52 protein-coding genes and 3 pseudogenes (2 of these 55 only partly in view) are annotated in these 57,671 nt (G+C 55.6%); 39 read left to right on the top strand and 16 right to left on the bottom strand.

The genetic code is table 11. The features are described 5' to 3' along the window. Together MHN28_RS20600 and MHN28_RS20595 are read left to right on the top strand one after the other, a co-directional pair. Window positions 1-48: the end of a M81 family metallopeptidase gene (locus tag MHN28_RS20600; RefSeq protein WP_239344445.1), read on the top strand. The gene continues 1,464 nt to the left of window position 1, outside the view; 48 of the gene's 1,512 nt are visible here — the last part of the coding sequence; its start codon lies off the left edge, out of view; the stop codon is at window positions 46-48. Between the two features lie 458 nt (window positions 49-506). After that, a pseudogene (locus MHN28_RS20595) lies at window positions 507-686 on the top strand (transposase); the annotation flags it as partial. Between the two features lie 134 nt (window positions 687-820). Here MHN28_RS20595 and MHN28_RS20590 read toward each other — a convergent pair. The 8 genes from MHN28_RS20590 to MHN28_RS20555 form a co-directional block, all read right to left on the bottom strand. After that, the gene (locus tag MHN28_RS20590) at window positions 821-2,005 is read right to left on the bottom strand and encodes an SRPBCC family protein (protein ID WP_239344444.1); all 1,185 of its coding nucleotides are present in this window, start codon (window positions 2,003-2,005) and stop codon (window positions 821-823) included. 127 nt (window positions 2,006-2,132) lie between these two features. After that, window positions 2,133-2,636 (bottom strand): hypothetical protein, encoded by a 504-nt coding sequence (locus MHN28_RS20585; protein WP_239344443.1) that lies wholly within the window; start codon window positions 2,634-2,636, stop codon window positions 2,133-2,135. Window positions 2,637-2,709: 73 nt separating this feature from the next. Beyond that, window positions 2,710-3,777 carry a hypothetical protein gene (locus tag MHN28_RS20580; protein WP_239344442.1) on the bottom strand — a complete coding sequence of 356 codons (1,068 nt, stop codon included), beginning with the start codon at window positions 3,775-3,777 and terminating at the stop codon, window positions 2,710-2,712. Between the two features lie 67 nt (window positions 3,778-3,844). Continuing rightward, window positions 3,845-5,791, bottom strand: coding sequence for an acyl-CoA synthetase (locus tag MHN28_RS20575; protein ID WP_239344441.1), 1,947 nt, complete (start codon window positions 5,789-5,791; stop codon window positions 3,845-3,847). 62 nt (window positions 5,792-5,853) lie between these two features. Then, window positions 5,854-6,657: a formylglycine-generating enzyme family protein gene (locus tag MHN28_RS20570; RefSeq protein ID WP_239344440.1), complete on the bottom strand. Its 804-nt coding sequence runs from the start codon at window positions 6,655-6,657 to the stop codon at window positions 5,854-5,856. An 18-nt stretch (window positions 6,658-6,675) separates the two neighbouring features. Continuing rightward, the gene (locus MHN28_RS20565) at window positions 6,676-7,479 is read right to left on the bottom strand and encodes an SUMF1/EgtB/PvdO family nonheme iron enzyme (protein ID WP_239344439.1); all 804 of its coding nucleotides are present in this window, start codon (window positions 7,477-7,479) and stop codon (window positions 6,676-6,678) included. 53 nt (window positions 7,480-7,532) lie between these two features. Next, entirely contained in the window at window positions 7,533-8,006 is a 474-nt protein-coding gene (locus MHN28_RS20560) for a hypothetical protein (protein WP_239344438.1), read from the bottom strand. Continuing rightward, window positions 8,003-9,409: an FAD/NAD(P)-binding protein gene (locus MHN28_RS20555; protein ID WP_239344437.1), complete on the bottom strand. Its 1,407-nt coding sequence runs from the start codon at window positions 9,407-9,409 to the stop codon at window positions 8,003-8,005. Before MHN28_RS20555 ends, MHN28_RS20560 begins: the two co-directional genes overlap by 4 nt. A gap of 195 nt (window positions 9,410-9,604) precedes the next feature. Between MHN28_RS20555 and MHN28_RS20550 the strand changes: the two genes are divergently transcribed. Continuing rightward, complete coding sequence (locus tag MHN28_RS20550) at window positions 9,605-10,216, top strand: TetR/AcrR family transcriptional regulator (protein WP_239344436.1); 612 nt, start codon at window positions 9,605-9,607, stop codon at window positions 10,214-10,216. Between the two features lie 246 nt (window positions 10,217-10,462). Here the strand turns inward: MHN28_RS20550 and MHN28_RS20545 are convergent, their stop codons facing one another. Beyond that, complete coding sequence (locus tag MHN28_RS20545) at window positions 10,463-11,398, bottom strand: LysR substrate-binding domain-containing protein (RefSeq protein WP_239344435.1); 936 nt, start codon at window positions 11,396-11,398, stop codon at window positions 10,463-10,465. A 113-nt stretch (window positions 11,399-11,511) separates the two neighbouring features. Here MHN28_RS20545 and MHN28_RS20540 point away from each other — a divergent pair, with 113 nt between their 5' ends. From MHN28_RS20540 to maiA, 12 genes are all read left to right on the top strand, one after another. Beyond that, window positions 11,512-13,965 carry an FAD-dependent oxidoreductase gene (locus MHN28_RS20540; protein WP_239344434.1) on the top strand — a complete coding sequence of 818 codons (2,454 nt, stop codon included), beginning with the start codon at window positions 11,512-11,514 and terminating at the stop codon, window positions 13,963-13,965. Between the two features lie 14 nt (window positions 13,966-13,979). After that, window positions 13,980-15,521 (top strand): trimethylamine methyltransferase family protein, encoded by a 1,542-nt coding sequence (locus MHN28_RS20535; protein WP_239344433.1) that lies wholly within the window; start codon window positions 13,980-13,982, stop codon window positions 15,519-15,521. Between the two features lie 9 nt (window positions 15,522-15,530). Next, a complete protein-coding gene (locus MHN28_RS20530; RefSeq protein ID WP_239344432.1) occupies window positions 15,531-16,544 on the top strand; it encodes an Ldh family oxidoreductase in 1,014 nt (337 codons plus the stop codon). Then, entirely contained in the window at window positions 16,541-17,779 is a 1,239-nt protein-coding gene (locus tag MHN28_RS20525; protein ID WP_239344431.1) for an FAD-binding oxidoreductase, read from the top strand. Before MHN28_RS20530 ends, MHN28_RS20525 begins: the two co-directional genes overlap by 4 nt. Before the next feature lie 357 nt (window positions 17,780-18,136). Then, on the top strand, window positions 18,137-19,087 hold the full coding sequence (locus MHN28_RS20520; RefSeq protein WP_239344430.1) for an MBL fold metallo-hydrolase: 951 nt from the start codon (window positions 18,137-18,139) through the stop codon (window positions 19,085-19,087). Between the two features lie 25 nt (window positions 19,088-19,112). Beyond that, window positions 19,113-20,747, top strand: a complete 1,635-nt coding sequence (locus MHN28_RS20515; RefSeq protein WP_239344429.1) for an FAD-dependent oxidoreductase — start codon at window positions 19,113-19,115, stop codon at window positions 20,745-20,747. Next, a complete protein-coding gene (locus tag MHN28_RS20510; RefSeq protein WP_239344428.1) occupies window positions 20,744-20,935 on the top strand; it encodes a DUF2783 domain-containing protein in 192 nt (63 codons plus the stop codon). Before MHN28_RS20515 ends, MHN28_RS20510 begins: the two co-directional genes overlap by 4 nt. Window positions 20,936-20,951: 16 nt before the next feature. Next, complete coding sequence (locus MHN28_RS20505) at window positions 20,952-21,986, top strand: TRAP transporter substrate-binding protein (RefSeq protein WP_239344427.1); 1,035 nt, start codon at window positions 20,952-20,954, stop codon at window positions 21,984-21,986. A gap of 3 nt (window positions 21,987-21,989) precedes the next feature. After that, complete coding sequence (locus MHN28_RS20500) at window positions 21,990-22,538, top strand: TRAP transporter small permease (RefSeq protein WP_239344426.1); 549 nt, start codon at window positions 21,990-21,992, stop codon at window positions 22,536-22,538. Next, window positions 22,535-23,851, top strand: a complete 1,317-nt coding sequence (locus tag MHN28_RS20495) for a TRAP transporter large permease (protein WP_239344425.1) — start codon at window positions 22,535-22,537, stop codon at window positions 23,849-23,851. The genes MHN28_RS20500 and MHN28_RS20495 overlap by 4 nt, the downstream gene beginning before the upstream one ends. 63 nt (window positions 23,852-23,914) lie before the next feature. Beyond that, window positions 23,915-24,460: a VOC family protein gene (locus MHN28_RS20490; protein ID WP_239344424.1), complete on the top strand. Its 546-nt coding sequence runs from the start codon at window positions 23,915-23,917 to the stop codon at window positions 24,458-24,460. 83 nt (window positions 24,461-24,543) lie between these two features. Continuing rightward, on the top strand, window positions 24,544-25,176 hold the full coding sequence (gene maiA / locus MHN28_RS20485; RefSeq protein ID WP_239344423.1) for a maleylacetoacetate isomerase: 633 nt from the start codon (window positions 24,544-24,546) through the stop codon (window positions 25,174-25,176). A gap of 92 nt (window positions 25,177-25,268) precedes the next feature. On the opposite strand, the gene MHN28_RS20480 is transcribed toward maiA, so the two are convergent. The 4 genes from MHN28_RS20480 to MHN28_RS20465 form a co-directional block, all read right to left on the bottom strand. Next, on the bottom strand, window positions 25,269-25,697 hold the full coding sequence (locus tag MHN28_RS20480; protein ID WP_239344422.1) for a MarR family winged helix-turn-helix transcriptional regulator: 429 nt from the start codon (window positions 25,695-25,697) through the stop codon (window positions 25,269-25,271). A gap of 390 nt (window positions 25,698-26,087) precedes the next feature. Further along, window positions 26,088-27,167: a helix-turn-helix domain-containing protein gene (locus tag MHN28_RS20475; RefSeq protein ID WP_239344421.1), complete on the bottom strand. Its 1,080-nt coding sequence runs from the start codon at window positions 27,165-27,167 to the stop codon at window positions 26,088-26,090. 59 nt (window positions 27,168-27,226) lie between these two features. Next, window positions 27,227-27,973, bottom strand: a complete 747-nt coding sequence (locus tag MHN28_RS20470; RefSeq protein ID WP_239344420.1) for a hypothetical protein — start codon at window positions 27,971-27,973, stop codon at window positions 27,227-27,229. After that, a complete protein-coding gene (locus tag MHN28_RS20465) occupies window positions 27,970-28,494 on the bottom strand; it encodes an RNA polymerase sigma factor (RefSeq protein ID WP_239344419.1) in 525 nt (174 codons plus the stop codon). Before MHN28_RS20465 ends, MHN28_RS20470 begins: the two co-directional genes overlap by 4 nt. 96 nt (window positions 28,495-28,590) lie before the next feature. Here MHN28_RS20465 and MHN28_RS20460 point away from each other — a divergent pair, with 96 nt between their 5' ends. After that, complete coding sequence (locus tag MHN28_RS20460; protein WP_239344418.1) at window positions 28,591-29,529, top strand: cytochrome c family protein; 939 nt, start codon at window positions 28,591-28,593, stop codon at window positions 29,527-29,529. Between the two features lie 387 nt (window positions 29,530-29,916). After that, window positions 29,917-32,223 (top strand): Tex family protein, encoded by a 2,307-nt coding sequence (locus MHN28_RS20455; protein WP_239344417.1) that lies wholly within the window; start codon window positions 29,917-29,919, stop codon window positions 32,221-32,223. A gap of 38 nt (window positions 32,224-32,261) precedes the next feature. Here MHN28_RS20455 and MHN28_RS20450 read toward each other — a convergent pair whose 3' ends face one another. Continuing rightward, window positions 32,262-33,521, bottom strand: a complete 1,260-nt coding sequence (locus tag MHN28_RS20450) for a replication initiation protein (protein ID WP_239344416.1) — start codon at window positions 33,519-33,521, stop codon at window positions 32,262-32,264. A gap of 462 nt (window positions 33,522-33,983) precedes the next feature. Between MHN28_RS20450 and MHN28_RS20445 the strand changes: the two genes are divergently transcribed. Then, entirely contained in the window at window positions 33,984-35,486 is a 1,503-nt protein-coding gene (locus MHN28_RS20445; protein WP_255733461.1) for an AAA family ATPase, read from the top strand. Beyond that, entirely contained in the window at window positions 35,479-36,546 is a 1,068-nt protein-coding gene (locus MHN28_RS20440) for a ParB/RepB/Spo0J family partition protein (RefSeq protein ID WP_239344415.1), read from the top strand. The genes MHN28_RS20445 and MHN28_RS20440 overlap by 8 nt, the downstream gene beginning before the upstream one ends. A gap of 208 nt (window positions 36,547-36,754) precedes the next feature. Here MHN28_RS20440 and MHN28_RS20435 read toward each other — a convergent pair. After that, a pseudogene (locus MHN28_RS20435) lies at window positions 36,755-37,439 on the bottom strand (IS6 family transposase). A gap of 505 nt (window positions 37,440-37,944) precedes the next feature. Here MHN28_RS20435 and MHN28_RS20430 point away from each other — a divergent pair. The 7 genes and pseudogenes from MHN28_RS20430 to MHN28_RS20400 all read left to right on the top strand — a co-directional run. Continuing rightward, complete coding sequence (locus MHN28_RS20430) at window positions 37,945-39,090, top strand: DegT/DnrJ/EryC1/StrS aminotransferase family protein (protein WP_239344414.1); 1,146 nt, start codon at window positions 37,945-37,947, stop codon at window positions 39,088-39,090. A 20-nt stretch (window positions 39,091-39,110) separates the two neighbouring features. After that, window positions 39,111-40,157, top strand: a complete 1,047-nt coding sequence (locus tag MHN28_RS20425) for an SDR family oxidoreductase (RefSeq protein ID WP_239344413.1) — start codon at window positions 39,111-39,113, stop codon at window positions 40,155-40,157. A gap of 12 nt (window positions 40,158-40,169) precedes the next feature. Continuing rightward, window positions 40,170-41,144, top strand: coding sequence for a glycosyltransferase family 2 protein (locus tag MHN28_RS20420; RefSeq protein ID WP_239344412.1), 975 nt, complete (start codon window positions 40,170-40,172; stop codon window positions 41,142-41,144). Then, the gene (locus MHN28_RS20415; RefSeq protein WP_239344411.1) at window positions 41,141-41,821 is read left to right on the top strand and encodes a GNAT family N-acetyltransferase; all 681 of its coding nucleotides are present in this window, start codon (window positions 41,141-41,143) and stop codon (window positions 41,819-41,821) included. Before MHN28_RS20420 ends, MHN28_RS20415 begins: the two co-directional genes overlap by 4 nt. Further along, window positions 41,811-42,212, top strand: coding sequence for a GtrA family protein (locus MHN28_RS20410; protein ID WP_239344410.1), 402 nt, complete (start codon window positions 41,811-41,813; stop codon window positions 42,210-42,212). The genes MHN28_RS20415 and MHN28_RS20410 overlap by 11 nt, the downstream gene beginning before the upstream one ends. Next, window positions 42,209-43,783: a hypothetical protein gene (locus tag MHN28_RS20405; protein WP_239344409.1), complete on the top strand. Its 1,575-nt coding sequence runs from the start codon at window positions 42,209-42,211 to the stop codon at window positions 43,781-43,783. The genes MHN28_RS20410 and MHN28_RS20405 overlap by 4 nt, the downstream gene beginning before the upstream one ends. Before the next feature lie 158 nt (window positions 43,784-43,941). Beyond that, window positions 43,942-44,355: pseudogene (locus tag MHN28_RS20400) on the top strand (IS6 family transposase); the annotation flags it as partial. Window positions 44,356-44,446: 91 nt separating this feature from the next. Here the strand turns inward: MHN28_RS20400 and MHN28_RS20395 are convergent. Continuing rightward, on the bottom strand, window positions 44,447-44,932 hold the full coding sequence (locus MHN28_RS20395; RefSeq protein ID WP_239344407.1) for a DUF4158 domain-containing protein: 486 nt from the start codon (window positions 44,930-44,932) through the stop codon (window positions 44,447-44,449). A 172-nt stretch (window positions 44,933-45,104) separates the two neighbouring features. Between MHN28_RS20395 and MHN28_RS20390 the strand changes: the two genes are divergently transcribed. From MHN28_RS20390 to MHN28_RS20330, 13 genes are all read left to right on the top strand, one after another. Further along, the gene (locus MHN28_RS20390) at window positions 45,105-45,842 is read left to right on the top strand and encodes a GntR family transcriptional regulator (RefSeq protein ID WP_239344406.1); all 738 of its coding nucleotides are present in this window, start codon (window positions 45,105-45,107) and stop codon (window positions 45,840-45,842) included. Then, window positions 45,839-46,885: an ADP-ribosylglycohydrolase family protein gene (locus tag MHN28_RS20385; protein ID WP_370645769.1), complete on the top strand. Its 1,047-nt coding sequence runs from the start codon at window positions 45,839-45,841 to the stop codon at window positions 46,883-46,885. The genes MHN28_RS20390 and MHN28_RS20385 overlap by 4 nt, the downstream gene beginning before the upstream one ends. Further along, window positions 46,882-47,814: a PfkB family carbohydrate kinase gene (locus MHN28_RS20380; RefSeq protein WP_239344404.1), complete on the top strand. Its 933-nt coding sequence runs from the start codon at window positions 46,882-46,884 to the stop codon at window positions 47,812-47,814. Before MHN28_RS20385 ends, MHN28_RS20380 begins: the two co-directional genes overlap by 4 nt. A 41-nt stretch (window positions 47,815-47,855) precedes the next feature. After that, a complete protein-coding gene (locus tag MHN28_RS20375) occupies window positions 47,856-48,896 on the top strand; it encodes a PotD/PotF family extracellular solute-binding protein (RefSeq protein ID WP_239344403.1) in 1,041 nt (346 codons plus the stop codon). 28 nt (window positions 48,897-48,924) lie between these two features. After that, the gene (locus tag MHN28_RS20370; RefSeq protein WP_239344402.1) at window positions 48,925-49,788 is read left to right on the top strand and encodes an ABC transporter permease; all 864 of its coding nucleotides are present in this window, start codon (window positions 48,925-48,927) and stop codon (window positions 49,786-49,788) included. Then, window positions 49,785-50,570: an ABC transporter permease gene (locus MHN28_RS20365; RefSeq protein WP_239344401.1), complete on the top strand. Its 786-nt coding sequence runs from the start codon at window positions 49,785-49,787 to the stop codon at window positions 50,568-50,570. Before MHN28_RS20370 ends, MHN28_RS20365 begins: the two co-directional genes overlap by 4 nt. Then, window positions 50,570-51,613, top strand: a complete 1,044-nt coding sequence (locus MHN28_RS20360) for an ABC transporter ATP-binding protein (RefSeq protein ID WP_239344400.1) — start codon at window positions 50,570-50,572, stop codon at window positions 51,611-51,613. The genes MHN28_RS20365 and MHN28_RS20360 overlap by 1 nt, the downstream gene beginning before the upstream one ends. 552 nt (window positions 51,614-52,165) lie before the next feature. Beyond that, window positions 52,166-52,843: a response regulator transcription factor gene (locus MHN28_RS20355; protein ID WP_239344399.1), complete on the top strand. Its 678-nt coding sequence runs from the start codon at window positions 52,166-52,168 to the stop codon at window positions 52,841-52,843. A 25-nt stretch (window positions 52,844-52,868) separates the two neighbouring features. Then, window positions 52,869-54,191 (top strand): HAMP domain-containing sensor histidine kinase, encoded by a 1,323-nt coding sequence (locus MHN28_RS20350; RefSeq protein WP_239344398.1) that lies wholly within the window; start codon window positions 52,869-52,871, stop codon window positions 54,189-54,191. Window positions 54,192-54,481: 290 nt separating this feature from the next. Next, window positions 54,482-55,963 (top strand): glycosyltransferase family 39 protein, encoded by a 1,482-nt coding sequence (locus MHN28_RS20345; RefSeq protein WP_239344397.1) that lies wholly within the window; start codon window positions 54,482-54,484, stop codon window positions 55,961-55,963. Then, window positions 55,960-56,955, top strand: coding sequence for a glycosyltransferase family 2 protein (locus MHN28_RS20340; protein WP_239344396.1), 996 nt, complete (start codon window positions 55,960-55,962; stop codon window positions 56,953-56,955). Before MHN28_RS20345 ends, MHN28_RS20340 begins: the two co-directional genes overlap by 4 nt. Next, entirely contained in the window at window positions 56,952-57,386 is a 435-nt protein-coding gene (locus MHN28_RS20335; protein ID WP_239344395.1) for a GtrA family protein, read from the top strand. The genes MHN28_RS20340 and MHN28_RS20335 overlap by 4 nt, the downstream gene beginning before the upstream one ends. A gap of 2 nt (window positions 57,387-57,388) precedes the next feature. Continuing rightward, a protein-coding gene (locus MHN28_RS20330; protein ID WP_239344394.1) for a cytochrome b crosses the window boundary here: on the top strand, window positions 57,389-57,671 show its 5' portion. 272 nt of this gene lie beyond the right edge of the window; only the first 283 of its 555 coding nucleotides appear in the window; its start codon is at window positions 57,389-57,391; its stop codon lies off the right edge, out of view.

The following is a 57,671-nucleotide window of genomic DNA, read 5'->3' as shown; positions in this document are numbered from 1 at the left end:
TTGGACGCTCCGAAGAGTAGCCGTAGCACTGCCAACTCGGTGCAATGACAAGGAAGGTATGACCATGCGCTGCGTAACAGCGAGATGGGCTTTGTTCGTCAGGTCGCCCCTCGCGTGATCTTTATGGATGCCGACTAGATTTTGGATCAGAACGAACCGGAAGAGTTCTTCAACAACCCCAAAGCGAGTGGCCCAAACTGTTCCTCAGCCAGACTCTGGGGCACCAGCTCAGAATCGTGAGATAGAACCTGCCGTATGCGGGGTCCTGCGCTGCATACGGGTTTTGTTACTCTGACCGAAGGTCGCCGGGTCCGAATTCCATTCGAGCTGTCCACTAAGAAAGCGTGAACCAAGCGCTGGTGGCTGGTTTTGGAGCGCGGCCGGCCCGCTACCATAATCTCTGACAACGGCACAATGCTCATCGGTATGGTTGTGCCGCGGTGGGTGCAGGAGACCGGGGCAGTTGGCACGACATCACGCCAGCCAATCTCTAACAGAACGCATTCACCGAAAGCTTCAACGGCAAGCTGCGCGATGAATGTTTAAACGAAACGCTCTTCAGCCCACGGGCTGATGCCCGTGACACACTGAAGGCGCGGCATTGGCGGTACAACACTCTTAAACCACATTCGGCGCTCGAAAATCTGGTGCCCTGCAACTTTGCAGGGAAAACGATGACAGTCTAACTGGCCGCAAAAAAACATCAAACCCAACCCAAAGATTTCCCCTGACGTAGTGGATTTGGGCGCAGGTGTGGCTGTAAAGGCGCGCAAGGCACGCGCCGTCACGTCACTCTTCGGGTCTGACAACCTCGCAAGCGTTACCTCATGTAACGGTTCACACAGCTTTGAAAGTATGTAAGCGGAGATTCAGCCCCTGCCCCGTTTGCCAGATCGGAAACACCGTATTTCGGCGAATGCAAAGCGCGTTGCATTTTTTCAGCGACGTAGACGTCTTCGGTCTGGAAGTCATTGGTTTCCAATGGGTGTTTGGTCCAGTGCGATGATTTGATCATGCCGCTTTGCTTGTCGTAGCCGGGCATATCCTTAACCGAACCGCGCATCGACATCCACGATTTGGCGGCCCAGACCCGCGCATGCAGCAGGGTAACTTCGGCGCTGACAGGCTCCATAACCGAAACCGAGAAGGACCACGGGTTGGCAACGATCAACGTTGTCGGAAACAATATGTAGACGCCACCATAGCCTTCCTTTTCGGCGTGGGGAATCTTTTTGGATCGCCATTTGTCCATGTTTCGAGTGACAAAATTTGGCGTTCTCGAACGGGCCATTCCGTTCTCCGTCGAATACCAAACCAGATTGTCACCATATGCATCCCAGATATTCTTGTCCTGCGTCGGTCCGCCGAGTGTGTTCTCATGCAGGTATGCCAGGTGATATCCGTCGATAGCGTTCTCGAAAAAGACCTTCCAGTTGCATTGCATCTCGTAGGTGACGATCTCTCCGAAGTCCACCAATTCCTTGCTGTCGATGTCGTGGGGCCAGACTACGTCCTGCACACCGCCCAGCCAGTCAGAAATGTTCTGATCCGGTTCGGGATTGACGAAAACCAGCCCTTTGAACACACCAACTGAGGCGCGGTGCAGGCCATTGGCTTTTTTGTCCAGTTCAGGAAAGCAGCTTTTCTGATCCGGAACGCCACGCAGTGCACCATCCAAACCAAAGGTCCAACGGTGGTACGGGCAAACGATGGTCTTGCCAGTGTTGCCGCAGCCTCGATCCACCAATTCGGTTCCCCGGTGACGGCAAACGTTATGAAAGGCCCGCAACTCCCCATCATTTCCGCGAATGGCCAGCAAGGTGAAATTGCCGACCTTGGCAGTAATGTAGTCGCCAGGGTTTTCCAGGTCGGATTCAATGCCTGCGAAACCCCAGGTTTTAGAAAACAGATCGCGGTTTTCACGCGCAAACCATTCTTCCGAGGTGTAGGCCTCGGGTTTGAGTATCTGGAATGCCTGTTCTGGCATTTTGTCTTGATCAAGCATGTCTGGTTGTCCTCGAAGTGCTATTAGCGATCACTATTTTCATTTTTGACAAACTAAGACGCTCGGCGCCGCTATCAAGCGAGAGTGGTTAAGCGTTCGTCGAGCATTCGGAGAAGTTAACGAGGCGTTACTTGAACCTTCCGGTTCCCTCATAACGCAGTATCAGGGGCTCACCGTTTTGGGACGTGATGATAAAAACATCGTCCTGAATGTTTTTTCCCCTGTAATCTGACGTGGTGTATTTTGACGTCAGCCGTCCCTCGACACGGACATTTTCCTCTGACTTTTTGGCGGACCGGATTTTGTACACGTGGTCGAATTCTTTATAATCCTGCATGTATTGCTGATACTCTTCAGGTATTTCGGCATCACCCAATCCACCCGCATCAGTTGCGGTGAATTTTGTGACGCTGTCAGGGATGCCATAGCCAATTATGGTCCGGTATTGTCCGGTTGCCGACGGGAAAAACAAACCCGCCAGCGTGGCAGAGTCGTTGGCGATGTAGGCAGCATAGAACTTTTCGACAACGGATTTGGCGTCATCAATCTCGTCGGCCACAGCCGGACCAAGCCCCGCAACCGCCGCCACAATCAAGCCTGACACCAAGTTCCTTATGTACCTCAAAAACATGACGAGCTCCTTAGAAAACTATTCTCATTTGGGGCGCGTGTGGCGTACCAACGCACGCCACACGCATGTGTGATTAGAAGTTCTGAGCTATGGACAGGCGCAGCGCGTTGGTGCGGGCACCATCGATCTGCAGACCGGTCGCACCGTTATCGACATCGCCAAAACGGGCGTAGGTATAGTCGAATATCACCCGGGTATTGCCTTGCGTGAAGATTGTGCCAAGCGTGATCCCGCGGCCACCATTGTCATAATCGAACCCGGCAATGCCGCCTTCGGGATTGGAACTGGACAGGATGCCGTAGAAATACCAGTTGGGGTTATACAGATACCCAAGACCAAGCTGCACATCGACCGAGTCTTCGGTGAATTCCAGGATGGGACCACCAGCACCCGGAGGATTAACCGTGGCATCCTTCCAGTTTCTCCAGTTGACGCCAAAGAGCGCAAACAGGTTTTTGCTCACGCCGCTTTGAACATTGAACTTGACGGACTCCGGCGACACAAATGGTGTGGACACAGAGGCAGAGCCGGTCAAAGGCGTTGTCTGGGTGCCGCTCAGTGTATGTTTGATTTCGGAGGTGTAGGTCAGATCGGCCCGGAAATTGATGTCCGGAATTTCATAGGCTGCACCCAGAATAAAGCCCGGCTCAACGTCACCGTCAGCATCCAGACCGTAAATAGGGAAGCCCGAGTTGACCAGTTCACCTTCAAAACGTGTCACTTTTTCCAGCCTTACACCGCCATAAGCGCTGAAGTTCTGGTTGAACTTGTATCGCGCCAGAAAGTCGACGGCATACCCGCGATAATCGACATGTGTACCGGCTGAAGGTGCGGATGTTCCGGTCGGGTAGTTGATCCGGTAGTCCAACGACTTGAACGCGCGGGCGGCCAGCACCCAGTCGCTGCCCAGATCCTGCTTGTAGGCCAGTGACGCGCCACTGACGGAGGGTGTCACATTCCCCGTCGATTGACCCGCTTCAGTGCCCGAGTTCTTGGGATCTATGTAAACATAGGTGAATTCTGCGTACCGACCGTCTTCGAACAGAAAGTGGTTCTGCGTCGGAAATGCCTCAATGCCGCCAGAGATTGCGGGGCCGGCCATCAGGCCCGCTATCACGGTCATGGTGTTTAGGGTTTTCACTGTTTCCTCCCTGGAAAGTTCCGGCCGCAGTTTTTGTTGGGAGCGGTCCGGGATCGATGTGTGGCTCCTAGGTCTGTCTGACCCAGGGCCGGGTGAAGCCACCGAGGGCGGCGTTAATCTGATCGTCCGCAATGTCCTTGGCCGCCGCGACCTGCGCAGTCAGGCCAAGCTGTTTGTCGTCGGTCACTGATTGCACCGATGCCGCCAGCCCAGCCTCCTTCAGGGCAGCGTCATAGATGCGGGTGATCGCGAGTTTGCGCAGCGCGGGTTTGAACACCTTGCCGACGGCGGTTTTTGGTAACTCGTTCAAAATTTCCAGATGTTTGGGATGCGCCGCGCGTTCCGGAATCCGCTCGGCGGCGAAGGCCATGAGATCCTCGACCGAAGCGTTCGCCCCATCCACCAGTTCGACATAGGCGCAGGGCAGTTCTCCTGCCTTTTCATCAGGCTGACCGATTGCGCCGACAAATGCGACGGCAGGGTGTCCGGCCAGGCCATCTTCGATCATTGCCGGATCGACGTTGTGCCCACCCCGAATGATCATGTCTTTGGCACGGCCGGTGATCCACAGATAGCCCTCGTCATCCACGCGCCCCAGATCGCCGGTTCGCAGGTGCGTATTGTCCAGATAAAGCCCTTCGTTCCTTGTGGGATCGGTGTATGTTTCACCTGTCAAAACCCCGGGATTGGCAACGCAGATTTCACCAATCCCGCCAGGTTCGACATCAGCCTGACCGTCAACGATGCGGATATCGGTATACGGGTACCGGAACCCCACCGACCCTATGCGGCGCTCGCCAAACCCGGGATTGACCGACACCAGACAGGTGGCTTCGGTCATGCCATAACCCTCTTGGATTTCGACGCCGGTTGCCTCGACGAACCGCCGGAACAGTTCCTGCGGCAGCGGTGCAGAACCACAGAACGCCCCCTTGAGCGAGGAGATGTCGGCATCCACCGGAACCTGCATCAATGCCGCTGCTGCTGTCGGCACCGTGGTCATGAAGGTCACGCGCCACTTTTCGATCAGTTTCCAGAAATTCTGGAGCACGCCCTCGCCCCGGTATCCGCCGGCAGTAGGGAAAACGACATGGGCACCCGCGCTCAGCACACCAGCCCAGATCGGATAGGCCGCGAAGACGTGAAACAGCGGAACGGGGCAAAGAACGACCTCGTCCGGGGTATAGACAAGCTCGGAACACAGCCAGCCGTTGTACAGGATGCCCGACTGCCGGTGCTGCGCGATTTTTGGCATTCCGGTTGTTCCGCCGGTGTGGAACAGGGCGCAGACCCGGTCTCCTTGACTTTCTTCAAAGGTCAGCGCGTCCGCAGGCTGGGCGGCCAGAGCCTTGGCAAAATCCAGTACTTGCGCGTTATGCGTGATCTCAAGGGGTGGGCGCATGGCATCGACCGGCCTGCGCGTCGGCTCGGGAATGTAAGGCAACAGATCGATTTCGATCACCGACTTGATGTTTGGTGCGTTGGCTGCGGCTGCATGGGCCAGTTGAGCCAAATTGGTCTGCGGGAATGATTTCAGCGTCACCAGTACCTTGGCACCGCTTTCGCGCAGCAACGCCGCGATATGCAAAGGCTCCAGCGTCGGGTTGATCGGGGCAGCCTTTCCGGCCGTCATTGCCCCCATCAGGGCAATCAATGTGTCATGGGTTGTGGGCAACAGATATGCGACCGCATCCTCATCGGCGACCCCGAGTGAGCGAAACAAGTTTGCGGCCTGAGTGATCCGGCCTTTCAACTCGGTCCAGCTGAGCGTGACACCGGGATCGCGAGGATCAGCGCTGAGCTGAAAGCTGGCAGCCGGTTTGCAACCTTGCGACCCGGCAGTCTGCAGCAACTGCTGATAGACTGTCTTGGCGCTGACCCGGTCGGCCCAGGGTTTTTCGCGCTCCAGCGCCTCAACATCTGCCAGACTCGTGATCGGCGAGCGAACCTGCAACAGCTGTCGATCGGCAACAACAATTGGTTCGGCCCCAAGGCCGGTTCCAGTATCGGTCATTATGCTTACTCGTCTTGTTGTGTCTCGGCGGCCAAGCCGCCGAGGCTATTGTCAGTTAGTGCTTAGTCTGCGGCGCAGCGCGCGCCGATAACGTATCCTTGGCCCTTCGGCGCGTAGGGAAAGCGCACGGTCAGTGCCAATTCATCCTGATACCGGGATGTCCAGGAACTGCCGCGCAGTACCTTATAATCCCCCCATCTGGGGCCTTTGGGGTTCTTTTGGGCTGAGGTGGGCAGATCGTCGTACCAGTCGCTGGTCCACTCCCACAGGTTGCCGACCATATCCATTGCGCCATACGGCGACACGCCTTTGGGCTTCGAACCAACAGGCTGCGTCGTTCCAGCACCACAACCGGGGCCCATTTTGCCACCGCGTTTCTGGTTCATGACGGCCAGGTCGCACGACGACTTCGGGCTGTTGCCCCATGGGTAGATCCGCCCGTCGGTACCACGAGCCGCTTTGGCCCATTCGGCCTCGGTCGGCAGGCGCTTGCCCTCGTACGAGCAGACTTGTTCAGCTTGTTCGTAGGTGATGCAGTTGACCGGATGGTCGCCCGCCCAGCTCATTTGATAGTTGCAGGCCGCACCGTAATAGGGCTCGCTGCAATATCCGGCGTCGATGCATTCCTGATACCGGTCAAATGTCACCATGTATTTGTCGATCTTGTATTCTTTCAGATAAACGGTGTGGGCATTTGCCCCTGGCACACAGAAAACACCATCCGAGTCCTTACACCCCATGCGGAACTCACCCGCGGGAACGGTGACCATTTCCTTATGATTTGCGCTGAAGCCCTTAGTGGGCACAGCGCCCAGGATAGCAAACAGACCAGCGGCCGCGATGATCGCCTTTTGGGATTTTGTCATCTCAATACGCTCCTAATCTTACTTCGCGCAGCGAAAGCCGATGGCCGGGCTGGGGTTGCTCGGGTAGTATGGGAAACGTCCAGTCGAGCGGACTTCGTAGGCTTGGCGGCTCAGGAAATCGCCGCCCCGGGTGATTTTGAGGTCACCGCGCTTTGGCCCTTTGGGGTTCTTTTTGGGGCTGTTGTAGTAATAGCTCTCGTCATACCAATCCGAGACCCACTCCCATACGTTGCCAGCCATATCCATTGCGCCATATGGCGAGGCACCCTTTGGTTTTGACCCGACTTTCAGCGTATTGCCGCTGCCGCAACCCATGTATCCCGCGTTAGCGCGATCCATGACGACGCGCTTGCAATCGGGCGCTTGGTTTCCCCATGGGTAAATGCGCCCGTCGGTACCCCGCGCAGCCAGTTCCCATTCCGCCGAAGTCGGCAGACGCTTGCCCTCCCATTCGCAGAATTCCTTGGCCTGATACCAGTTCACTCCGTTGATTGGCCAACGATCCGAGTCAGGATCGCCGAAATGCATCAGGCCACCGACTGTAGGTTGCGAGCAAACACCTGCGTCGACGCAAGCGGTGTAGCGGCGTGTCGTGACCTCGTATTTGTCTATCATGAATGCATCGATCGTAACCGTATGCTTGTATTCTTCCGGAACATAGCTGCAGATTTCGTCAACTGCGGGATCGCAGCCCATTTCATACGTGGCGGCGGGGACCGAAACCATTTCACTGTCTGGCGTGTCCGGAGCCGCCAATGCGGCGCCCGCTGATATTACGAGGGCAAATGCACCCCCGGGAATGAGAGAAAGATTAGTGCTCATTCAGCAATTCCTAAGGACTGATGTGATTGGGGACAACTCATACTACCAACTACTCAAGCCGCAGGTTTCAACCGAACCAACAGCAGAATTACGACCGCAATGCTAACATAGGCGGCGATGGTCGCCGGGACATAGGCGACGACGCCTTGCCAGCTTGCTTCGCCCAGCGGATTGGCGCTGATGGAAACACCATGGTTGGGGGCAAAAACACCAAAGACGTAGAACACAAAGTTGGCCCAGACGGATCCCACGATGCCCCAGGACACCCAGGCTTCGGTGCGCCCGCTCAGCGAGACATGGGGCAGGGCTAATGCCAGACCGATCGCCATGAGACCATTCATCAGATTGCCCACATGAACGGCCCGCCAGCGCGAAGTCTCGCCAGGTAAGGCATAGTCGATGACCACCGGCAGGGGCTCGAGCGCGATTTTGCCAACCATGTTGACGGCCATCAGAACCCCGCCGATCAACCCCATAAGCAAGATGATCAGCCCGTGCTTGAGCATCCGGTGCTGCGCAATTGTCATGCGGGCACCTCTTGCTTTTGCGTCAGGTATTGCGAGATTTTACCCATGGCGATCATGGCTGGCTGCAGCAGCGCATCGCCCCCGGGCTGGGCAGCGGCATGCATCATGGCCGCGAAGTCAGGTGTGGTGATACCGTCAAGGCGTGCGTCAACCAGCCAGCTCAGCAATTCCGGATCTGCGGCCCATTTCATCTGTGCGCCAAGTGTGGCGCCAATGGACTGCAGGTAATCCATGTCGCTGTCAGGGTGCGGCGTTGGTTCGCAAATCGCGTTCTTTTGCGCGTCGTTTTCGTAAGTTGCCTCGACATGGGCGATCAGCGCAGCGCTGAACAGTTGCTGACAGGGTCGTACAGCCTGAATTGTAATGAGGTCCCCGTCAAATACCGGACGCGGAGGTCTTTTTTCGAGACCGTCCGAGGTGCAATTGACGAAAACCGTATTTTCGGGTGTTTCCAGTATACCCTGATCCAGTACTGCCCTGCCCGCCTCAAGCCGTTGAACCCGACCTTTGCGGATCACATTCGGAATGCGCCGCAATTCCTCAAGCTCGGCCCGGCTGACAGTCGCGCAACGGTACATGCTGGGAGTCACATCATCGCTCAGACGCAACAACCCGCCGCAAGCACTGACGCGGGTAAACATGTCATCCACTGAGGTCGACTCGGAGATCGCGGAAATCTGCATCAAGATGCTTTGCAAGACACTGACACCATTGGTGCCAGCAGGCTGAACGTTCGCCCGGTCCAGCAGCCAGCTGTCCCGTGGAACAATCCAGTCGATACGTTCTGGGTCGACCCCAAGATCCAAAAGGTAGAGACAACTATCAATCCCTGTCTTGCCGCCGCCAATCACAACAAAGCGGTCCGGGGTTTCCGGCAATGCCGCCAGCGCGTTTGGCGCAACGCAGCGCACACCTTCATCAATTGGGAACTTGGGCGGATCGGTCTGCGGAACTTTGACGTTCATATATGTGGTGTCGACTGTCTTGCGCGCGTTGACCTGAGTGATCCGGCCACTTGCGATTGAACGTATCCTGCCATCGCCCAAAAATTCCGATTGGGGGAAATACGCAACACGCCCGCTCTCCAGAAAGTCGTTCCGCATCACCCGATCAAAGTAAGCCAGAATCTCGGAAACGCTGGCCAGTTCCCGCATTCCCTTGTTCAGTCCGCTCTGATCAATGTGATCGCTGCCAAGGGCGCGCGAGTTCACACCATAGTAAGCCGAAGGCTGATGCAGGCGCACAAAAGGGTAAGCGTAGTTCCAGTGACCGCCCGGCTTATCATTCTTGTCGACGATCACGACGGTAGCGCTGGTTTCACTCAGGATCGTATCGGCAAAGGCCATTCCCATCGCGCCCGCACCCACTACCAGATAGTCGGCCTCTGTTTCAGTCACCGCCATGGCTTTCCCCTAATTGTCGCTTCTGACAGCTTATATTTCACGGTTCATACATTTTTTCAATACATTTGTATTGTTTCTTTGTATCGCCAAATTGTACTGTTGTAATGTATTGATATTGTGATAAATGCTCCGAACATCCTTTCTGGCGGGACGCGGCAGCCGTGCCCGACTACTTCAGGGCTATCAGAGGTCAATATGTCGACGAAGACCGAGATTCGCGCCAAGACAAGAAGCGCCAAGCGGGACGAAGTGCGCCGGGAACTGGCCGAGTACGCAATAACCGCGCTGGCTGAAATCGGATACGCAAACCTTGCAATGCGCGACATCGCGCTTTCGTCCGGAGTATCGCTTGGCAAGCTGCAGTACTATTTCGAAGACAAAGAAGATCTGCTTCTGTTCTGCATTGACATCCATGTGGAACGCTTCATCGCCGGACTGTCCGGTGCGCTAGAAGTAGAGCTTTCACCGGAAGCGGCCCGGGCCGCCTATATCGAGGCATTGACACAATCGGTTATCGACAACTCACGCATACACCGTCTTTGGTATGACATTCGAAATCAGGCTTTGTTCGATGCAATATTGCATGACAAGGTCGAAGGCATCGAAGCAAGCTACATTGAGATTTGCGAAGAACTCGCCGCAAAATTTGGAATGCCCCGAAATTCTGGTCTTTCGCTGTATTTGGCGATGGACAGCGTCTATCGCTATTGCATCCAGCGGTTGGCTTACGGCCGGAAAATGGAGCCAGACCAGATACGACATCTCGCGCAGTCGGCATTGGAACGGCGCAAGGAACCGCTCGAATAGCAATACATCGCTGTCAGATGAAGCTATTCCGGTGAAGGGCCTCAAACATATCGATCGTTGGTAAGTACGACGCATCCGGCTGTTCGATCAAACCGAATACCAATGACCCTTCCTTTCGCTGCACTCGAAAGGTCGCAAGAACTTTTACGTGGGCAAGATGCTTACCACTAAGTCGAGTAACAGAGTAACAGATTCAATTGTAACACCGGATCGATCCAACCCATGTCCATAGACTTTTGGCATGCATTAGTTATTCGAAAGCCATTCGATCACCCGATCCACCTGACTTGAATCGTGATTGTGACGCGCGACATAGAAATCCAATGGCGACAACAGGGACTCGGGCAGCAAACGGACCAAGGTGCCGGTTTCAGTGAGGTTAGCCGTCAGCCCTTCCCAGCCCAGAACAGCACCCATCCCGTCGCGCGCGGCCTGTAGAGCGATGACATAGTTGTTTACGAAATGCGACATCTGCAACGGTCCGCAATAGCCCAGCGCTTCGGCCCACTGTTCCCAAGTGGTCCAGTGGTTTTCCGCCCGGCGAAGCTGAATAAGGGGCACCGATGCCAAATCAGACACCGCAGAGACCGGATGCTTGCGGGCAAACTCGGGGCTGGCTAGCGCACTGATCCGATCATTGAACAGCCGCATGCACTCAGCGCTTTCACTGGACATATCGCCATAGTGGATACTCAGGTCACAGGTTCCTTCGTTTCGATCCGTGTCGCTAACCACCTGCGAAACCGAGACATCTGGGTTTGATTTCCAGAATTCCGCAAGCCGGGGTGTCAGCCAAAGAGAACTGACAGCAGTGGTGGAATGGATCGTGACAGCACTACGGCTTTGGCGGGATTTCAGCTGATCCATAGCCTGACTGACCTGATCGAACCCACCTTGAATGGCAACCAGCAGATACGCACCCTTTTCTGTCAGTTCCACGCGGCGGTGCAGGCGTTGAAAGAGGTTGCCGCGCAACTCATGTTCAAGCGCTTTGATCTGGTGACTGATGGCGGCCGGAGTAACATTGAGTTCGGCCGCAGCGCCCTTGAAACTTTCATGTCGTGCGGCCGCTTCAAAGCTGATCAGGGCTCGCATCGGTAGATGGGAGTATCCAGTCACGGGTAAAATCCATTCAGTTGTGACGGGTTCAACAAAGATAAAAGCTTCATGCTCCGTCGACATTCGAGTTACTTCACCTAATCCAAAGAAAATTTTATTGCAATTGAAGGGACGTCAATCCGGCAGTTTAACAACAATAAAATTCGACAAGTCTGCACAGAATCGGAGAGTGCCCAATGAAGTCCCATGCAAAGGTAGTTGTCGTTGGTGGTGGATGTGTCGGAGCGTCCATTCTCTATGGGCTTACAGAACATGGCTGTACCGATGCGGTAATGCTGGAACGCACGCAGCTAACCGCCGGGTCAACGTGGCACGCTGCGGGTTTGCTGGTGACGTTCGTGCGCTCACACAACGTCTCCAAGATGACATTGGAGACAATCCGCATTTATTCGGAAGTTGAGGAAAAACTGGGCTCGTCGGTCGGCCTGCGCAAAGTCGGGCAGCTGCGCGTGGCAAACACGCCGGAACGTTGGGATGAGTTTCAAAGCTACCTGTCTGTGGCAGAGGCCGCGGGTGTGCCTTGCAAGCTGCTGACGCCAGAAGAAATCGTCGAGGTACACCCGCTTCTCAATCAGAACGAAAACATACAAGGCGGCATCCTGCACACCGAAGACGGCTATGTGAACCCCGCGGACATCACGCAAGCCATGGCAAAGCTGGCGCGGGATGCAGGCGCGAAAGTGTATCAGAACACCGAGGCGCAAAGCTACGAGAAGCTGCCGAACGGACATTGGAAAGTGGTCACAAATCAAGGCGAGATCACCTGCGAGCACCTTGTTTTCGCCACCGGAAACTATGCGCGCGAAAACGCGCGCCGCGTCGGGCTGGATCTGCCTTGTATCCCGATCGTTCACCAGTACTGGACCACGGAAACAGTACCCCAGCTGATAGAACGCAAGAAGCAGGGCCTTCCGGAGTATCCCATTTTGCGCGACGAGGACTATGGCGCCTATCTGCGCGAAGACACAGGCGGCATTCAGTTCGGGCCATATGAATTCGAAAAAGACCTGAAGCTTTTTGCCGAAGACCGCGTACCCCCCGAGTTCGGCGCGGATTTGTTGCCCGAGGATTTCGACGCTGTTGAAACCCAATGGGAGCGTGCGATCGAGCGGGTGCCAGTGCTGAGCGAAGTCGGTATCAAAGCCAATACCAGAGGCCCGTTTCAGATGACGCCGGATGAGTTGCCGCTTGCAGGCCCGGCACCGGGGCATGACAATCTCTGGCTGGCAGAAGGTATGCCCGGCGGCATCCTTTGGGGCGGCACTGTTGGCAACCAGCTCGCCCAATGGATCCTCGACGGTCAGCCTGCGATTGATATGTCAGAACTCGATCCGCGCCGGTTTGGTGACTACGCCTCAAAGCGCTGGACCATGGACAAGGTGCGCGAGACTTGGGGCACGCATATGGAAGCGCATATTCCGGGCGAAGACCGCTATTCCGCTCGGCCCATGCGCACAGTTGGCTCTTATGATCTTCTGACAGCTGAGGGCGCGGTCTGGACAACTTACAACGGTTACGAATTCCCCAAATGGTTTGCGCCTTCCCCCGAAGAGGCGATCCCTGTCCACAGCTTCCGTCAAACCTACGCCTGGGACCATGTGACAGAAGAAGTCCGCGCCACACGTGAAGAGGCGGGCTTTATTGAAATGTCGCCCATGACCAAATTTACCGTGAAGGGGCCGGGTGCTGCCGCTTGGCTTGATTGGTTGATGGCAAACAAGCTGCCCAAGGTCGGGCGGATGACGCTGTCTCTGATGCTGAACGCCAAAGGAGGTATGGACGCCGAATACACCATCGTACGGGATGCGGAGAATGAGTTTTATCTCGTCTCAACCCCGAACGGGCAGGTCTACAACTGGGATACTCTGAGCAAGCAGTTGCCGCAGGATGGCTCTGTCGTCATGGAAGATATTTCCGAGCAGCTCGGCGTTGTTGCCCTTGCTGGCCCTAAATCCCGCGAGGTACTGCAAAAGCTGACGGACAACGACCTGTCGAACGAAGCTTTCCCATGGCTTTCGGCGCAAATGGGTGAAGTGGGCTATGCCAAAGGCGTGCGGCTCTTGCGCGTCAGTTACACCGGCGAGCTTGGTTGGGAGTTACACCATCCGGTAAATTACAACCGCCACATCGTCGACCAACTGCTTAATGCGGGCGTCAAACCCTTCGGCGCACTGGCGCTCGAGTCCATGCGCCTGGACAAGTCCTATCGCGCGATCAACCGCGAGATTTGCAAGGACATGACACCTTTTGAGGCTGGTCTTGATCGCTTCGTCGCCTTCACCCAGAAGGTGCAGGGAGTAGAGCGCGAACGCGAGTTCATCGGCAAAGAGGCTTTGCAGAAGCAGAAATCTCAAGGCAACTACAACTCGCTTGTCACTATCAAGCTGCCATTCTGCGATACATCGGTCATCGCCTATGAGGCGGTGTACAAGGATGGCCAGATCGTCGGCCGCGTGACTTCCGGCGGCTTCTCATACTACTGCCAGCATGACATCGCGATGGCGCTGGTGCCGCAAGAGCTCAAGGAGCCGGGCAGCAAGCTGCAAGTGAAGATTCACAACGAACTGCGCGATGGCGAGGTGATCGACATCTGCGCCTATGACCCGACCAGCGTTCGGGCGCGTGCATGAGCGGAGGACAGGCAATGACCGAAGGACAGACAAAGTCGCGGCGCGGTAGCCGTTCCGGGGGACGCGCTGCGCGGGTTTCGGCACGGACCAACCCCCCGCCGGTGTATCTTTCCACCCTGCATCGGCAGGTTGGACCAATTGATCTCCTCGGCCCCGAGGGCGTTGAAGAAATACACAACGCGGCGATGACCATTTTGGAAACGATCGGCATCGAGTTTCGGGATCCGGTGGCGCTGGCAGATTGGAAACGCGCTGGCGCAGATGTCGAAGGTCAGCGCGTGCGGATCGGCCGCGAAATGCTGATGGACCTGATTTCTTCTGTGCCCAATGACTGGGACTATCACGCCCGCAATCCTGAACGCTCAGCCCGCGTCGGCGGACGCGACACGGTCTTTGCCAATGCCTATGGTGCGCCGTTTGTCTATGGGCTCGACGGGGTTCGGCGGCCTTCGATGCTGGAGGACGCGCACAACTTCTTCAAACTGGCGCAGATGAGTCAGAGTATGCACGTCCCCGGTATTCTTCCGGCAGAGCCGCAAGATGTGCAGGTTCCGCTGCGCCATTTGGAGCTGGTGCACGCCGCGCTGACGCTGACGGACAAACCCATCAAAGGCTCGGTCCTCTCCGAAACAGCTGCCCGCGAGACGATGGACATGCTGCGTATCGTGCATGGTGAGCAGTTTGTTGATGAAAACGTCGTCGTCGCGGCACTTTTGAACTGCAATACCCCACTGGTCTGGGACGATACGATGTTGCAAAGCCTGCGCGTCTATGCAGGCGCAAATCAGCCTTGCTTATTGTCACCCTTCGTGCTCGCTGGCGCTTCGACCCCCGCCAGTCCGACCGGCGGCGTCGCTTTGCTGATTGCCGAAAGCCTCGCAGGTATGGCTTATTCGCAGATCATCCGCCGCGGCGCTCCGATGGTCTTGGGTGTGGCAATCATGGGCGTTTCGATGAAAACCGGCGCGCCAATGATGGGCTCGCCAGAGCCGGGGTTGATGAACCTGCTTGTTGGCCAGATGGCGCGTTTCTATGGCGTACCTTGGCGTTCCTGCACGATGTGGTCCGGTTCCAAGTCACCTGACCTTCAGGCCGCATTCGACAGCGCGAATACCATGTGGCCTGTGCTGTTGGGCGGCTGCAACTTTGTGGTACATTCTGCCGGTTTCGTCGAAGGCGCGCTTGGTGTCAGCTATTCCAAGTGGATCCATGACAGCTACCAACTGGAAGGCTACCACCGCTTCTTCTCTGGTCTGAAAACCGAAAACCTGAGCAGCATCCTGGACGATGTGTCTCGTATCGGCCCCGGCGGGCATTTCCTTGGCACGGATCACACGCGCGAAAACCCGATGGTGATGAACCCGCTGCAAAACAATGACAGCTTTGAGCAATGGGAGCTGGAAGGAGCCAGGAACGCAGATGAAGTTGGCCGCGAAGCCGCGCGCACCATGCTTGCCAACTATGTTCAGCCCCTTATGCCGGATGACATTCGCGGCGCACTTGATGAGTTTGTGGCGAACAAAAAGCAAGCGTACAACGAACGCATCAGCGCTTAGGAGGTTCAAATGGAAACGACGGCAATCTCGCTTGATGAGGTCAGAGCCCTGGCCAAAGCCATACTGACCAATGCCGGTATGAATGACAGCGGCAGCGATGTTCTGGCAGAGCTGGTCTATAAATCCGAGCGCGACGGACCCCGTAGCCATGGACTGCGGATGCTGCCTGTCTATGTACAAAGCTTTTCTTCGGGCTATGCGAACCCCGACGCCAAACCGACCGTTACCGAAACCGCACCCGGCGTTATGCGCGGGAATGGCGACAACGGTTACTTCCAGATCGCGGCCGAACAGGGCCGCGAACAACTGATCGCGATGGCTCGCAAGAATGGTATCGCCGCCTTCACTTGCGCCAACTGTCATCACCTTGGCGGCCTGCGCTTTGACACTGAACCATTGGCCGAGGCCGGGCTTGTGGCGCTTGGCGTGGTCAATTCGCTCTCGATGGTTGTTCCACATGGCGGTACCAAGCCCGTCTTTGGGACCAATCCGATGTCCTTTGCGTGTCCACGCGATGGTAAAGCGCCCATTGTCTGGGATCAGGCGTCCTCGGTTGTCGCTCTGATGGACGTTCGCATGGCCGCTGCTGAAGGCCATGATTTGGACGTAGATGGCGGGCTGGATCGTGACGGCAACCCCACCAATGACCCGAATGCCATTCTTGAGACCAAAAGCCTCTTGCCGTTTGGCGCTCACAAAGGCAGCGCCATAGCGTTGCTTATCGAAATACTGGGTGCAGCACTTGCCGGGGGGGCACTGTCGGTCGATAACGAAGATCGCGAGGCCCATGGCGCGCTCAACATCAAGGGCGGTGCGACGCTGATCGCAATTGATCCGGCAAAGTTCGGCAACGCAGGCTTTAAGGACTATGTCACCCGTATCTGCGCCGAGATCGAAGGCAATAGCAACGCCCGTGTACCCGGTGATGGTCGTTTGGCCAAGCGCGCCGCATCTGGCACAGATGGCGTGGCCGTCAGCAGCGAATTGCTTGAGCAACTGCGTGATATGGCCAGGGCTGAATGAAGAAGATCATCGTCATCGGCGGCGGTGTTGTGGGAATTTCCGCTGCGCTGGCCCTGCAGGCGGATGGCCATCGGGTTACTGTCCTTGAGCCGGATAGGATCGGCCAGGGTGCCAGCTGGGCCTCCTGTGGTTGTATAGCCATTGGTGAGATTGTCCCGCTGTCCCAGCCCGGCCTACTTTGGAAGGTCCCCGGTTTGCTGATGGACCCCGAAGCCCCCCTTGCCTTGCGCCCCGCCTCAGCACTACGCATGCTTCCCTGGTTTCTGCGTTTTGTTGCGAATGCCACCGATCCGAAAATGCGTGCCATTGCTACCGATCTGGCGCAGCTGACTTTCCGGGCCACGGCTGATTTCAAAAGCCAGATGTCCGAATATGGCATCAAGGATATGCTCGTCGAACGGCCAATCATAAAGCTTTTTGAAGATGACTCTGATAAGGCAAGCATGGGCGCCGCCTTCAATCTGGCCCGCGATCTGGGCTGCACGATCGAGGACATTCCGGGCGCGGAAGCGCACGACATTGATCCTGCGATTGCCCCGGATTTTCAATACGCCTCGGTGCTGCGCGATTGGAGCTTCGTGGCAGACAGCGTCCGACTGGTGAGCGATCTACATCGAGCCTTTCTGGCGCGAGGCGGCGAAGTGGTTGCGTCAGACGCGCGTGGGTTTGAACGGACGGACGGTCTGCTTCAGTCAGTGCGGCTGCAGAACGGCGATCTCTTGGAGGCCGAGGAATTTGTTCTTGCCGCTGGCATTGGGTCTAAGGCGCTGGCTGCTGAAATTGGCGTAAAGCTCCCAATGGAAGGTTTGATGGGCTATTGGACCGGTCTTCCAGAGCCGGGTGTCGATCTGAAGCATACCGTCTTCTATCCTTCTGGCGGCTTTGGCATCACGCCTCATGAGAATGCGCTGGCCATTGCTGGTACCATCGAATTCGCAAGTCTTTCGTCAAAGCCCAACTGGCGGCGTGCTGACGTTTTGGTAGAGCGCGCACGCCGAGTGCTTCCAAGACTCAACACAGAAAACGGCGAAAGGCGCGCTGGCCGCCGCCCCTTCATGCCGGACACGCGACCTGTAATTGGGCGGCCTCGTAGCCTCGGCAATGTCGTAATCGCCACAGGTCACGGGCAACTCGGCCTGACCCTTGGCGCGACAACGGGCCGAGTGGTGGCCGACATCATTGCAAACCGTAGAACCGATACCAACCTGACCCCTTACGGGCCTGATAGGTTTTGACACGCGGGGAACGCACCGTGAAATCAAGGGAGCCCGCGTTGGGCAACACACCCTGCCAATGAAATTGGGCTTATTAGGGTCAGTGTGCATTGGGTTTCCCTGCACTGCGTCATTTAAGCCTGAGATAGCGGAGCGGTGCCAGGAGCAGCCATGATAGGCTGGCCGACGAGCAGACAACGAGGCTCGCCCCTTTTTCCGAATTCGCAAGGCACACTTCGGGCGGGAGTGCCCTCGGTGCACGAAACCCAACCCAATTGCTCCAAACGAAACAGCATTGACATTAGTTTCATTTGCAACGATAGTCGTTGCAAATGAAACGTTATGAGTCGCGTGAGCAATTTACTGTTGGAGAAAACGATGGCTAAGGCATTCGCATCTCAGGAAGATTTGACCGAAAAGACCATCAGCTTTACCGAGGTCGGCGACGGACTTTGGGCCTTTACTGCCGAGGGGGACCCCAATTCCGGCGTGATCATCGGGGATGACAGCGTGATGATCGTCGAAGCGCAGGCGACGCCACGTCTGGCCAACAAGGTGATCGAGAAGGTCCGTGAAGTAACCGACAAACCGATCACGCATCTGGCGTTGACCCACTATCACGCAGTCCGTGTGCTGGGCGCTTCGGCTTACGGTGCGGATCAGATTCTCATGTCCGAAACAACTCGGGCGCAGGTTGCCGAGCGCGGTCAGGAAGATTGGGACAGTGAGTTTCAGCGTTTCCCACGCCTGTTCGAAAGCCATGAGAGCATTCCCGGACTGACCTGGCCCACCACCACCTTCAAAGATCGCATGAGTGTTTACCTCGGCAGCCGACGCGTTGATCTGATGCATCTAGGTCGTGCTCACACATCCGGAGACATCGTTGTTCACATCCCGGACCAGAACGTCATGTTCACCGGAGATATCGTTGAATACCACTCGGCCTGCTACTGCGGTGACGGCCATTTCAATGACTGGGGTGGCACACTCGACAATATCGCCGCTTTTGACGTTGATGCTATTGCACCCGGCCGGGGTGATGCGCTGGTCGGCAAAGACATGGTTGAAGCGGCAATCGAGTCCACCCGTGACTTCGTCGAAAGCACCTATCGCCCGGCCGCCCGCGTCGCCGCCGGCGGCGGCAGCCTGAAAGATGCCTGGGATGCCGTGCGCGCCGCGTGCGACCCGAAATTCGCGGACTACGCGATCTACGAACACTGTCTGCCGTTCAATGTTGCCCGCGCCTATGACGAGGCCCGCGGCATCGATACGCCACGCATATGGACGGCGAAACGAGATCTGGAAATGTGGGAACAGCTGCAGGGCTGACCGCCTGAAGGGAAGGGATTGTTCAATGTTCGATGACCGTTACACGTTGGCTTACAAAAGCTACCCGTACGAAAAGTCGCCGGATCAGGACCTCGACGCACCGGTTCGCCACCCGGTCGTGGTCATGGGGGGGGGGCCGATTGGTATCGCCACCGCGCTGGACTTAGGGCGTCAGGGCATCCCGGTACTGGTGCTGGACGACCACGAAGGTATCGGCATGGGCAGCCGGGCGATCTGCTTCGCAAAGCGCTGCCTGGAAGTGGCTGATCGCTATGGCTGCGGTGAGCCGATGCTGGACAAGGGCGTTGTCTGGAATCTCGGCAAGGTGTTCCACCGTGACGACAAGGTGTTCGAGTTCAACCTGCTGCCGGAAGACGGGCATAAATACCCCGCCTTCATCAATCTTCAGCAGCCCTATTTCGAGCAATACATGATCGACCGTCTGCGCGAGCTGCAGGCCAAAGGCGCCCCGATCCAGTTGCGCGGCAAGAACCGGGTGGATACGGTTCAGGTGCGCGACGATCATGTCGTTTTGACGGTGATGACACCGGACGGACCGTATACGATGGAAGCTGATTGGTTGATCGGTTGCGATGGTGCCAATTCGCCTCTGCGCCGGATGCTCGGGTTGGATTTCAGCGGCCGCGTCTTTCAGGACAGCTTCCTGATCGCCGACATCAAGCTGAAGGGCGATCTGAATTTCCCCACCGAACGCTGGTTCTGGTTCGAGCCGACCCACGGCTCGGGCGCGTCAGCTTTGTTGCACAAGCAGCCCGACGATGTATGGCGGATCGACTTCCAGATCGGCTGGGATGTGGACCGCAAGGAAGAATTGAAAGAAGAGAACATCCGTCGCCGTTTGGACGCAATGTTGGGGGATGTCGATTATGAGATGGTCTGGTCCTCGATCTACACCTTCCAGTGCAAGCGCATGGACAGCTTCCGCTCGGGTCGGGTGATCTTTGCCGGTGATGCGGCCCATCAGGTCTCGCCTTTCGGAGCGCGCGGTGCCAATTCCGGCATGCAGGACGTGGACAATCTGGGTTGGAAACTGGGGCTGGTGCTGCAAGGCAAAGCACCGGAAAGTCTGCTTGACACCTACAATGCGGAACGCATCCACGGCGCGGACGAGAATATCCTTAATTCTACCCGCTCGACCGATTTCATCACACCGAAGTCTGAGACCAGCCGGATTTTCCGCGATGCTGTCCTCAGCCTGAGCGGCGAATATGAATTTGCACGGCCGATGGTGAATTCTGGCAGGCTTTCGGTTCCTTGTGTGTACAGTGGATCGCGCCTCAATTCGGCCGATGCGCTGGCGGGTGGCCCAGAGCGGACACAGCCCGGTGCCCCCTGCCCCGACGCGCCGCTGGGCGACGAATTCCTGCTGTCGAAGCTGGGTGATGAATTCATCCTCCTGACGATCGATGCAGAGGCACCCGAAACTCTGGAGGAAGACGGCATCACGGCCCGCCGGTTGGCGCTTTCGACCCGAGACGACCCGACCGGCCAGTTGAAGAAACGCTATCTCGGCGAAGCAAACTCAGCAGTCTACCTGATCCGGCCGGACCAACACGTTGCGGCCCGCCGGGACAATTTCAATGAAACCCTGATGCGCACCGCCCTGCGCCGCGCCACCGGGAAGGAGGCAAGCCAATGAGCGATCTGATCCTGACGCCGAACATCGACGGGACCGATGATTTTTATGCCGACCTGCTGGCGACCCATGAAGGCAAGACCAAGGCTGAGAGCGATGCCGTCAATGCGCGGCTTATCCTGATACTGGCAAACCATATCGGCGACCGCGAGGTCCTGAGCCAGGCGCTCAAAGCTGCAGACATCACGTAATCCTAGGGAGGACACTATGAAACTCAAGCTGAAGGGCAACGCCCTGCTTTTTGCGGGTATAGCAACCGCTGCCATGACCATTGCCACGACTGCCGCGTCCGAGACAAAGCTGGCGCTTTCAAGCTGGCTGCCGCCGCGCCATCCGATCGTGGTGAATGCGATCAAACCATGGGCCAAGCAGGTAGAAGACGTCACCGATGGTCGAGTGACCGTGCGTGTTCTGGCTAAGCCGATGGGCCCGCCCCCGGCGCATTACGATATGGCTGCCGAAGGGATTGCTGACATCACATATGGCTTGCATTCCTTTACCACCGATGACCGTTTCACCCGCTCGCGGATCGGTCAGTTCTCTTTCATCGGTGACGATGCTGTGGCTGGTTCCAAGGCGTTCTGGAATGTTTATTCCGGTCCGCTGGAAGCGCAGAAAGAACATGAGGGCACCAAACTTCTGGGGCTTTTCGTGCACGGCCCCGGCATGCTGCACAACAATGTTCGCAAGATCGAGACAACGGATGACTTTTCCGGTCTGAAAATCCGTGTGCCCGGCGGATATATCTCGGACTTGATGTCGGGTCTGGGCTCCACGACACTCTTCATGTCCTCGGGCGAGGTCTATGAGAAGCTTTCGCGTGGCGTGATCGATGGTGTGACGTTCCCCTTCGACGCTCTGGCGGCTTTCAAGCTGACCGGCGACGTCAAGTACACCATGAAAGTGCCGGGCGGTATCTACAACACAACGTGGTTCATGGTCATGAACGAGGCAAAGTGGAACGAGATCTCTGAGGAAGATCAGGCCGCCATTGAGGCAATTTCCGGCGAAGCCTTTGCTGAGTTGGTCGGCCAGGCCTGGATCGGTGCCGACGAGAAAGGCAATGCCGAGGCTGAAAAGGCCGGGATCGAGATCTACGAAGCGCCAGCTGAAGTGGTTGATGCGATCAAGTCTCAGGCAGCAGATGCCGAGACAGCGTGGTCCGAAGCCATCTCGGCGGACGGCTATGACGGAGCAACCGCTCTGGAAGAGCTGCGCAAGCAAGCTGGCGTGGACTTCTGATCCATGGAACGGCTTCGTCATCGTTTTCCCGACCAGCCCCCTGAAGAGGGGCTGGACATCGGGCTGCTGCTCGACCGGTCGCTGGGTGTCGGAGCCGCTTTGATCCTGTTCAGCCTCGTTCTCATCACCTGTGTGGATGTGGTCGGGCGCTATTTGTTCAATGCGCCGCTGTCTGGCGCTTTCGAGCTCACTGAAATTCTGCTGGCAGCGCTTGTCTTTCTGGCCTTGCCACTAACGACCGAACGCCGCGAGCACGTCGAAGTTGACCTGCTGAACCTGGCGCTTGGGCGGAAAACACAACGGTTTCTAGCCGCCTTCGCGGGCCTGTTCTCTGCTGCTTTATTGGCCACTTTCGCCTGGCGGCTTTTCACCCATGCAGCCAAGGCAGCCCATGACGGCGCGGTGACAAATGCGTTGGAAATTCCGCTGGCACCATTTGGCTACCTGGCTGGCGCCTCCTGCATGATTTCCGCCTTCATCGCCTTCCTGCGCGGCTTGCAACCACCTGTCGAACACGAAACTGACAAAGACCACCTGGAGAGCGCGCCATGATTGAATCTCTGATCGGTTTCGCGATCCTTCTGGGTCTGATCCTTCTGCGCGTGCCAATCGCATTTGCAATGGCGGCCGTGGGTGGTTTCGGATTTGCCTTCATGCGCGGGTGGGAACCGGCCTGGGCAATGACCGGTCAGGTGGCCTTTGACACGTCCTTGTCCTACAGCCTTTCTGTCATTCCCCTGTTCATCTTCATGGGCAATGTGTTGGCTGGCTCTGGTGTGGCACACGGATTGTTCGCAGGTGCAGATCGGCTTTTCGGCAGATTGCGCGGCGGGCTTGCCATGGCCTCAGTCTTTTCCTGCGGTGGCTTCTCAGCGGTCTGCGGCTCGTCACTGGCTACGGCTGCCACGATGTCGAAAGTTGCGATGCCCTCCATGCGCCGCTTTGGGTACGATGACCGTCTCGCCACGGGGTCCATTGCCGCTGGCGGAACGCTTGGCATCCTGATCCCACCCTCAGTGATCCTCATCATCTACGGCCTGTTGACCGAAACCAATATTGCCAAGCTGTTCATCGCTGGAATTGTGCCCGGTATCATCGGCGTGCTGCTTTATCTTGGCGCGGTCATGGTTGCTGTACGGGTAAATCCCGCGTTGGCTCCGGAAGAGGAAAACACCGAACCAATGAGTCGAACCGATGTCGTCGGCGTCTTCTGTGTGTTGGGGCTATTCCTCTTCATAATGGTCGGTATCTATGGTGGCTTCTTCACCCCGACCGAGGCAGCCGGGATGGGTTCCGGCGCTGCGGTGCTGATCGCCCTTGCGCTGCGAACAATGACCTGGCGCGGGTTTTTCACGGCGACGCTGGACTCGATCCGGGCCACGGCGATGATCTTTGCCGTTATCATCGGTGCCGAGCTATTCACCAACTTCATCAACTATGCCGGGTTACCGGATGGGCTGTCGGGCTTCGTCATCGATAACGAACTGCCGGTCTGGGCTGTCATCCTGTTCATCATCGTCACCTACATGGTGCTTGGCTGCGTGCTGGAAAGCCTGTCGATGATCTTGCTAACGGTGCCGGTCTTCTACCCGCTAATGTTCGAACTTGAGTTCGCAAACGAACTGCTGCTGGACCCGGAAAACGCGCTGATCTGGTTTGCCATTGTCGTCGTCGTGGCCACTGAAATCAGCCTGATCACACCACCGGTCGGCATGAACGTCTTCGTGTTGAAGGGCGTGCTGCAGGACGTCTCGCTTGGAACCATCTTCCGTGGTGTGCTGCCCTTCTGGATCGCCGATGTCCTGCGGCTGACCTTGCTCATCTTGGTGCCCTCTCTGTCGCTCTGGCTGGTGGGATTGATGTGAAAGATCGGGGCGGCCCTCCGTCGCCTCGATCTTGAAAACTGCATGTTCGAAAAGGAGAAACCGATGAAAATCGAGAAGATCCATCACGTCGCTTACCGTTGCAAAGACGCAAAAGAGACGGTCGAATGGTATGGAAAGATGCTGAATATGGACTTCATCCTGGCTATTGCTGAGGATCATGTCCCCTCAACGCACGAACCTGACCCTTACATGCACCTGTTTTTGGATGCCGGGGACGGCAACGTGCTCGCCTTCTTTGAATTGCCGACAAAACCAGAGATGGGCCGGGACCCAAACACCCCTGTCTGGGTGCAGCACATCGCCTTCAAGGTGAAGGATCGCGAAACGCTGATTCAGTTCAAGGACCATCTGGAAGCCAATGGCGTCGAGGTGCTGGGCGTGACCGATCATTCGATTTTCCATTCCATCTACTTCTTCGACCCGTCCGGCCATCGCATCGAACTGGCCTGCCCGGACCCGGAAGAGGAAGCGATGCTGAAACGTATGGACGAAGTGAAATGGCTGATGCTGGAGGATTGGTCGAAGACTAAAAAAGCTCCGAAACATGCCGATTGGCTGCATGCGAAAGAACTCAACAAGCCAGCGTGAACGGCTTTCCGCGCCGGTTGGGTTTTCGGCGCCAAGTCGCTGATCAGCTGGGTCTGAAGTGGTAGATAAAAAACAAGCGAGTCATGAAACTATACAGCTATTGGCGATCCACGACCTCTTACCGGGTTCGGATCGCTCTGAATCTCAAGGGTGTCTCCTACGAAACGGTACCGATCAATCTGGTTGCCGGAGAGCAGCGCGCGCCGGACTATGTCGCGCTGAACCCCGGAAAGGGCGTGCCGACACTGGTGCTGGATAACGGAGAAGTGCTGACGCAATCGCTTGCCATCATCGATTATCTCGATGCCACAATACCGGAACCTCTGTTTCTGCCGGAAAATCAGCTCCAGCGTGCTCGGGTACGGGCCGCGGCCCATACCATCGCGTTGGACATTCATCCGGTGAATAATCTTAAGGTCATCGCGCATCTGAAGTCCCGTTACGGGTTTTCAGCCGAGGACGGGATCGAGTGGTTCCGGCATTGGATGACCGAAGGGTTTCATGCCTATCAGGCACTTTTGCCGGGTGGTAGCGCCTTTAGCTTTGGCGACAGTCCGGACCTTGCGGATATCTGCCTGATCGCGCAGCTGTATAATGCACATCGATGGGGCGTAGACATGACCCCGTTCGCCCGGCTTCTTGAGATTGAGGAACGCGCATTGGCATTGCCTGCATTCGCCGCTGCCCGTCCTGAAAACCAGCCCGACGCCACCTGAAGGATATGTCACGACCAATTTACGCCGTCCGACCCGCACCACCGGACGGTTCGAATTGCGCCAGACTGGCTTAAAAAAAACCGAAAGGGTTTTTAATTCTCCGTCGCGGCCTTGAGAAGCGCGGTAACGCCCTGATCCAGCGCCGCTCGGTCTTCAGCCGACATTGAGTTCAGCATACCTTGCGCGCAAGCTTCGACTTGCGGCAGCAGCTTTTTGAACTGTCGAAGACCTTCCGGAGTACAATGAAATACCCTGATCCGGCGATCTTCTTCAGAAGTCGCGCGGGTTATCAGACCTTTGTCGTCAAGCCTCTGCGCCGCCCTGCTGACCTGAACCTTATCCAGAGTTGTGCGTTGCGTCAGTTCCAAGGAAGTCAGGCTTTTGGCGTTGGCGAGCAAAAAAAGCAGGCGCCATTCTTCTCGCGATAGCCCAAATTCGCGGTGGTATACCTCGGTGAGCTTGCGAGAGAACGCTTCGGACGCCACGGCGAGACGATAGGGAAAGAAGGAATCTAGTTGCATACGAAATCATAAGTCGACTTGGTTTCATATGCAACGAGCTTCACAGTGCCGACCCAGGGTGTTGATAGCAGGAATTCACGCGCCCCCCATTATTGAACTGCGTGCCCAAACACGCTCGCTTCGCGCCGGGGCTACTGCACAATTCGTGCAAGCCAGGCCTATCGACAAATCCTGAATAGCCCTTTTCAGCCTGGAAACAGGAGGGCTCAAACGACCTGATATGCTCAAAACGTTTCTGGCGTCAGCGCCTATGGATATCGCGGCTTTGGGCCTTTACTTATGCAACTCAGAAGGAGTGAACGGTATATCGGATGTACATTTTTAGTCCACCGAAGACTTTGCGACAGATCCGAGCTATCCAAACGGCGCTTTCCGCAATTGAACCACAGACTAAAGCGCTGCGGTCCAGACCCGATAACGCCCCTGCCCTGTCACCTCGCGGATCAGACTGCGGTTCATGAACTTGTCGATGTTGCGCTGCACGGCTGCGCGTGAGGCCTGTGTCAATTCTTCGGCGAGAGGCGCCGACACCATGGGCCATGCGGTCAGAACGTCGATAAGGCGCGGGGGCGTTCGGCCACTCAGATCGCTTATCGCCTCTCGGGCGCGTTGATCCCAGGCACCGACCCGATCCAGATGCAGCAACGCGGCCAGAGCGGCTTGTCCTGCCCCTCTGATCCAGACCGAAAGCTTTTCTTCAGGAGTGCCAACACCGCGCAAAGCACCCGGCCCCGACAACGCCAGTGGCATAAAGATCGCCCCACCCCGACCCATTGTAGCGGCATGGCGGGCGGCAATGATCGCGGCTTCGGTGTCCTGCCCGATGCCCTCGGATAATGCACGCCACGCGTGAAATCCGATCGCGGCCTGCGTGACGGGATGCAATCCTTCCGCGTTGCGCATAACCTCAGCCAGATCTGCAACAGTATCGGGAGTATCTTCGATCCCCTGCGCCAAGCGATCCAAAAACGCCGTTAGCCCGGTTTCCCAACCGCCATCCGACGGGCCCGCGCCTGCGGTCAGGCGGCGGACGGCCCAGCCAGCACGAAACAACGCCTGAACGTCGTCCCCGGTCGCCCCGATCCGCAATCCTGTCCACAGTGCCAGCCTGTCGACGCTGATCCGGTCACCTGTCCACCAGCCCAGATCGGACACATCCATCAATGCCAGACGATGTCCCCAACCGTCCGGGCCTGCGCGCAGCCGCTCATCCAGGGCGCCGAAGGTGGCCGCCAATTCAGCTAACTCATAAGACAACTCGGACTGCGCCGCACGCCACTCCCGCGGGTCGAACAACTGTCGCCGGTCGACCTTCGGGCCGGGCAGCAGAAAGTCTCCCTGTGGAACATCCTCATCCGGAGGTAGAAACCAAAGATCATCATCCTCGGGCGGGTCGGTATCATATATACTGGGAGGACCGACCGCATCGGCGTCCTCATCCGGATCCGGCATCACTGGTTTCGACGTCATGCCCTCTATAATTCGGATGTTTCGAACAGTTCACAAGACGTTTTCGGCACGCAGGACCATCAACCAGTGAAAGTTGTGGTCAGGATGTCCAGCGGTTCGTTCAGATCGGTCTGCTCGCTGCTGCCAATCAGCATGTATCCATAGCCGCCCTGCGCCCATGTCGCGGTGGCCAGACCGCTAAGAGCCGAATGTTTTACGTCCTTCGCAGGGGCACTTTCGCCTTGCCGGATAATGCAAAAGGCCAAAGGTTGGCCTTGATCATCCGCAAAAACCACCTGAATCAACGGCTTGCCTTTGAACGACAAAACCTGCGCACGCTTTAACTCCAGCCCTGGCAATGCTTCAAGCGTGTCCCGGTTCAGGGATCGGCCCAATTGCGCCTCGGCCTGCGCGAACTGAGCGTCAAGGGCATCCGGCGCGTTGTCCAGAGAAGCGATCGTGTCCGGAGAATACAGCGACTGGTAGATTGCCGCCTGCTCGGCCCAGCCCATCGGCTGCGGGCGTGTCGCCCAGAATGTGGCAGACACGGCCACAACGGCAACTGACGCCGCCACCGCCAGCAAACGCCACGGCCCACCTGAAAGTCGGACTGGACTGGCCGCTGCCGATTTCGGTAAATCCAACTGCGGCGCTTTGGCGGGAATATTCTCGAACACCGACTGCACGACCGGCGCAAACGGATCCAATGCCATCAGGCGCTGTTCCAGATCTGCGTCGGTTTCGATCGCCGCTTCGATAGCGGCAGCCTCGGTCGCATCCGCATTGCCTTCCAGATACGCCCTGAGCGTCTCGTCGGAAAACTTCATTTGCCACTCCGTCGAACGGCGTCTGCCGCATCATGCTGCATCACGTTTTTCAGTTTCTGCCGGGCGTTGGACAACCGGCTCATGATAGTCCCAATCGGCACTTCCAGCAACGCGGCGGCTTCGCGGTAGCTGTACCCTTCGACGAACACAAGCATAACCGTTTCCCGCTGCGCCTCTGGCAACTGCATCACTTGTGTAAACACTTCAGCGGCGAAAATATTCGTTTCTGAATCCGGTCCGGACGCAATTAATTCCGCCTCGGGTGTAACAGACAGCGCCTGCGCCTTGCGCACCGAACGCGCCCGCACCTCATTCAACCAGATTGAGCGGCAGATCGTCATCAGCCAACTGTCCAGCCTATCATGCGAGGTTACCTGATGGTGACGCTCCAGCGCGCGCAAACATGTGGATTGCAAAAGGTCGTCTGCAACATCAGACGCCCCGGACAAGGCAAGCCCAAACCGCCAGACACGTTTCGAATGCGTCTGGATCGCGCCGCGCACGGCCTGTTCGGAGCTCATTTCAACACTCATCGAATAAATCGCGACCTGTGTGTGTTTGTCATTCACGGACCGGGCCCGCGTGGTCTGAACTGACACATATGTTGGAGGAATGAAATGAAACTTCTGTTGAAGGCAGTCACGATTGCGTCGGCAATTGTTGCAACCCAAACGTTGGCCGACAGTTGGACATTGGCCCCGGAAGGGTCGCATCTGGCCTACGGCACAATCAAGAAAGACACTGTTGGAGAGGTCAATTCCTTCACAATACTCTCGGGACACGTCGGCCCGGACGGTAAAGCCGAAATCGAGATCGACCTGTCCTCAGTCGAGACGAGTGTCGACATTCGCAACGAACGGATGATCGCGCACGTATTCCGCAATGCAGGAACCGCTTCGCTTACTGCAGAATTTGACATGGGTGAAATTTCGACCCTTGGCGTAGGTCAAACCACAGCAATCGATGTTGAGGCCGTTTTGTCTCTGGTCGGCACAAATGTCGAATTTGACGCTGAGGTGTTTGTCGTCCGCCTGTCCGAGACTTCGGTGATGGTATCCACCAACGACATGGTGTTCATCAGTACGGAAGACGCTGGCGTCAATGCGGGCGTTGACAGGCTGATGGAACTGGCCAACCTGCCCGGTATCACCAGGACTGTTCCGGTCACAGCGCGGTTGATCTTCAACGCGGATAGCAGCCAAACCAGCATTGCACCAGTCGCTCCGACTGCTGTGGCCGCAGTAAATGGCGACGTCAAAGCGGGCAAGAAAGTGTTTCGCAAGTGCAGGGCCTGTCATCAGCTGAAGCAAGGATTGCACGAAGTTGGCCCGTCGCTTCACGGCGTTATCGGATCGGCTGCTGGCCAGACCCCCGGTTACGGATACTCTGCCCCCTTGCGACAGTCCCGCACGGTCTGGACAACCGAAACTCTTGCCGCGTTTCTGGCTGATCCCAAAGGTGCCATTCCCGGAAACAGAATGCAGTTCTCTGGCCTCAGAAACGCCAAGGATATCGCCGACGTGATCGCCTATTTACAGGCAGAATCTCAGGGCTAACCACCTGGCTCAGTGGATCCCGGGTTTCGATTGTCCGCATTGCCACGCGATCCCTTGTCTACCCTCAGGCAAGGGTGAAGCACGGCTTGATCGACGTGGCCAAAATGACACTAGCAGACATCAGGGATCTCAGCCATTCAAGTCCGACCAAGTCCGGTATTGATCCGGAAAAAGCGGCGACGATTGCGGACATTGTTAACCACGCGCGAGATCCACAGACATGCGACGCGTGCGCGAAAAATGTCCCGCAGTTATGTCGAGATCGCGAAAACCCCGCACGATGACTTGCTGGATTTGGCCGAACTGGGCTTGCGTTTGCGATCTGCCCTTTCCCTCTGCGATTCGGCTGGCTAAGAAGTTCCTCCCAACTGAATTCAGGAGGCCCCCTTGGACCGCATCGCCCGCACCATCGCCACCGAAATCAACGCCCGCCCCGAACAGGTCGGTGCCGCGGTCAAGCTTCTGGACGAAGGGGCCACTGTTCCCTTCGTGGCCCGCTACCGCAAAGAGGTGACAGGAGGGTTGGACGACACGCAACTTAGGACTTTGTCGGACCGCCTGACATATTTGCGTGAATTGGACGCCCGTCGCGAGACGATCCTGAGCTCGATCAAGGATCAGGGCAAGTTAACGGATGATTTGGCAAAATCCATCGCGCAGGCGGATACCAAAGCCCAGTTGGAAGACATCTATCTGCCCTACAAACCCAAGCGTCGCACCAAGGCGATGATTGCGCGTGAGAACGGGTTGGAGCCACTAGCGGACGCCATTCTGGCAAACCGTTCTGCTGATCCCGAAGAGTTGGCCCAGACTTATGTCGCCGAAGCGGTTCCAACGACGAAGGACGCACTGAATGGCGCGCGGGACATAATCACCGAGCGGCTGACCGAAAACGCCTCCCTTCTGGGAGAGCTGCGCTCGTTTATGCAACGCGAAGCTTTGCTGACCTCGAAAGTGATTGACGGCAAGGAACAGGAAGGTGCGAAATTCAGCGACTACTTCGAACACTCCGAGCTCTGGGCCAAAACGCCATCTCACCGCGCGTTGGCCATGTTGCGCGCGTCGAAAGAAGGCATCGTGACGTTGGACATCGCTCCTGAACCCGATGCTGGTGCCGCGCGAGCTGAAGCCATCGTTGCAGCCCATCTGCAAACCCGCAGCGATGCGCCCGGAGATGCCTGGCTGCGCAAAGCCGCTGGCTGGACCTGGCGAGTAAAGCTCTCTCTGTCGATGATGGTCGAATTGATGGCAGATCTACGCAGTCGGTCTCAGGAAGAGGCTATTCAAGTTTTTTCACGCAATCTCAAAGACTTACTATTTGATGCGCCGGCTGGCGCGCGTCCAACTCTGGGTTTGGACCCGGGAATCCGCACCGGTGTCAAAGCCGCTGTCGTTGATGCAACCGGCAAAGTAGTTGCGACGGATACGCTGTACCCCTTTCAGCCCAAAAAGGACCTGCACGGCGCGCAGGCAGCTATCCTGAATCTGATCTCGGCTCATAAAATCGAACTGATCGCCATTGGCAACGGCACGGCAAGTCGCGAAACCGAAAAGGTGGTTTCCGATACTCTGAAGCTGCTGCCCAAGACCGTCACGGCACCCACCAAGGTTGTCGTGTCCGAAGCCGGGGCGTCTGTATACTCGGCTTCAGAACTGGCCGCGCGTGAATTCCCGGATCTAGATGTCTCGCTTCGCGGGGCTGTATCGATTGCGCGGCGCCTGCAGGACCCATTGGCCGAGCTGGTAAAGATCGAACCCAAATCCATCGGTGTTGGGCAATATCAACATGATGTCGACCAGCATCGCTTGTCGCAGTCACTGGCCTCGGTCATCGAGGACGTTGTGAATGCGGTGGGCGTAGACTTGAACACGGCCTCTGCCCCCCTACTCTCGCACGTCTCTGGCCTTGGCCCCGGGTTGGCCGAGGCTATTGTCACGCACAGGGATTTGAATGGTGCTTTTGGGTCCCGAAAAGAGCTTTTGAAGGTCGCGCGTCTGGGTCCCCGTGCCTACGAACAATGCGCGGGTTTTTTGCGGATACGTGATGGCTCGGAACCGTTGGATGCGTCTTCGGTGCACCCCGAGGCCTATGACGTAGCCCAACGGATCGTATCAGCCTGTGGTCGCGATATTCGCCAAATCATGGGTCATGATGGCGCGTTGAAGGGTCTGCAAGCAGAACGTTTCGTGGATGAGAACTTTGGCCTTCCAACTGTGTTGGACATTTTCTCGGAGTTGGAGAAACCGGGTCGGGATCCGCGCCCCAGTTTCGTGACCGCATCATTCACCGATGGGGTCGAAGAAATTACCGATTTGAAGCCCGGGATGGTGTTGGAAGGTACGATCACCAACGTTGCTGCATTTGGCGCCTTTGTCGATATTGGTGTGCATCAGGACGGTCTGGTCCATGTCAGCCAGCTTGCCGATCGATTTATCAAAGATCCGCATGAGGTGGTTAAAGCAGGACAAGTTGTCAAAGTGACCGTTGTTGAGGTAGATGTACAACGTAAGCGTATTGGGCTAACCATGCGAAAGGATGGTGGAGCTTCGGGGCGCCGAGATCGTGAATCAAATGCTCCTGAAAAACGCCCCTATGCGGCAAAAGGAAAAAGCCCACAATACGCAAAATCTGACAAGAATGCACATCACAGTGCTCTTGGGGATGCACTCAAGTCGGCTATGAAAAATCGATAGAGATAGAGTGACATTTTTCCGGTCCTTACTGAATGATACTATGTGAATGCGTCTGGTTCCAGTTCCTCCCAAAATTCGAATATTTTTGTTGCGTTTAGACCCGATCGCCAACCGTGAGCTCTAAAGTGCTCACGGTCGAGATCATTATCGAGCCCTGACACGAACAACCGCTTATCTGCATCTCTTTGAGTAGGGTTTCGCCGCGAAACCAGCTCTTCCACAACTGCCAGTTTTCTGGCCCGCTCGGTACGTTCTGCCGCCCGCGCTTCGTATTCCCTGTCTTGCTTTTGCTTTTCGGCATCCCGGATTTGTGCCGCCTCCACAGCTTCAGGACTCGGTGCAACCTCAGGCTCATTTTTGGCCGCAAGGTAATCATCCCGCATAGCCGCCGACAAATAGCCCAACGCCGACTTCACCCCCTCCTGCCGGTTTACATAGTCCAGCTTTTGTTGAACGTAGTCCTCTCCGTGCTCCGATATCCACTGACGCGCAAGCCGATCTGAAACACCCTGTTTCCGCAGTGTCTTGTAGATCGGCAGGTTCCGAACACCATCGCTATCGTCAATTTCAAACATCGCTTTCTGCGGATTTCCTTTGATAAGAAAGCGAATGTCTGTAACAGTTCGTCCCTTTTTCTGAAATTCAGGCTCAATGAGTATGTCAGAGCTCTTGTTCACCTCGGCGACCGCAGGCTTGATTATCTTGGCATTCAGGTGCTTGAAGCTGCTATAGTAGTCGCTGCCATCAACGCCCATGAGCTTTCTAAATACGTCCAGCGCCCACCAACCCGTAGACCCGGTCCGCACAAACCGATAGCAGTTTTCGTAAAGCGCTAATCCATGACCGGAACTGAAGTTCCGCTGAATCTGGACGTTTATCAACGCGTAGATTTTGGGATCATACAACTTTTGCGCCAAGGCCGGTGAATACGCGTATTCACACACGCCATTCTTCAACTTGGCAAAACTAAGCAGCGACGAGACGCCCCATTCCTGGCGACCTTGTTCATCCAACATGTCCCACTCAGCAACGGTTTCGGCCAGTGCTCGAAGACTGGCTCGCAGCGTGTCAAAGTCGTTGGAGTTATACCCGACCATCATCGCCAATGTCCGCGCATCGATGGTATGTGTTGGGGCCGAAGTTAAAGCGTCGTATGCGTTGAGCAACAAAACATTCGATAGTTTACGTTGCAAAAGAGTCAGCTTGCCGCTGATGTGAATCGCGGCGACATTCTTCTTGACCGTTTCCCGGCGCAAAGCCCCGGAGAGCTGATCCATGTTAAGTTCTGTATCCGGCATGATTCTGCCTGGCTGCTCGTTTTCTGATTCTTGGCACGAAAGGTACCTATAGTTCAATCTTTATTGGGTACCAATATACGGGATTAGGTCCAACCCGCATTTGGGTACCTAAGCGATTGCTGAACAGAGTTATCCCCAGAAAGAGTCCATTTGGGAATCCTAACTAACGAATCAGCGAACGGTTTGTGCCTACGAAAGTCAAAATTAGAGCCTGAAATGCCTCGAAACTTGATGTCCTGAGAATCGGGGCCCTTCTTCCCGAAGTTCGGCGCTATTGAACCTGTATCTGGGTACCTTAGATCCCGAACTCAGGCACCTTTCGGCCTGTATCCGGGTCCCCGTAGGGACTTTAACTGTTGTTTTTAAACGTTATATTTCTCGCAAAGAATCTAAACTATATAAAAAGATTAAACTGTTTGGTGCTTGTTCTTTTCCATTTTTTGCTAGTTTCGTGGCGAAACCATGCTTGAGGCGCAATTTCTGTGGAAAACTCTCATTCACAGGATAGCTTCGCAAAGTAATGTTCGCTACATTGCCCGATATACGCCGGTAAGGCGAACATTAGCTGAGGCATCGACAGTGAACAAAACCAACCAACCTCCCCTACCCCCGTATCTAAATCTCGATCCAGAAAGTGCAGCGGCAAAGTTGCCAGATCCTATCGGCACTTCACGATTCGCGAAAGCAGCGACGTTCTGCGCCAAAGGACGTGAAGACTTGGCACGTCGAGGATATGCGCCAGACGGGGAAAAGAGATTACGGCGTTTTTCGATCTGGGAAATCACAAAGTACCTGATACCGGTTGCGCCGGCCCATCTGAGGCGTGTCCTCAAGGCCAATCCAGAACTGCCACAGGGCGAAGGTGAAGCCGGATCCAAGTGGTTTACCCTAGACGAAGTGTTAACACTCAGGAAGTATTTTGCCGCGGAGGGTGTCAGCACCAAAGAATACTTGCCTTATCGACCGGAAGGGTTGCCCGCCAAGGTCGTTTCTGTTGCGAATTTCAAGGGTGGCGTGGGAAAGACGTCAACAGCCGCCCATCTCGCAATGTCTGCGGCATTGGATGGATATAAGGTCCTCGTCATAGACCTGGATAGCCAAGGATCGATGACTTCTATTCTCGGGGGATCTGTCGCGGATGAATGGCAGACTGTCTTTCCACTCATTGCCAAGGACTACGCGCGGGCTGTGCAAGAGGAAAACCGCGTACGGCAGGTAGGGGGGCAACCCGAAATCCCTCTGGACGAGACGTTGCAGGAAGCACTGAACACTCAACCTAGTGACGTTATCCAGAAAACGCATTGGCCCAATATCGATCTAATTGGTGCGCAGTTGAACCTGTACTGGGCAGAATTTCAGATACCGGTGTGGCGTATGGGGCTTCGAAGCTGGCCGCTTTGGGATGGGCTCACCAATTTTCTGGAAGATGAAGGTGTGCTTAACGACTATGATGTCGTTTTCATTGATACGCCTCCTGCACTTGGGTACCTAACGATCAACGCCTTGGCGGCCGCTGATATTCTCTTGGTGCCATTGGGCGCCTCTTTTCTGGAGTTTGATTCAACCGGTCGGTTCTTCGATATGCTTTATACGACCTTTGCGAGCATCGAAGACGGCGAAAACGCTGCGCAGCGAGCCGCTGGATTACCCGAGCTAAAGTTTGAATGGGACGTGGTCCGAGCCATTATTACTCGATTTGATGCGAGCCAACAGACAGATATGGCTAACGTCATCCAAGCCTATTTTGGTGATTTCATGAATGCCTACAGGCAGGATTTCACCGCGTTGGTGGGGCAGGCCGGTGAGCAGGTCAACGGGATTTATGAGGCGGACTACCGTGATTTCAACCGCGACACCTATGTACGTGGTCGGGAAACCTTTGATCGCACTTACGCGGAGTTCAAAGAGGTATTGATAGGATGTTGGTGGCGGGACGCCCAAATGGGAGGGCAGGTAGATGGCTAAGCGCAGAAGGTTGACAGCACCAAACACTGCAGATTTGGAAGAACTGGAAGCCGGTTTCGCGGCGAAACCGGCTTTGAATCCATTTGAAGCCTCTGCGACTACACCGCCAATCGCCCAGGTTGCTGCCGAAGCAGCAACGCTGAATGGAATGGCGTCTGTAACGGATCGCGTTGCATTGGCTCAGGACCAAGGCGACGCGGCACTTTGGCGAGATGCGCAAGAAGCCGGTCTAGTTGCCGAGATGCTGCCGATTAACCAGATTGACGCTGAGTTTATCCGCAGAGATCGGATGGTCGAAGACGAAGAGGCCATGTCTGAACTTCTCGAGTCGCTGCGTGTTCACGGATTGCGAACACCCATTGAGGTTACGCGCGACGGCGATGGATACGGTCTGATCTCGGGATTTCGGCGCTTAGATGCATTTCGCCGGCTTTCGGAAAACGACCCGAGGTTTTCGACAATTCCTGCATTTGTGCGAGAATCGGGTTCGGGGCAGGGTGCCTACGTATCAATGGTCGAAGAAAACGAGCTGCGCTCTAACCTTAGCCCTTACGAGCGCGGGCGCATCGCGGTTTTGGCTGTAGGGCAGGGGATATTTGATACGACTGAAGCTGCCGTAGATGTTCTCTTTGCTGCGGCGTCTAAAGCCAAGCGATCGAAAGTACGTAGCTTTGCGGTTGTTCATGAAGCGCTTGGGGACTTATTGCAGCATCCTGTTGCGCTATCGGAAAAAGCTGGATTGAAACTGGCTTCAGCATTGAGGGGAGGTGCGCAAGCGCAGCTTCGGCAAGCCTTGGCTGAAGCGGAAGCTCTGGATCCCAAGTCCGAATGGGCAATCTTAGAAAGTGCGATGAATGCAGCACCATCGCCAAACAAGAGTAATTCACGGGGAGGGCGCCCTAAACAAGTCAAACCTTTGCCACCAGTAAGCTTGCCAGGCGGTGGGGATGTGCTGGCAGAGTTGTCGTCGGACGAGGTGCGTATTCGCATACGGTTGAAAGGAGTCTCTGAAGAGGATGTCCAAGAGTTGGTTAAGCAAATTGCACACCGCTTAAGCTAGTTTCGGTTCGAAACCTAGAGCGCATTCTGTGGCTTTAGGTTTCGACGACATCAGAGGGCTCTCTGCGCAAAAATCGGAGTAACTAGTAATGCGCAAAAAACATAAAAAAAGAGCGCTATAAACCCAATTCACTTTTATGCGACGTGGTTGTGCTGGTTCTGTCGCATACTTATTAGATTGCAGAGCATCAGTGGATTTGGTGAGCAGTTTACCCTGCCAGTTGGGCGAACTGCTGAAACGGACGGAGTCCGGGCGTGAATTGACCTTTGCGGATCATGTTGACCAGTTCTATGCCTGCTAGGACAGATGCGGCTGAAGCGAAAGATTTGAAGCCCAGCATGGGCCTGATCTTTCGTTTGATGAAACGGTGATCCTGTTCAATGATGTTATTGAGGTATTTCCGCCTGACCATTTCGATCGGGATCGGGCAGCCAAAACTTTTGAGCATCTTGTTGATTGCCTTGATGCCAGCTGTATTGGCACCACTTTTGTCGATAACGATCTTGCGTGGCAATCCGTTCACCTCGAGAGCGCGGGCGAAGAACTTCGTCGCAGCGGCCTTGTTCCGGCGCTCGGACAACATGAAATCCAGCGTCTTGCCGTGTTTGTCGATCGCTCGGTAAAGATAGACCCATTCGCCTTTCACTTTCACATAGGTTTCATCCATACGCTACGAACGGTCTGCGGGACGCTTTCTATACCGCGCTGCTTCAGCAATGAGACCAGCATATCGACTGACCCAGCGGTTCAGTGTTGCATGATCCCGATCAACGCCGCGTTCCGCCATGACTTCCTCCAGGTCACGGTAGGAAACACCAATAGCGCAGGTAGAAGAAAACCGCGTGCAAGATCACGTCTTTCGGAAAATGCGTGGCCTTAAATGAGATCGTCACGGCCTGCTCCTGTAATGTCCCAGCACGCGTTAACAGAACTGCGTTCAATCTGGCAGGTGGGGCAGCGTTTGCGACAGAACCGTTCATCTTCCCAACGGTCATGACCATCATGGATGGTTGTTGTGTCCGGAAGAGGGGAAGGCAGGTCGTGCTCGTCAGAATTGAGAGGATCGGGCGTAAACTCTGCCATTGCGTGTTGCATCTGGAGACTCCTCGTCTGTTGCGGTGCCAGCCCGCCGACGGTTTTGGAATGATTTCAGGTCAGGTTCGTCGAGATCTGGCTTCTTCGGCCATGCGTTCGGCTCCGCGTCAGCAACAGCTTCAAAATTACCTCTTGCGCAAGGGGCGGTTATACATGTTGCACAAATGGTCCGACGGATGAGAAAGAGCGGTCATTTAAGTTGCGGGGGACACGGCCATTCTTTAACATCCGGTCCGCATATTGGGAAAAGATCAAAATCAAAAGATCCCTTTATCATCGATCAGATTAGAGAAAGTTGTATCCATGGAAACGAAATCCGGGGTTCCCTTTTTCCGCCATGGGTTGAGGGCTGATGACGCCGGGCCCATCGCGGATGTTTTGGCGACGCCTTTTCTGACCTCCGCCGGGGTTGGCCGACAGGTCGAAGCCCGGTTGTGCGATTTTTTTGGCGTGGCAGGCGCAAAACTGACGAACAGCTGGACAAATGGCGCCATAGCAACGCTGCTGGCGATGGGCATCGGCCCTGGCGATGAGGTGATCGTGCCGGCGATGACTTTTATTGCCAGCGTGAATATCATCGAGATCCTGCAGGCCAAACCGGTCTTTGTGGATGTTGACCCGGAAACACAGCTGGTTGATCTTGCTGCTGTCGCAAAGGCAATCACGTCGAAGACCCGGGCCATCATCCCTGTTCACCTATACGGACAGATGGTGGATATGGAGGCACTGCGGGACCTCTGTGGTAAGGATATCCGTCTGCTGGAAGACTGCGCCCATTGTTTTGAAGGCACCCTGAGGGGTCACCGCCCCGGTGAGTTTTCGGATGCGGCGGTGTTCTCCTTCTATGCCACGAAAAATGTTACCTGTGGCGAAGGTGGCGCGGTTATCACCAATGATGAGGCGCTTTTTGCCCGACTGAAACAGACTATGCTGCATGGTATGTCCGCCGGCGCAGATCGCCGTTTTGAAAACGCGCTGTATCGTCATTGGGAGATGAATAACCTTGGTGTAAAGGCCAACTTGCCTGACCTTCTGGCCGCATTGCTTCCCGCGCAGATTGACATTATCGCGGAAAAGCTGACTGAACGTACTCGGCTAGTGGCCCGCTACAGAGAGGCTCTTGATGGTCAGGCCGGCATTCAACTTCTGGCCGGGGTGCCTGATTGTGTTTCGGCCCATCACCTTTTCCCCATAGCGGTACCAATGGGATTGCGGGATCAGGTTCTGCACGATCTGAACGTTGCGGGTGTCGGAACCACGGTAAATTACCGGGCGGTCCATGAGATGGGCTATTACGCATCAAAATACGACTTTCAGCCTGACGACTATCCGGTCGCGTCGGATTGGGGCCAGCGCACCTTGAGCCTGCCGCTGTTCCCGGGCCTGCGGGATGAAGAACAGGATTATGTTGTTTCGTCGCTTAAAAAGATCATTACGGCGCTGATATAAAAACAAAAAAGGAGAAGAGCGTGACCGATAGTCAAGACTTGAGCGGCATGATGTTTCTGGTGACCGGTGCCGGAGGCTATATTGGCTGTGTCCTGACGGATGAATTGCTTGAACGCGGTGCCAGTGTCCGTGCGCTTGATCGCTTCTTTTTTGGGCAGACGCTGCTGAAGGATGGGCACAGGCCAGAGCGGCTGACCCTGATGCGCAAGGATATTCGTGATGTGAGCGCCGCGGATTTTGATGGCGTTGATGCGGTTCTTGATCTCGCAGCCCTTTCCAATGACCCCTCTGGCGATCTGGCGCCGGAACTGACCTGGGATATCAATTCCCTGGGTCGCAAACATATGGTTCACAAGGCAAAGGAAGCAGGTGTGCCGCGCTTTGTAATGTCCTCGACCTGTTCGGTCTATGGCGCGGCCGGGGATGGGATCAGCACCGAAGAAAGCCCGGTCAACCCGGTCAGCGTCTATGCAAATTCAAATTACGAAGCTGAAACCGAAGTCCTGTCCTTAAATGATGACGGCTTCACCACTGCCGCGCTGAGAAATGCTACCGTATTCGGCCTGTCTCGCCGGATGCGGTTTGATCTGGTCGTGAACCTGATGACGTTGTCCGCCTTTGAAAGGGGTCAGATCACGATCATGGGCGGGGGGCGCCAGTGGCGTCCGCTGGTACATGTGAAAGATGTGGCGCGCGGTTTGATCGCCCTGGCTGTGGGTGACAAGGAAACCGTCGGCGGCAAAGCGTATAACATCGGTTGCGGCAATTATCAGGTGATGACAATAGCTGCGATTGTCCGGGAAATCCTGCCCTTTCAGGTTCAGCTTCAGGTGGCCCCGGATGATGTGGATCGCCGGAACTATCGCGTCAGCTTTGATCGGCTTGAAAACGATCTGGGCTTTGAACCAACCCAAACACTGGAAGACGCCGTGGCAGAGATTTATGACGCCCTTAAGATGGGTCGGATTGAAAATGGCCCCCGCTGTTCGACGGTCAACTGGTATCGTCATATTCTGGATGCACGTGCGCTTCTGGATGAAATTGAACTTGATGGCCGGCTTTTGTAGGGGTCGAAACGGATGACCCATATTACAGCGATTGCACCGGTTCTGAACGAAGCTGGCAATATCAAAGAACTTGTGACCCGCCTGATTGCTTCGATCAGCACGATCACCGAAGATTTCACCATCCTGATCGTGGATGACGGGTCTACGGATCAGACCTGGGCCGAACTGCGGCGCCAGTCAAAGAACGACCCCCGTGTCGGCGGGCTGAGGTTTTCGCGAAATTTCGGACAGCACCCGGCGATTTCTGCAGGGCTGGCGGGTGCAGACGCCGACTGGGTTGTGGTCATGGATGGCGACCTGCAGGATCGCCCCGAAGTCATCCCTGATCTTTACACCAAGGCGCAGGAGGGATTTGACTGCGTTTTTGTAGAACGTCAGGATCGCCCGGAAAGCCGGCTTTACCTTTTGGGTCAGAAGATATTCTATTCCGTTCTAAGACGCCTGACCGGCGGTAATTACGATGGCCGCCACGGGAATTTTTCGATCATCTCGCGCGACGTGGTGGAAAGCTACAATCAGTTCTCTGAAACCGGCAGGTTCTATGGTGGCCTGGTCGATTGGCTTGGTTATTCGCGCGGTGCCATTCAGGCCGCCCATGGCGAACGTTTTTCAGGGAACCCCTCTTACGATCTGCGCAAGCGTTTCAGGTTCGCCAAACAGATCATCCTGTCCTTTTCGACCCGCCCGCTTGAGATGACCCTGAATTTTGGCTTGCTGGTGATTTTCCTGACCTTCGCGGCTGGTTTGATGGTGTTCTTGCGGGCGCTGTTCTTTGGTTACTCAATCGAAGGCTGGGCAAGCCTGATGGTATCGATCTATTTCCTTGGTGGTGTGCAGATGGTGATGATCGGTGTCGTCGGCCTTTATATCGGCCGGATATCGGATGAGGTGAAGGGCCGCCCAGGCAGCGTCGTCAGAGAGTATCTGAAACCTTCTTCCAGCACCGAAATCCTGATGGCAAAGCAACAGAAGGCTTCACCGCTATGACCGGTTGCGCGCTTCAGCATCTGGATTTTGACAGCGCTATCTTTGGTCGCGACGTGTTGCGGGTGGTCCGGCCGGATTCCAGGCGCGTGCAAGCAGAGTTGCAAGAGAAGTCCGGTGCGCTGATGGTGGATGCGAAGCTTAGCAGCGCGTGCTTTGATCAGATCGCGGCTTTTGAACGGCTTGGCTTCCGCCGGGTCGCGACACTGATCACACTGGAGGCCAGTCCGCTCTCTGAGCCACCAGAAGACATCCCAGACCGCAGCCTGCAATTGTCGGATAATGATCTGAAACATCATGCTGAAGGATTTGTCTTCCAACGGTTCCGTCAGGACTCCATGATCGATAGTGAACTCGCCAAGGAATTCATGAGGTTGTGGATCACGAATTCGCTTGCCGGGCGTCGGGAAACCCTGGCGCGCGGCTCCAATTTTTGCACCTATTGTGTTACAGATCAAACCCTGGTGATTGATCTTCTTTCTGTTATCGAACCGGGACGCGGGATTGCCGGCCAACTCCTGCAGGCGATCCGGAGCGAAGGGGCCGCGCGCTCGGCAACCAGGGTCCGTGTCACGACCGAAGCGGAAAACAGTCGCGCCCTGCACAGCTATGTGAATGCAGGATTTGTGCCTGTGATGTCTGAAACAGCCCTTCATCTGGTGCGCGACGATGCCGGATGAGCGGTCGATTTTTTCCCATTCAATGTTATGGCAGGTCCTGCGCTTTGGCCTTGGGGGTGTTGGGGTCAACCTGACGCTCTATGGGCTTTATCTTGTTGTTACCCCTTTGGGTGTTGAACCGGTCATGGCCTCAAGTCTGGTTTTTGCAATCGGGATACCGTTTTCCTTTGTCGTTCACCGGCGGTTCACCTTCTGCTCAACCGAGGCCCGCAGAACACGTAAAGCCTTGTTCGCAATAGCCTATCTGACTGGGTATCTGGTGCAGATATCAACGCTTTATATCCTGTTTTATCACATCGGTTTTCCCCATCAGATCGCGCAGTTTGGCGCAATGCTTCTGGTCGCAGCCCTTATGTTTGTCGTTCAGAAGCTTCTGGTTTTCCGAAAATGACCGCAGAAGATAACGTCTCCGGTGTCAGGAGCGACCCGGTCCTGAAAGCCTGCGTCGTACTGACAATCATCGCGATTTCCTTGATCAACCTGCAGCTTGCGCAATTTGACACCCCGCGGCTGATCGACTGGCCCAATCATCTTGCCCGTCACCAGCTGCAATGTTCAATGGACCCGCTGGCAGGAATTGGTCAGCACTACATCTATAATTTTGTGCCAATTCCCAACGCGACCGCAGAATGGATCCACATGCTGGCGCCGGCCTGCTGGTCGGTCGAAGTGACACAGAAGATACTCATCCAATTTGCCACAACCGGGCTGATGCTGGCCACGGTATTCCTTCATGCCAGCATCTGGCGACGCTGGTCTCTCTGGCCAGTAATTTCCGCCTGTTTCATGTATCATTCGGCATTTGCATTTGGTTTTGAGAACTTCGTTCTTGCGCTCCCCCCCACTTTGGTTGCGCTTGCTGTTTGGTTTCTGACCAGCAACATGGCGCGGCTGCCCAGAACGCTTATCTTGGCGCCGCTGGCTCTGGCCATTTATTTTATGCATATTTATGCATTCGGCTTTCTGATGCTGGCCTGGACCTTCCTTGAATTTCAGGTTCTTTGGGATAAGCGCCGCGAGACGGATTTTGCGCGGTGCTTTTGGTCCGCATTTGTCGCCATGTTGCTGATCAGCATTTTGCCGGGGATTCACCTGCTGAACATAATTGGGCAGGCCAATGGCATCGATACATCATCATCAAGCAGCACTACGCTTCTTGAATTCCTGACGATGCTGGCATCGCCACTTGGAACTGGGGTCAATACCCGGCTTACCTTCAACGACCTGGCTGAAAGCCTCGCGCTGCTTCTTTTTATCATGATTTTCTTCATGGCCAGCCGTTTCCCCGGTGGCAGAGTTGCCGTGGAACGCCGGGGGATTTTTCCCTTAATCGCACTTGCCGTTGTGACCATGTGCATTCCTTCAGAATTGTTTAAAGTACATTTTACGCATATCCGCTTTCCCACTCTGGTGGCCTGTTTCTGGGTTGCCATTGTTGATTGCCGCCATAGTCGGTACGTCGGGCTTGTGTTGGCGATGATATTGGTCACCGTTGCTTTCCTGCGCACTGACAGGCTCGTTGGCTACTGGAAGCTCCATGACGAGGAGGTCGCAGAGTTAAGGCAACTGACCAGATATCTTGACAGTGATGACAGGCTTCTTGTTCTGGGTGACATGACAGCAAAAACAGTGACACATTCACATTCGGCTGCATATCTGGCCATGGATACGAAGGTGTTTCTGCCTTCGATCTTCACTGGTGCAAACGCTCTGTCTCCCCGGCCGGACATAAGGGACAGAGACATATCCCAATATTTTCCCCCGTACTGGCGGGAATTCCTGGAACTGGACAGAACCCAAAATGCCTACCTGAAATCCGTAAGGTTAGTCGGCTGGGATCACTATTTCTCGCATGTGCTCGTACTGTCTGCGGTTGATCAACCCGACCCCGGTATAATTCGTCTGGGGCGTCTGCTTGAAGCAGGCACATTTTTTTCGCTCTATGCGTTAAACTCAAATTGACGGCTGGTTTGCTGGCTATAGCATATTGCGTTGGATGTGTCGCAAACTTTGGCCGACATGTTGCACCTTGGCGTGGTTTGATCCAACTGGTGGTTTGACTGTGACGATGCTTGGAATGCCCAATGATCGACTTTAAAGGTGCCCACTATCCGCAATAGGTGATTCTGTTTTCGGTCTATTTCTACGTTCGATTTGGCGTCTCGTACCGCGACCTGGAAGAGATCATGGCGGAACGTGGTGTGTCGGTTGATCACTCGACGCTGAACCGCTGGGTGATAAAGTACTCGCCCCAGGTCGCTCAGATGGCGCAGAAAAGGAAGATCAAGACAGCAGAATCTTGGCGCATGGATGAAACCTATGTGAATGTTCGCGGCGAATGGGTCTACTTGTACCGCGCTGTAGACCGCGACGGTCAAACCCTTGATTTCATGCTGTCAACGAAGCGAAACACGAAGGCTGCAAAGAAATTCTTCGCCAATGCACTCTGTCACAATGGCATCCCGAAGCGGATCACCATTGACAAAAGCAGGAGCAATGCAGCCGGGATCCAAGAGGTCAACATGATCCGCAAAGGCCAGCTTGGGCCTTCGACATGCGGATTCCGTCAATTCGCAGAGCTCGCAGGGTAATTTTGCCCAGTCAAAGCGATAGCTTCGAACCACGCTAAAGTTTGCGACAAAGCCCTTCTTGAAAACTATGCTGTGCGGATCGCACCAAGCGTTCCATGATCTTTCGGGACGGGATGAATACCGATTGGCCCAAGGCCCATTCATAGCCACATTGAATCAGATCTTCTGTGGAGGGGCCCAAAGTTGAAACCTGCGATGCAAGTGCTTCGCGCAGCTTGGCGCGATGCCGGTCATTGGCACGGCTAACGCCAAGAAAGCGCAGAATTTCCAACCGGTGGCGGCGAGCTGTGTCGCTGGCGATGTCGTAATTCGGGACATGCGCGAGATCTTCACCAAGTTGCTGAGCGAGATAATCCAATGCCGAGGGTGGCACATCCTTCAACTGCACCGGAAAATACCCGAAGTGCCGAAAATGCGCCAATTGGGCAGCAAGCCCAATCCGCATCGCGTGCCGATAGCCGTTTACCAAATCAAGATCAGCGTAAGACAGACTCCAGACAGCCAGAAATTCTCGTTCCAATACAACACGCTCCAATCGAAAGGGCAAACTGTGTAAAGATCAGGTGCTCGTTAAGCTGGACTGTGTTCCGTTATTGTTCCTCATAACGCCCAAATATGCACGCTCGGTCCAGTTGGGCCAACCTCCTTCGGGTTGTTGTTGACAGCTTTTCGATTCCGAATAAGGTACATGTATGAACAAGCTTGAACAAGAATCAACAAGTAGCGATCTGATCGGAGCATCCAAGTCGGTCAGAATTGCGCATCAGCTGGAAGAAGAGATCAGGTCCGGCGGGCTTGGGAACGGGACGCCGCTCGCCAGCGAAAATGAGCTTGTCAAACGGTTTTCAGTCAGTCGGAATACCGTGCGCAAAAGCTTGGAGATCCTCTGCCGCAAAGGCTTGATCACGACCCGGCGAGGGATTGGGTCATTTGTGACATTTGGCGGCCAAACCATCGACGATCGCTCCGGGTGGAGCGTCGCGTTGTCCTCCGGTGACACGGAACTCGCGACCCGTGTCTTGCGTCTGGCACGCGGGGGAATGGACCTGAATGACGTGCCGGATCTGACCGACACAGACTTCCTGATCGTCGACCGCTTGCGGTTTCGCGTGAAAACCGGTCAGGGCGTTTCGCTCGAACGCAGTCGCGTTGCCTGGCGCCCTGGATTTTCCGAAATCCTGGAGAACGGCCTTGAGAATGGGTCATTGACGGAAACTCTGCGGCTTCGCGGGCTGAGCGTCGACGGGGGAAAAGAATGGGCCCGAGTGCTGCCTGCCCTCAGCGCGGCGGATGCGGCTGTGATGGGGCGTGAGAAGGGTGAGCCGATGTTACGGCTTTGCCGCCTGACACGTTCAGCCGATGGGGCAACCTTGGAATATGTCGAAAGCATTCTGGATCCGGACCTGTTCGGTCTGCAAATGGAGTTTTGACAACGTTGACTGATAGAGGTTTGGCATACGATCGCGCCTGTGGCGCCCTCGCCGGAATGGCGATCGGGGATGCATTGGGCATGCCGTCCCAAACCTTGTCGCGGCCGCAGATCGCTCAGCACTATGGCGAAATAACCAACTATGTTGCCCCTTACCCGGATCATCCTGTTTCGCACGGCCTCGGGGCGGCACAGGTGACGGATGACACTGAGCAGGCGTTTTTGCTGGCGAAACGCCTTGTCGAAGACGACAACGGCTTTGACGAGACGCTCTGGGCACAGGACCTGCTGGATTGGGAGCGCGATGTCAGGGCGCGGGGTCTGCGCGATTTGCTTGGCCCATCCTCTAAAGCAGCGTTGGCCGCGATGCTGGCTGGAGAGTCAGCGCTTGAAACCGGGCGCAATGGCACGACGAACGGGGCCGCGATGCGGATCACCCCGGTCGGAATTGCCACCAAATATGATCCATCCGACAATTTTCTGGACCGCGTCGAGCTGGCCTGCCGGATGACGCACAACACGGGTGAGGCAATCGCTGCTGCAGCTGCAGTTGCCGCCGTTGTCAGCCGCGGCGTGGATGGGCTTGATTTTGACGCTGCCATCGAGACTGCTTTGGATGCTGCCGAGAAAGGGCAGAAACGCGGTTTTCGGTCCGGTGAACCGGATATGAGTAAACGGATAACTGACGCATTGAAACTGGCGGACAAAGGTATTTCCACCGAGGAATTTGCGCAGTCAGTGGGGACGTCTGTTGCATCATATGAGTCTGTCCCGGCCGCTTTTGGCGTAGTGCGAATGGCTGAAGGAGATGTTTGGAAAGCCGCACAGATCGCTGCCAACATAGGCGACGACACAGACACAATCGGTGCGATTGCCGGAGCGATGGCAGGTGCCTGCGCAGGCATCCAGAGTATCGATCCTAACGCGCTTGCCCCTGTCCGCTCGGCAAATGACCTTGCGATCGAAGCGACGGCTGAACAACTGTTGACCCTGCGTGGCGTATCAGCAGATGCGCCACACGACACGACGGAGGCAACGAGATGACCAATCGCCTCTTGCAGATGTCCGGTGTCGTTGCCGACCTTCTTTACGAAGTCGAAGCCGTACCCGCACCGGGTGAAGAAGCCATTGTCAAAGGCTTCTCCATCACACCCGGTGGTGGTTTCAACGCGATGGTCGCCGCGAAACGCGCTGGCATGATGGTGTTCTACGGCGGCTCGATCGGGTCTGGTCCGTTTGCAAAAATTGTCCGCGAAGGCCTCAACACCGAAAACATTCCCTTCCTTCGGGCACAGGATCTGAACCGCGATCAGGGTTGCTGCACCGTGATGATCGACCCGCAAGGCGAGCGGACATTCGTGGCCAGCGACGGTGCCGAGGGGCACGTAACTGCCGAAGATCTGAACCAGATCAGCTTTCACGAGTTCGGCTGGACGCTGTTGTCGGGCTATGCCCTGCATTACGCGGGGTCGCGTCGGGCACTACACCAATGGCTGACCGGCGAGGACAGAATAGAAAATCTGGTTTTCGACCCGTCGCCCATCGTCGCCTCCCTCAATCGCGAGGCGCTTCAGGCGGCGATGGCCCGAGCAACCTGGATCAGCGCCAATATGCGGGAAGCAGCGGTTTTGACAGGACAGGCTGATCCGACCGAAGCCGCCAAATCTCTCGCCGAAACACGTCCCAGGGGCGGAGGTGTCATCGTGCGTCTGGGCGAAGAGGGCTGCATTCTGGCCCGGCAAGGTTCCCTTGAACATATCCCACCTTTCCGTGTTCAGGCCGTGGATACAAATGGGGCCGGTGACACTCACATCGGCAGTTTCATCGCCTGTTTGTCACGCGGCGAAACGCCAAAACAAGCTGCCGTTTACGCAAATGCCGCAGCAGCTTTGTCGACCACACAAAAAGGACCGGCGACTGCCCCGACCGAAGCGGTTGTCGAAAACGCTCTGCGCAAGAAAGAGGCTGGTTGATCGAGAACCGAAGCTGAAGACCATCCAACTGGGAGACGACAATGAACAAACACATCCTTCTGGCAACCTCAGTTGCCCTGACAACCGTGGGCACGGTCGTTCTGGCTGATGAAATTCGCGTTCTGAATTGGCAGGGTTATGGCACTGATCAGGACTGGGCCATCGCCGCGTTTACCGAAGCCACTGGTCACACCGTTGTTCATGAATACTTCAACTCGGAACAGGAGATGCTGACAAAGCTGCGGACCAATCCGGGTGCCTATGACGTGGTTCTGATCAACGCAGCCTTCACCCCTCAGGCACAGGCCGAAGGATTGATCGGGCCGGTCGACAGCTCGCTTGTTGCCAACTTTGGCGACGTACCCGAGAACATGGCTACAAATCAGGACCTTAATGCAGGTGGCGCCCTGCACGGTGTGCCCTGGACCTGGGGCCTGACGTCGTTCGCGGTGAACACCAATGAGTTCAGCGAAATGCCAACGTCGATCGAAGTGTTCTGGGATTCAGCACATGAAGGCAAAGTGTCGATCCGCGACGATGCGCTGGAGGCGGTTCAGTTCGCGGCAATCGCCACCGGTCAGGACATCAACGACATTCAGGATCTCGATGCCATTGAGGCCAAGCTGGCCGCGTTGATGCCGCAGATCAAAACCTACTGGGGCTCGGAAAACGACTGGAACCAGTTCATGGCCGCCGGTGACCTGGACGTTGCAACCTTCTGGTCCGGGTCTGCAAGCAGATCGATGGCATCTGGATTGCCGGTACAGTTCGTCGTCCCCGAAGAAGGCGCGATCGGTTGGCTTGACGGGCTGTCCATCCCTGAAACCTCAACCAAGAAAGAGGCAGCACACGCCTTTATCAATTGGATGATTGACCCGGAGTTCTACGTGAAATGGGCCGAAAGCGGCGCCCCTGCATCGGCAAATGCAAAAGCCGCAGATGCCCTACCGGACGATGCTTTCAACAAACGCGTTCTGGGCGATCCCGCCGTTGTGGCCCGTGTGCAGTTCCAGCGCCCGGTCTCCGATGAAAACCGCGAGAAGTACCTGGAACTGTGGCAAGGCCTGAAGGCCGCGCAATAATCAGGCCGAAGCAAGGGAGAAAGCAGACATGTCAACGGTTCTTGCCCGTCAGGACAGGCTCAAGATCGCCTCGTTGCTTTCCCCCGCCTATATCTGGCTGACAGTGGCAATTTTTCTACCGCTGTCGGCGATGCTCTATTTCAGCTTTTTGTCAGATGTGCCTTTTGGAGACGCCGAATGGCGTTACACCACAGACAACTATCAGGCGTTCTTTCAAACTTCGACCTATGCGACGCTGCTGTGGAAGTCCATCAAGCTCGGCCTGACGGTCACGGCTGTATCGGTGCTTGTGGGATTTCCCTGCGCCTATGTGTTGGCCAAGGTCATCAAGGGAAAATCGCGCGAAGCACTTTTTCTTTTGGTTATCCTGCCGTTTTGGTCAAACTCGCTGGTTCGTATCTTTTCATGGGCGATCGTGCTGCGCGGGAACGGGGTGCTCGATCTGGGCCTGAACGCGATTCTGCCTTTTGAGGTAGACGTGAACCTGATGTTCTCGACACCGGCCATCGTGATCGGACTGGTTCATTCCTACCTGCCTTATGTGATCCTGACGTCGTATCTGGCCCTTCAGGCGATAGACGACAGCCTGATTGATGCCGCCCGTTCAATGGGCGCAAACAAGCTGACCATCTTGTGGCGCCTTGTTCTACCTCTGTCGCTGCCGGGTCTGCTGGCCGGGGCCGTGCTGATTTTTGTGCCCGTCGTCGGTTCGTTCATGGAACCCCGCATTCTTGGCGGGCGCGTTGGCACCTATTTCGGAACTGTCATCGAGGACCAGTTTGTCGCTGTCTTCAACTGGCCATTGGGGGCTGCATTGTCCTTTATTCTGCTGGCCGTTGTGCTGTTGATCCTGGCAACCGCCAGCCCGGTTCTGCGGAGGGCTCAGACATGAATGGGACATATCTGGCCTTGCTGGGCAAGGTTTGGCTTGGACTGATCCTGTTCTTTCTGTATGCGCCGATCATCGTCATGGCATTCATGTCCTTTAACGCCTCGCAATATTATCAGTTGCCCTTCGAGTTTTCGCTGACTTGGTACGAAAAGTTGGGCCAGAATACCGAGATCCTGAATGCGGCAACCCGGTCGGTCCTAATCGCGTTGGCGACAACGGTGATCGCCACAACACTGGGGACAGCCGCATCTCTGGCGCTTTTCAGGTTCGAGTTTCGCGGCAAACGATTCCTGCAGGTGATGCTGTTCCCGCCGATCGCAATCCCCTGGCTTATCACCGGCACGGCAATGTTGATCTTTTTCTACGGCGTCGGATTGGGGCGCGGCACACCTTCCGTTCTGATCGGTCATGTCGCTCTCGCTCTGCCTTATGTGATCGTAGTGGTGAGCGCCCGGTTGGTGACCTTTGACGTTACCCTGGAAGAAGCCGCTCGATCCATGGGCGCAGACAGCTGGACCGTCACACGACGCGTAACCCTGCCATGGATTGCGTCGGGTATCATCGCGGGTGCCCTGTTTTCCTTCGCGGTCAGCTTTGATCAGTTCGTCGTCTCGTATTTCCTGTCCGAACCCGGTGACAGCACGTTGCCGGTGCTGATCTACACGTCGATCCGCAAAGGGTTCACGCCGGAAATCAATGCGATCTCGACAATCATAATCGTCATCTCAATGGCCGTGATGCTGTTTGCAGCCCGGTTTTCAAATTTCGGAGGAGAGCGCTGATGGCCGAAGTCTCTGTCCAGAACGTTACCAAGACCTTTGGGTCGCTCAAGGCGCTGAACGACGTCACCATGGATTTCCCGAACGGCGGGTTTTTTGCCCTGCTCGGCCCGTCCGGCAGCGGCAAGACAACTTTGCTTCGCGCCATCGCAGGTTTCATCTTTGCAGACAGCGGCTCGATCTATATCGGCGACCAATCTGTCGAGAACATTCCGGTCGAAAAGCGCGACATCGGGATGATGTTTCAGAACTATGCGCTGTTTCCCAATATGACCGTGGCAGACAATGTAGGCTTTGGTCTGCGCGTGCGGAAAGTTGGCGCCGCAGAAGAGCGCCGCCGTGTGGGTGAGGCGCTGGAACTTGTTCAACTTGGCCAGTTGGGCGACCGAAAACCACACCAGCTTTCTGGCGGGCAGCGACAGCGCGTGGCATTGGCGCGGGCAATCGTGACCAATCCCAAAGTGCTGCTGCTGGACGAACCTCTGTCAGCGCTGGACAAGTCGTTGCGTGTGGACATGCAGATCGAACTAAAGCGCATCCAGCGCGAGATTGGGATTACTACGATCTTTGTAACCCACGATCAGGAGGAGGCTCTGACTTTGTCCGACAAGATCGGCATCCTCAGACAGGGCACAATGATTCAAGCCGGCCCACCACGGGAGGTGTACAATAACCCCGTCGATATCTTCACGGCCGAGTTTCTGGGTGAAGCAAACATTCTGACCGCTCAGAGTGGCACAGCGCTGAGCTCTGCCGGGGCGGATATCAAGCTGCCAAGCGGGGCGACAGAGCAGTCTACTCTCGCTGTCCGGCCCGAGAACATGAGCATTTCAACCTCGGAACCCGGCGGGGATGAGATTTCCAAGATCCCCGCAACACTGGTCCGACGCATCTTTGCTGGCGCAATGGCTACCTGTATTCTGGAAAACGGCGGCAACACATTCAAGGTCATCGCGCGCGATCAGGACATCCCGGATTTGCCAGAGGGCGGTGAAATCTGGTTGAGCTGGAAACCTGAACACACAATGGTTGTCCCCGACCCTTAGCGGATTTTCGTTGGCCCTAAGATGGGGCATTGCCAGGTCGTTCGCCTAGTGTTTTCTGAAATGGCTGATCGACTGGTTACATGAACTGCATGTCATCGTCACCGACAAACCGTGCAGCTGCGTCAACCCGATCAGAAAACTTGTCTGAAGACGAACCCACCGGGCGAGTAAGCGATTGCTTCGATGCCAAAACTTGGGGGGATGTCTTTTTTGGCCGTTTTTACAAAAAAGTAAATTTTGCTCAAGGTCGCGGAAAAGCCCAGAGCTTAACCTGGCTGAAATGATTGTCCATCAGCAAAACAAGTTCTCGAGAGCCTTTCTAAATGGTCCATCCGCACCACGTAGCACTAATGTTCAGATCCCTATGTAACCGACTAGGCAGAGTGGTGGCAAAGGAATTGGCGTTACCTGATCCAAAACCCCGATGCAAAGCTTGAGTGGCGGGTGGATGAACCCGGTGCGGAACATCGCGTTTCGGTTTATGCTCCTTAATGTAAGAAACAGCAGGGTGCCAACGGCCAAGTTTCACCCGCAGCAAGCGAGCTGAACACGATGCAAATTCTTTTGCTTGAAGACGACCCTGAAATTGGTGACTGGATCCAATGTGGCCTCAAACGCAGTGGGCAAGTTGTTGACTGGTTCAGCAATGGACGAGAGGCGCTGATTGCGGCAACGACTTCGGACTACGATGTTGTGATCCTCGACAGAATGGTCCCGGAGCTGGACGGCCTGTCCGTCCTTAAAACCATGAGATCGGCTCGTATCGAAACACCGGTTCTGTTCCTGACTGCCTTGGGCGACGTTGAAGATCGCGTTGAAGGCCTTGAGGCGGGGGCCGATGACTATTTGGCGAAGCCCTTCGCCTTTTCTGAACTTGAGGCGCGGGTTGCGGCCTTGGGTCGACGTGCCAATCGGAAACTGACTACAGACGCCGTGTCGCTGTCTTCTAAAGATATCCACCTGGATCTTTTGAAACAGAAATGTACGCGACGCGGAGTTGCAGTGGATCTGAACACCAAAGAGTTCAGGCTGCTCGAGGCATTCATGCGCTCGAAGGGACGCATTCTGACGCGCAATATGCTGCTGGAAAAAGTTTGGGGGCTGAATTTTGATCCCACGACCAGTGTAGTGGAAACACATGTCAGCAGGTTACGTTCAAAGATTGAAAAACCTTTTGGAGATCAGGTCATTAAAACAGTTCGCGGAACAGGGTATCTCTTTGAAGGTTAAATCGCGTACCCAAAAATATCTGAGAATGTCCAGCCTGCGGCAGACAATCGGACTGTTGGTCTGTCTGTTGGCATTGCAGCTATTGGGGGCCATGGCGGCCTCGACCATCATTCATGTCGAGTTTTCCAATCAAATAAAAGACGAGTTAAGTAAGCGTTTTAAGGTCGTAGCTTCCGAAGTTGAAATGAACGGTTTTCGCCCGGAAGACTTCCCGAGTTACCGTGGAGAAGTTGTTTTCTTTCAAGCGGATGAAACCTCGGCAGCGACTGCCCCGGAAGGAATTTTCGAGGTCCGAGGAGCGATCGAGGATGACCTCTGGGAAGAAAACAAGCTTTTTGGCACCAATCCGGATTGGGACGACTGGTACTTCTTCGTTGGTGAAGCTGCCGGAAGTGTTTTGGTTATCGGAACCAATCTGGCTTACAGTTCGCTGTTTTCAGGCCTGATCCCAAATGTCTTTATTGCCGTTGGGGTCTGTATTTCAGTCATTGCCCTCGCAATTGGCTTTGCCATGAGCCGGCGGGCTCAGAACAAACTTGATCGCATGTCTACAGTGCTGGCAGAAATCGGCCGGGGGAATTTGCATCAGCGCGTTGCGCTCAGTACTGACCGGGACGACTTGGATGACCTGGCGCAGGACATCGACAATACGCTTGAACATCTTGAGGTACTTTTCAATCAAACCAAAAACCTTGCGGTCAATATCGCTCATGACCTCAAGACACCTCTGGCACGGCTAAGGTTGCGGCTGGAAAATGCTCTTCTCGATACGGACCCGGACATCGTCGCGCAGAATGTCGAACTGGCTTTGAAGCAGGCGGACCATGTTATTGCGGTCTTTGAGGCTTTCCTGCGCATAGCCAGACTGGAAACCGGGACAGCCAAAAAGCGTTTTGCGGATGTTGATCTGGTCGCCGTCGCCAAGGAAATCGCTTCGACTTTTGCACCGGTTGTCGAAGATGCGGGATATGGCTTTGAACTGAGGATCAATGGTCGTGCGAGAATCAAAGGCGATGCCGTTCTGTTGACGCAGATGCTGTCTAACCTGATTGAAAACGCGATCCGCCACACGGACCCGGGGACCGTGATTTCGGTGGTTGTCGACTATGCGGGCGTCGGGGTGGCGGATACGGGCAAGGGCATACCCGATGACGCTTATGAGCAGGTTGTTAAGCCATCGGTCCGTTTGGATGCCAGCAGAACAAAACCCGGTGCTGGTCTGGGTTTGGCGCTGGTGAAATCCATAGCAGATGCCCATGAGGCCACACTTGAGCTAACAGAAAACCCGTGGTCCGAGGAACGAGGACTTTTTGTTTTCGCCCGGTTTCGTGAGGTTTGGACGACATAAACCGGAAATACATTGCGGGCTTTTCCAGATCACCGGATGAGCGCGTCGGCGATACATTTGTCGTTGGAAACCTCCGTCCCACGGTACCTGATGTCCCGTAGGGTCGTGTCCGACACCCTTCACCAAGACACTCCCAAACAAGCACAATTGTCAGAAATCGTCAGATTTACACATTTGTAAATTTCCTTAGATTTTTGCGCAAATAATGGGGCCTATCTGTGCCGCTGTCGAAAGCGGGAGCAGATATTTTGTGGGATACAGGCACACACCAAACATGGTCACCAGGAAGGGTGCCAGCTGAAGAAAGGCTGAAGCTCTCGCAAACAGACCATACAGCCCTTGTCTGCCTTTTGGTCGGGCTGGGGGTGGTGCGGGTTCTGGGCATATTCACTCTGCCCTTCACCGACACGACCGAAGCCCGCTATGCAGAGATAGCGCGCAAAATGGTCGAAACCCGGGATTGGATCACACCTCAGTTCGACTACGGGGTGCCTTTTTGGGGCAAGCCACCTCTGCATACCTGGTTATCCGCGCTTGGCATGGATCTGTTTGGCGTGAATGAATTCGGAGCACGCGTTTTCATATTCGTCTGCGCCATCGTACTTCTTTTGTCAGTTTACCGTTGGGTGCGCGCAGAGATGGGCAGCGGCGCGGCGCTGGCGTCGGTGGTGATGCTCTCAAGTACGGTTTTGTTCTTTGCAGCGTCCGCTTTCGTCATGACGGACCTTGTTATGACGCTGGGCACCACGTGCACGATGATTGCCGTATGGCGTGTGCTGAATTCCGAAAATGACACGAACGGGTACGGATTGCTGGCCTTTGTGGGGCTGGCGATTGGCTTGCTGGCGAAAGGACCGGTCGCACTTGTTCTATGTGCTGGCCCATTGATCCTTTGGGGCATCTTATCCGGGCGCTGGCGCGAATTTGGCAAGCTGCCATGGATGCGGGGCGTCGCTCTCCTGTTTGCGATTGCTGCACCCTGGTTTATCGCGGCCGAACTCAAAACACCGGGCTTTCTGCACTACTTCATCATTGGCGAGCATTTTGAACGCTATACTGTGCCGGACTGGCAGGGCGACCTGTACGGCAACGGGCATGAACGCCCCAAGGGCGCGATATGGGTAGATTGGATCACGGCCTTTCTGCCTTGGTCGATTGCATATTTCCCTGTTCTTCTGAAACCGCGGGCTGTGAAAGCTACATTTACCGCGGACGAGTCCGGTTGGCGAAGCTATCTTCTGCTTTGGGCACTGTCGCCGATGATCCTGTTCACGCCTTCGGCAAACATTCTCGCGGCTTATACTTTGCCGGGAATGCCAGCATCGGCAGTGCTATTGGTTTGCCTCTATTCAGATCTTTGGGGGCGCAGTCCGGCGCGCGCGTCACGTCGGGCATTTGTCATTTTTTCCGCATTCACGATGATCATCGGAGGTCTGTACGCCGTTTTAGCCAGCATCGCGCCACACGAAATCAAACTGCGAAGCGAACGTGAACTGGTGGCAAAGCTGAACGAGATTAGCGAAGGCGCGACCCCCTACTATGTTGGCTATCGCAGCTATTCGGCCGAATTCTACACGCAAGGCCGGGCTCAGGTAATCCAGGATACCTCGCAACTTGACACCTTAGACGCAACCGTGCGTGCGCTTGCCGTTCCCCAACACAACGCATTGTCCAATTCGCAATATCTGGCCGGTGATTTCCAACGCATCGGCCAATTTGGGCGCCACGTGCTGTTCTATCGGCCCATCGCCGAAGCGGAGGTTGCCCAATGAGCTATTCCGAGCCGTCTTTGTATCGCTTCCCGGCATCTGTTCCCGCGACAGTATCAAGACCGGAACTGAGTTTCGTAATCCCTGCCTTCAACGAAGAAGACAATATTCGAAAGACCCTGCTTGAGGTCGCTGCAGAAGCAAAACGGCTGAACAAAACTTTTGAGATTGTCGTCGTTGACGATGGCAGCACGGACAAGACGTATGAGCAGGTTGCCCGGATGACCGGAGAGCTACCTCTGTTCGCGATCCGTCTTTCCCGAAATTTTGGCAAAGAACAGGCAATGTCGGCCGGTCTTGCGCGCACACGTGGCAACGCCGTTGTCATATTGGATGCAGATTTGCAGGAGCCAATCTCGACACTGCAGCAGCTTATCGAGAGGTTTGAAGAGGGGTACGATGTGGTCTACGCCGTACGGGCGCACCGCAATGATGAAAGCCCGTTGAAGCGCGTACTGGCAACTGGATTTTACCGCCTTCTCAGTATGGGCAGCGAGTGCCCGATCCCACCCGATGCTCGGGACTATCGCATCATGGATCGCAAGGTGGTGGACGCGCTTTTGTCACTGCCCGAACGCAACAAATTCATGAAGGGATTATTCAGTTGGGTCGGGTTCAAAACCGGCGCGGTTCCAATCGAGCTGCGAACCCGCCACGCGGGAACCAGCAAGTTTGGGGCGCGGAAACTGTTTGGGCTCGCGTTAACCGGCCTGACTTCTTTTTCCGATTGGCCTTTGCGGATCTGGACTGTGATCGGGTTTGCCTTTGCCAGTTTGTCCATGCTCATGAGTTTTTGGATTGTGCTCAAAACCATGATCTGGGGGGTGGACGTGCCCGGTTTCGCAACAACGACCACCGCGATCTTTTTTCTTGGCGGTCTTCAGTTGATGTCCATCGGCGTAATTGGGGAGTATCTCTCGCGGGTATACTCAGAGGTGAAGCAGCGTCCAGGCTTCATCATCGCCGAAGAGCAAGATGCGAACTCTGCGGTATGAGGGGTCTTTTCCAACTGCTGCGCTTTAGTGCCGTAGGCGGTGCTGCCACACTGTTGCACTACGGTGTCGCCGCAACCGTGATGCTGTTTGATGCTACTGCTCTAATGGCAAACACGATTGGGTTTGCGGGCGCATTTGGATTCGGATTTCTCGGTCACCAGCGTTTCACCTTCCATGACGGTGACACATGCGGGCAGCGGTCACTGGCGAAATACTGCGCCGTGTCTTTGGGCAGCTTTCTGAGCGGCCAAACGTTGCTCGCACTCATTCTCACATTTCCCTGGATGCCAGAAACAACTGCCCTGTTCCTGACGATCATTCTGGTCGCGGCAGTCAACTTCCTGCTCAGCCGCAACTGGGCTTTTGCAGCGGCACCGAAACCCCGCCCCGGCGGAGACGCCAAACGGGCAAAGTACCTATACGGAGAATGAAGATGACAATTCAGAAATATGCCCTGTCCGCCAGGCTGCTTCATTGGGCCATGGCTGTTGGCTTTCTGGCCATGTGGGCCAGCGGGTATTACATGACGAGGTTGGCCGCCGAGGACTCAGCGGTCGAAGAACTTCTCTTCGATTTGCATATCTCAACGGGTGTGACACTGGTTGGATTGATGATCCTGCGTGTGCTCGTTCGGGCTACGCATCAGGTTCCGGCCTTGCCCGTGGATATGCCAAAACGAGAGCAGAGATTTGCGCATCTTGGCCATATTGCCCTGT

It is taken from the genome of Ruegeria sp. Ofav3-42, assembly GCF_022347725.1.
Classification (GTDB): Bacteria; Pseudomonadota; Alphaproteobacteria; order Rhodobacterales; family Rhodobacteraceae; genus Ruegeria.
Note: the sequence above shows the minus strand (reverse complement) of the source record. Positions and strands in the feature narration are given on the sequence as shown.

Coding starts and splice junctions, on each gene's coding strand:
- MHN28_RS20350 (WP_239344398.1), top strand. CDS start 52,869: ATGTCCAGCCTGCGGCAGACAATCGGACTGTTGGTCTGTCTGTTGGCA.
- MHN28_RS20505 (WP_239344427.1), top strand. CDS start 20,952: ATGAAACTCAAGCTGAAGGGCAACGCCCTGCTTTTTGCGGGTATAGCA.
- MHN28_RS20360 (WP_239344400.1), top strand. CDS start 50,570: ATGGCCGAAGTCTCTGTCCAGAACGTTACCAAGACCTTTGGGTCGCTC.
- MHN28_RS20415 (WP_239344411.1), top strand. CDS start 41,141: ATGACCGGTTGCGCGCTTCAGCATCTGGATTTTGACAGCGCTATCTTT.
- MHN28_RS20500 (WP_239344426.1), top strand. CDS start 21,990: ATGGAACGGCTTCGTCATCGTTTTCCCGACCAGCCCCCTGAAGAGGGG.
- MHN28_RS20480 (WP_239344422.1), bottom strand. CDS start 25,697: ATGCAACTAGATTCCTTCTTTCCCTATCGTCTCGCCGTGGCGTCCGAA.
- MHN28_RS20460 (WP_239344418.1), top strand. CDS start 28,591: ATGAAACTTCTGTTGAAGGCAGTCACGATTGCGTCGGCAATTGTTGCA.
- MHN28_RS20575 (WP_239344441.1), bottom strand. CDS start 5,791: ATGACCGATACTGGAACCGGCCTTGGGGCCGAACCAATTGTTGTTGCC.
- MHN28_RS20510 (WP_239344428.1), top strand. CDS start 20,744: ATGAGCGATCTGATCCTGACGCCGAACATCGACGGGACCGATGATTTT.
- MHN28_RS20535 (WP_239344433.1), top strand. CDS start 13,980: ATGACCGAAGGACAGACAAAGTCGCGGCGCGGTAGCCGTTCCGGGGGA.
- MHN28_RS20370 (WP_239344402.1), top strand. CDS start 48,925: ATGTCAACGGTTCTTGCCCGTCAGGACAGGCTCAAGATCGCCTCGTTG.
- MHN28_RS20375 (WP_239344403.1), top strand. CDS start 47,856: ATGAACAAACACATCCTTCTGGCAACCTCAGTTGCCCTGACAACCGTG.
- MHN28_RS20490 (WP_239344424.1), top strand. CDS start 23,915: ATGAAAATCGAGAAGATCCATCACGTCGCTTACCGTTGCAAAGACGCA.
- MHN28_RS20545 (WP_239344435.1), bottom strand. CDS start 11,398: ATGTCGACGGAGCATGAAGCTTTTATCTTTGTTGAACCCGTCACAACT.
- MHN28_RS20365 (WP_239344401.1), top strand. CDS start 49,785: ATGAATGGGACATATCTGGCCTTGCTGGGCAAGGTTTGGCTTGGACTG.
- MHN28_RS20530 (WP_239344432.1), top strand. CDS start 15,531: ATGGAAACGACGGCAATCTCGCTTGATGAGGTCAGAGCCCTGGCCAAA.
- MHN28_RS20540 (WP_239344434.1), top strand. CDS start 11,512: ATGAAGTCCCATGCAAAGGTAGTTGTCGTTGGTGGTGGATGTGTCGGA.
- MHN28_RS20520 (WP_239344430.1), top strand. CDS start 18,137: ATGGCTAAGGCATTCGCATCTCAGGAAGATTTGACCGAAAAGACCATC.
- MHN28_RS20335 (WP_239344395.1), top strand. CDS start 56,952: ATGAGGGGTCTTTTCCAACTGCTGCGCTTTAGTGCCGTAGGCGGTGCT.
- MHN28_RS20515 (WP_239344429.1), top strand. CDS start 19,113: ATGTTCGATGACCGTTACACGTTGGCTTACAAAAGCTACCCGTACGAA.
- MHN28_RS20410 (WP_239344410.1), top strand. CDS start 41,811: ATGCCGGATGAGCGGTCGATTTTTTCCCATTCAATGTTATGGCAGGTC.
- MHN28_RS20340 (WP_239344396.1), top strand. CDS start 55,960: ATGAGCTATTCCGAGCCGTCTTTGTATCGCTTCCCGGCATCTGTTCCC.
- MHN28_RS20560 (WP_239344438.1), bottom strand. CDS start 8,006: ATGACAATTGCGCAGCACCGGATGCTCAAGCACGGGCTGATCATCTTG.
- MHN28_RS20550 (WP_239344436.1), top strand. CDS start 9,605: ATGTCGACGAAGACCGAGATTCGCGCCAAGACAAGAAGCGCCAAGCGG.
- MHN28_RS20475 (WP_239344421.1), bottom strand. CDS start 27,167: ATGACGTCGAAACCAGTGATGCCGGATCCGGATGAGGACGCCGATGCG.
- MHN28_RS20585 (WP_239344443.1), bottom strand. CDS start 2,636: ATGTTTTTGAGGTACATAAGGAACTTGGTGTCAGGCTTGATTGTGGCG.
- maiA (WP_239344423.1), top strand. CDS start 24,544: ATGAAACTATACAGCTATTGGCGATCCACGACCTCTTACCGGGTTCGG.
- MHN28_RS20390 (WP_239344406.1), top strand. CDS start 45,105: ATGAACAAGCTTGAACAAGAATCAACAAGTAGCGATCTGATCGGAGCA.
- MHN28_RS20525 (WP_239344431.1), top strand. CDS start 16,541: ATGAAGAAGATCATCGTCATCGGCGGCGGTGTTGTGGGAATTTCCGCT.
- MHN28_RS20430 (WP_239344414.1), top strand. CDS start 37,945: ATGGAAACGAAATCCGGGGTTCCCTTTTTCCGCCATGGGTTGAGGGCT.
- MHN28_RS20565 (WP_239344439.1), bottom strand. CDS start 7,479: ATGAGCACTAATCTTTCTCTCATTCCCGGGGGTGCATTTGCCCTCGTA.
- MHN28_RS20470 (WP_239344420.1), bottom strand. CDS start 27,973: ATGAAGTTTTCCGACGAGACGCTCAGGGCGTATCTGGAAGGCAATGCG.
- MHN28_RS20555 (WP_239344437.1), bottom strand. CDS start 9,409: ATGGCGGTGACTGAAACAGAGGCCGACTATCTGGTAGTGGGTGCGGGC.
- MHN28_RS20450 (WP_239344416.1), bottom strand. CDS start 33,521: ATGCCGGATACAGAACTTAACATGGATCAGCTCTCCGGGGCTTTGCGC.
- MHN28_RS20590 (WP_239344444.1), bottom strand. CDS start 2,005: ATGCTTGATCAAGACAAAATGCCAGAACAGGCATTCCAGATACTCAAA.
- MHN28_RS20420 (WP_239344412.1), top strand. CDS start 40,170: ATGACCCATATTACAGCGATTGCACCGGTTCTGAACGAAGCTGGCAAT.
- MHN28_RS20465 (WP_239344419.1), bottom strand. CDS start 28,494: ATGAGCTCCGAACAGGCCGTGCGCGGCGCGATCCAGACGCATTCGAAA.
- MHN28_RS20405 (WP_239344409.1), top strand. CDS start 42,209: ATGACCGCAGAAGATAACGTCTCCGGTGTCAGGAGCGACCCGGTCCTG.
- MHN28_RS20440 (WP_239344415.1), top strand. CDS start 35,479: ATGGCTAAGCGCAGAAGGTTGACAGCACCAAACACTGCAGATTTGGAA.
- MHN28_RS20380 (WP_239344404.1), top strand. CDS start 46,882: ATGACCAATCGCCTCTTGCAGATGTCCGGTGTCGTTGCCGACCTTCTT.
- MHN28_RS20570 (WP_239344440.1), bottom strand. CDS start 6,657: ATGACAAAATCCCAAAAGGCGATCATCGCGGCCGCTGGTCTGTTTGCT.
- MHN28_RS20445 (WP_255733461.1), top strand. CDS start 33,984: ATGCTTGAGGCGCAATTTCTGTGGAAAACTCTCATTCACAGGATAGCT.
- MHN28_RS20495 (WP_239344425.1), top strand. CDS start 22,535: ATGATTGAATCTCTGATCGGTTTCGCGATCCTTCTGGGTCTGATCCTT.
- MHN28_RS20355 (WP_239344399.1), top strand. CDS start 52,166: ATGCAAATTCTTTTGCTTGAAGACGACCCTGAAATTGGTGACTGGATC.